Source organism: Paenibacillus chibensis (assembly GCF_004001045.1).
Taxonomy (GTDB): domain Bacteria; phylum Bacillota; class Bacilli; order Paenibacillales; family Paenibacillaceae; genus Paenibacillus_AQ; species Paenibacillus_AQ chibensis.
Window position 1 is genome coordinate 1 of the sequence record NZ_BIMK01000035.1, and the last position, 57,671, is coordinate 57,671.

A 57,671-nucleotide genomic window follows, 5' to 3' on the forward strand; every position below is an offset into this window, starting at 1 on the left:
TAATCAGGAGGTTGAGTATTTCCATCACCCGCTCCATAAAAAAGCCAAACGCCGAAAGGCGTTTTTTTATTTTTCCGAAGGCAGTCGGTTGAACAGACCTTTTGTCATATTTTTTTAGTCCCTTGGCACGAAATTATACTGTAGCCCCCCCGATCCACTACGAAATATCATAAACTGCATATAGGGTAAAGAGATGAATATTGACAGATCTTCGGAAACAGGGGAATATCAGAAGAAAATGGTACCTTGGGAGGCTACGATGAAGAACAAAGTCAGAGTTGGCATGATTGGTTTGGGTGCCCGCGGTATGGGGCTGTTAAAGGGTATCGTTTTACATATGGAAGATGTAGACGTTGTGGCTGTATGCGACTTGTACCAGGACCGCTGCGATCAGGCGGCGGACCGTGTGGCGGAAACGGGCATGCCAAGGCCGCTTGCCACCCGCGACTATCGTGAAGTCATGGCAATGGGCGGTATCGACGCGGTGGTCATCGGCGCTTCCTGGTCGGATCATACCGAAATCGCGATTGCTGCGATGGAAGCCGGCATCTATGCAGCCTGCGAGGTGGGCGGAGCCTACTCCATCCAAGAGTGCTGGAAGCTGGTTGAAGCCTATGAACGTACCCGTGTGCCCTGCATGATTATGGAGAACTGCTGTTACGGCCGCGATGAAATGATGGTGCTGAATATGGCGAAGCAGGGCATACTGGGCGATATTGTGCATTGTGCAGGCGGTTATCGGCATGATTTGAGAGAAGAGATCGCTTTTGGTAAAGAGAACCGGCATTATCGTCTGAACAATTACATCCACCGGAACTGTGAGAACTATCCGACACATGAAATTGGACCGATCGCCAAAATTCTGAATATTAACCACGGCAACCGCATGGTGTCACTCGTATCCATGGCTTCGAAGGCCAAGGGCATGCAGGCGTATATCCGTAACCACAAAAGCGAAGATTCCGAATTGGCGCAAACCGAATTCATGCAGGGCGACATCGTCACGACCCTCATCACATGCGCGCATGGGGAGACGATCACGATTACGCTGGACACCACGCTGCCGCGTTATTATTCCCGTGGATTCACCGTTCAAGGCACCCAGGGGATGTACACGGAGGACAACCATTCCATTTATTTGGACGGCACGCACGATGCGTTTCACATGAACTGGAAAGAGCAATGGGGCAATGTGGAGCAGTTCAGAGAGCAATATGACCATCCTCTATGGAAAAAATATGTCGAGGAAGGCGTCAAGGGAGGGCATGACGGAATGGATTGGCTAGTATTCTCGGACTTTTTTGAAAGCGTCAAACAAGGTACCGAAACGCCGCTGGACGTTTATGACATGGCCGCCTGGATGAGCATCTCGGCACTATCGGAGGAGTCGATTGCTCTGGGAGGGCATCCGGTAGCCATACCGGACTTTACGAACGGTAAGTGGGTCAACCGCTAATCAGGAAAAGAAAGAACCCATCTTATGGATGCAAAGACTGCCAAGCAAAGGAAAAGCTGAGGCAGTCTTTTTATTTTCTATACAAAAGTAAGTAATTGAAAAAAATATATAAGTTTTTGTTGACAGTAGGGAAGTCGAGTGATAATATTATCTCATATTAAAGATACATTGTTTAGAAGCAATATTTTTTGGGATTATGTCTTAATTCTGAAATATATAATGTTAAGGAATGTGATTGTAAGGATCCGCATCACATCCAGAGCCGCGTATATTTCACAACCATGCATGGCAAAATAGGAAAAACCTATGTTCACCATAAACTCACTCGGTAAAGGGGAATTCAAGATGTCTAACGTGAAAACAGCAGTCATTTACTACAGCTCCGGCGGTACGAACTATCAATTGGCACAATGGGCGGCAGAAGGCGCCAAACAGGCTGGCTCTACAGAAGTAAAAGTGCTGAAGGTGGCTGAAACGGCTCCACAGGCAGCCATCGACTCCAACCCGGCTTGGAAAGCCAATCATGAAGCAACGAAGGATGTTCCTGAAGCAACGGTGGCTGACCTGGAATGGGCAGATGCGATTATTTTCAGCGTACCGACACGCTTCGGCAACATGCCGGTTCAAATGAAGCAATTCCTTGACCTTACCGGCGGCCTCTGGTTCCAAGGCAAGCTGGTCAACAAGGTTGTCAGCGCAATGTCTTCCGCACAAAACCCGCATGGCGGCCAGGAAGCGACCATTCTTTCGCTGTACACGACGATGCATCACTGGGGTGCGCTTGTGGCTTCTCCAGGGTTTACGGATCAGTCGGTCTTCGCTGCAGGCGGCAACCCTTACGGCACATCCGTAACCGTTGGACAGGACGGCAAAATGGTTGAGGACGTGAAGGAAGCGGTGCTTCACCAGGCCAAACGCACGGTAACCGTAGCCGATTGGGTGAAAAAAGGAATGAACGGGGGCAACTAATCGCCATTCGTCGATTTAAGAAAAAGGCTGAGCCTGAAAGCATCGCTGCTTTCGTGGGCTCAGCCTTTTTTTGAAGTTATGAGTCATCCTAATGCGGCCGGTCTCATTGACAGTACGTTGACCGACGTTCTCTTTTATCATCGGCCTTGGCATTTCCGTTATTGCCATTCCATCACTGGACTTTAATTACGAGGGCGTTGCTGATTTTACGTCCGGGAGTAGTTAGGTATTTGCCGTTATAGTAAAGTCCGCTCGAAGCGCCTCCATCCAGGTTCATGGCCTGGTAGGCTCCGGCTTGACGCATAATTTCCGCGAGCTGCGGAATGGTGGCACCGCCTGTCGTCAGCAGGATGAGCTTATGGTCCTTGGTGACTCCAAGCGCGCTGCGCGCACCGCCGCCGGTCAGAATTTTCGGATCTTTAAATCCTTCCTGCTTCACGTTCAGCGATACTTTGCCGTCCACCAGCAGCCGTGGTCCCGCCTGCAAACCGCCTGCAATCAGGCCCTGGCCGAATGTGTCTTTGAAATCCGAGCCGGCGATCAAATTGACGATCTGGTTCTCGTCATAGGTGAAAATGACGCGCTGATCGCCAGGAGCCGACATTTTGATTTCGCCTTTGCTCAGGATATAACCGTATGGCGCTTTATAGCTATCGGATGTATAGGCATTGAAGAAGGTGCCGTTAATGGCGACAACCGCCCCGCTGCGTTTGGCGATGCTGCTCAGGTCTTCGACATTTCCGGGCTTGTTCCCTGCGAGTACCACATCCAATTGCACCTGTGGATGCATGAGGGATACAGTCACCACCTGCGTGCTGAACGATCTGCCGCCCACTTTAAAGGTTTTCTTTTCACTGACAATCGGATTCGGGAGCGTCTGGCCAGCGGCTTTGGTCACGACAGGAAGCACCGAAGAGGTGTTTGCCGAAGAAATTTTGACCGCATTGCTTGTTTTAAGCCAATCCAGCTGATATCCGAGCTCTTTGCTTATAATCTGCAGCGGCACATAGACCAAGCCGTTGTCTTTGAAGGGTGCATCCTGAAGGGCGACGGACTGATCGTTCACGTTCGCTGTTTTTTGTCCCAGAGTCATGTTGATCTGTATGTTGCCATGCGCGATCTTGACCTGTTTAGACGCTTCATCCCACTGCACGGCGTTCCCGTCCAAACCGTTCAGAAACCGAACGGGCACGAAGGAATGATTGCTTTTGGCATTCATAATAACGATATTTTTGGGTGGCGCGGCCGCAAAGGCTGACGGCATCATCAAGATGAATGCCATAAGTAGGATTGCGATAGATTTTTTCATCATGGTAGCTGAGATTCCCCTTATTGTGTGATTTATTCCTGCTATTGTAATATCGGAAAAATCATCCAACAATTGAAGGGGAAATAGGACTTTTCTCTCTGTGCATAAAGAACTACTCGGCTACGCGCACATAAAACCGATCCCCATGACGGTCCACATCCACGGGCGATTCAAAAAATTCGCTCAGATTGTCGGCGGTCAGGATCTCCTCCGTTTTTCCGCTGCCGACGGCTTCGCCGCGTCTCATCAGAAGCACATGGCTAAATACGGGCAGAATTTCCTCGGTATGGTGGGTGACATAAATCAGCGTAGGCGCATTCGGCTGTCGTACCAGCTCCGCGATGCTTTCCAGCAGCCGTTCTCTTGAAAATATATCGAGTCCGTTGCATGGCTCATCCAAAATCAAAATGCGGGGATTCGCGATCAAGGCGCGTGCGATCAGGAGCTTCTGCTTTTCGCCCTGCGAGCAGGTCCGGTATTCACGATCCCAGAGATGGTCGCAGCTTAGCGTCTTCATGAGCTCGCGTGCGCGTGCGTAATCCTCATCGCTCGTTTTGTCATAAAGTCAGATGGTGGCATGCTTGCCGCTGATGACGATATGCTGCGTCCGGTCGGAGGCATACAGGCGTTCCTGGAAGGAATTGCTGACCCAGCCGATGGATTTGCGCAGCTCGCGCAGATCCACCTCGCCGAACAGATGTCCGAGGACGCCGACGGAGCCTTCCGTTGGCCATATATAACCGTTGACGATATTCAGCAGCGTCGTTTTTCCGGATCCGTTCAACCCGAGCAGAGCCCAGTGCTCCCCTTCCCGCACCTGCCAGCTGACATCCTTCATCAGGGTATGCTGCCCGCTTTTCCAAGTGATGTGATTGATATCAATGATCATGGATGATCCCTCTCTTTCCCCTCCGGTATCGATAAAAGCTTATTCTACCCATGTTAAAACAAATCTTCGGGCTGTCAATACCGCCATATGCAAAAATGTGTTTATTAGAGCATGTTACATCAAGTATAGGAGCCATGTCGCCGCAATAGGTGCTCCGCTTGCATCGCATTTTTTGCTATAATGTCATCAGGTGAAGCATATGGAAATGACGGTTCGCACGGATCGGATGGAGCTGTTCAAGGGCTCGCACCGGTTCGCCAATCAATCCCATAACCACGAGCAATTTTATCAGTTCACGATACCCACGCAGGGGATCTGCCATTTCACGATGGAAAACAAGCCATACAGGCTTCATGAGGGTGAAGGTCTGATTCAGCATCCGGGAACGGAGCATTACCTGCACCTAGACGATGCCTCCAGTGTCATTATTATCAAATTCAGCAAAGACGCGTTTCCGCAAGAGGATCAGCTTCATGCGCCGCCCGAGTTTGCGGAACAGATGAGGCTCAATCCGTCAGACCTGTCTCGTAAATTCAAGGACTGGACCACGGAGCTGATGTTCGGCGGGAGCAGGGAGCTTCTTGCTTCGCAGGAGACGGAAATCCAGGTGCTCGAGTACTTGAAAGGCGCGCTGTCGGGTTCCATGATGCTCGAGGAGGGTCACTATCGCTACGTCAGGACCCAGGTTCGTGATATTCATCTCGAACAGGTGCTGGCCTATATGCGCGAGTACTACTCGGAGGCTGTTTCGATCGACGATCTGGCTGCCATTGCGGGACAAAGCCGGTATCATTTCATGCGGTCCTTCCGCGCATATACCGGCATCACACCCTATCAGCATCTGCTTAGGCTGAGGATCGATGACGCCAGGCTTCGGCTCCGGAACACGTCTTCATCCATCGCGGAGATCAGCTGCAGCCTGGGTTTTTCAAGCCCAAGCCAATTTCACCGGATTTTCTTGAAGCTGGTGGGCATAACGCCAGGAGGATACAGAAGCAGCAGATAAAAGGCTTATGCCGCAAAAAGCAAAGACGTGGACTCCACGGCATGTTGCGCTTGGTACAGTAGCGGACGTTACCCCAAAAATGAGGAGACTAGACGATGAGAAAAGAAAGCTTCATTCAGCCGGATCCCGAAAGCTGGTTGAACAAATTCCATTTTTCCATTCCGATCAAAGTGCGTTACTGCGAGACCGACATGCTGGGGCATGTGAACAACGTGAGTTATTTTATGTATTTTGAGCAGGGGCGGATTGAGTACTTCGAGAACCTGGGTCTTTTCGACTCGATGTTCGGCAGCGAAAAAGTGGCCGTTGTCGCCGACCTGGAGTGCCAGTACCTGGCCCAAATGTACCGCAGCGACAAGGTGAACCTGCATGTGCGGGTGGCTTCGATCGGCAGATCCTCATTGGATGTGGAATACGCTGTCGTCGTGGAAGACCGGTTAAAAGCCGCCGGACGCGGAGCCATTGTGCTGATTGATACGCCCACGGGCAAAAGCACGCCTATTCCCGAGGAGATCCGCGAAGCCATCGCTGCATTCGAGAAGGATGGCATCAGCGGGGTTTGAGGGATGGTTACTCGAAGAAAAGCACCTGTTTGCGGCAGGTGTTTTTTTGTGAGAAGATACAAAGGCGAAATCGTCATGCGAGGATGATAGGGAATACTATTTTCACTTAAGGAGTTTTACATATGGCAAAATCCAAGTTTTACGTGGTATGGGAAGGGAAAAAGCCGGGAATCTACACCTCTTGGCCGGAGTGTCAGGCGCAGGTGAACGGCTATGCGGATGCAAAATATAAATCCTACGAGTCCCGTGCCGAGGCCGAAGCGGCATTCAAAGGCGGCTGGAAGGGCCACTGGGGGCAGGGGAAATCCTCAGCGTCCTCCAAGGGGGCGGGTGCCGGGAAATATCCGAAAAAAGCTGCCTCTGACGAGGAGGAAGAAATTATTTACGACAGCATTTCGGTTGACGTCGGCACCCGCGGCAATCCGGGCCCGGTAGAATACAAGGGCGTGGATACCCGGACGGGGGATATTCTGTTCTATGTCGGGCCGGTCGAGAACGGAACGAATAATCTCGGTGAATTTATCGCGATCGTGCATGGCTTGGCGTACTTGAAAAAGCTGGGCAGCCAGAAGACGATCTATTCCGACTCCAGGACGGCGCTTGCCTGGGTCCGGAACAAAAAGCCAGCGACTACGCTCGCCAGAAACGAATCCACCCGTAAAATCTGGGAGCTGACCGACCGCGCGGTGGAGTGGCTGCAGAATAACAAGTACGACAACAAAATCCTCAAGTGGAACACGGAAAAATGGGGAGAAATTAAGGCGGATTTCGGGCGGAAATAGATCAGAAATAAACATGCTATGGACGATCCAAGAATAGGAATCTAAATTCACATAAGTGACAAGCAAACGGGAAACCGGCGTACCATTAGACTTCATCCTATCGGGATACTTTTTAAGTGTCTGCTCGATAAGGTGAAGTCTGCAGGGGACGCCGGTTTTTTTAGTTATCAGAAACAATCACATACGAAGCAAGGCCACTTGTGATATCGCAAGTAAAAACATCTATATTCGGTTATATGATTTCCTCGTAATCGAGCACGACCATCTGGTGGCATTCCAGTTTGGGAATGGTATAGGCTACGCGCGCTCCTTGCTGCTCGAAATCAAGCGGAGTCATTTGCGGGGCGAGATAAACCGCATGCACCTTTTCGGGAATCCGCAGTTCGATGGATACGTCGTACACGGGCAGCAGGTCCTCGATAATTTCGATACCGTCGCCTCTTTTTACAGGCGCTGCGTACAGGGTATGCTGCACGTAGCGGGACAAGCCGGCCTGCTTCTGCAGGGTGACGGAACCTTGCGCTGGCAGGGAAGAACGAAGCGTGGACTGGGGCAGCAAACGGTTCAGCGCGGACAATGCCGTTTCTTTCGCGGCCAAGCTTCCTTTGACAGCATAATCCTCGAACAGGTTCCAGGCGATATAAATGCCGTTTCGGCTTTCAACCATGCCCGGCCCGCCGTATTCACCGCTGCTGGGGGTATGCTGATGCGAGCAGAAAGTGAATGCGTCCCGGTTAAAATAGGGATTCTTCCGGCGGCCCAGCTCGGTTCCGTTTTCGGTTAATTCGATTTTGCGGCCCAGGCCGTAGAAGACGAACGCAGCTTCTCCCAGAGAGGGAAGCGGTTGAAGGGGGCGGAAGTAGTCCGGCTGGTAAGGGTTGATGCCGGCATCCCGCACCCCAAGGTCCACCGCAAACGCATCCTCTGCGGCCCGAAGTCCGGATTCTCCCGTCGCGAGCACGCGCCCGCCCTGGGCGAGAAAGGCGTCCAGCTTGGGCTGCAGCGCCGCCCCGATCCGCACATGGTCCGGGAGAATCAGCACCCGGTAGGCATTGAAATCACTTTCGAGATCGACGACGTCAAACAAAATATTTCCTTCGAGCAGCATACGCACCGCACCTGCATCGGATTGGCCCGTAAACGTGTCCTGTCCGCCTTCCGCCGTATGTGCGCCGGCAGCTTCCACGGAGAGCAGGGCCACGTCCGCGACATTCACCGTATGAAGGCACCATTGTTCTTTGGCTTCGACCTCTTGATAGGCTTTGCCGATGAGGGCATAGGTCGCTTCATCCATCGCGCCCAGCGGGTGAAGCTGGTCCCCGATGGAGCAGGCCGCACCATGGGCCAAGCTGAGCGCTGTTTCATAACGGAGCGCATTCGGATGCTTGTAGCCGCCGAATTCCCCCCAGCTCGTATGGAACTTTCCAGTCATGCCGAGAAAGGGCATGCCTAGCGGCTGGACATAGCGCGCGGACAGCGGAAAGTGGTCATAGCCCCAGCCGCCGGTAGGCAGCGATTCCAGCTCCAGATGGGTATTCATCTGCGCCAGATCACGGCGTCCGCGCCGGATATGTCCGCCGTTGTGGAAGATCGGCATGCCCGGCCGGCGGGCATGCACCGTTTCCTTGACCCGGCGGGTGTAGTTGGCATAGGTCCGCTCCCATAGAGGCCGCATGACCCCGATATCTCTCGGATCGCCGCCTTCCCCGCGGACGGTGGCAACGCAGCTTGCGCAGTAGCATTCCCTGACGCCCACAATATCCAGGAAAATGCCGTCTGCGTCATAATTTTGCACGACCTCATCGATCTGGGCGAGCAGGGTATCCAGATAAGGCGTGTTCATGCATAGCTGATGGTACCCGGGTCTGAACAGATCCTCATGGCCGCCGTAACGCGGACGAATCCACCATTCCGGATGGCGGACCGCGAGTTGTTCGTCAAGGCCTGCGGACAGGTATACCGGTGTTTTGACGTCAATCTCGTGAGCGGCCTCAATGATCGCTCCGAGCAGATCGAAGGAAAGGCCCGGATGCATCTGATTCGCTTGGGACGGATGATAAGCCCAGCCGTGATGGCATTTGGAGAAAACCGTAATGGAATCCACATGCCCGAGCCGGAGCATTTCCTGAAATTGTTTTTTCTCAAAACGGCTGCCTATGTGGCCAATCGCTTCCGAAGTATGAAAGTCGAGATGTACCTGACGAAAACGCATCGTATGATCCTCCCGTATTTAAAGTGATCTTCCTCCCTAAGTTAATGCAAAAAAAGATAGGCAGCTATGCGGGATAGCGACATCATTTAGCATGATATCGACTTGTTGTGCATGAACGAAACGGACTTCGATGCTAATATATAATTAAAATAAAATAGCTGGTAAAACAATATCGATATGAATGAAGGAGGGATTTCGGATGCAATGCCTGGAGCTGGCCATTCCTCCGCTGCCATTCCTGTTAACGGTTGGACATGCGACTTGGATGCCCGGGAACTGCCATTATGAACGCTGCTTCGATGTGTATGACGTCATTCTCGTGAAGAAGGGGGCCATGTACATGAAAGAGGATCAGCGGGAGTACGTGATCGCCGGAGGGCAAATGCTCGTGCTGGAGCCGGGGAGAACGCATGTCGGAACGCAAGCCTGCATGGAGGAGACGGAGGTCTATTGGGTGCATTTCAAGCATGCACCTCCGCTTAGAACGCTCGAAGCAGAAGATATCCCGTGGTCGGCGGTTCTGCCGAAAGGAAGAGACAGCGATACGCAGCCATCCGACCAGACGATGTATATGCCCAAATATGGGGATGTGCCATTTAACCAGCTTCAGCCGGTGCTGGACCGGATGAATCAGCTGCATATACAGCTGTCCGTCGAGCATTCGCTTCAGCTGCAGGCGAAGTTCGGGGAACTGCTGGAGCTGTTTCAAGCCGTGGCGAAGGCGAGACCGGTTTCGCGCTCGTCGGCATTGGCGAGGCAGGCGGTGACCTATCTGCAGAAGCATTGGGAGGACCCTTTTCATTCGTCCAAAATGGAGGATGCGCTTCATTTTCAATTCGACCACATTACGCGCTGCATGAAAAAATACACCGGCATGACGCCGCTGCAATATGTGCATCATTTGCGGATGAACCAGGCGTCCATGCTGCTGGAGCAAACGGCCTTATCCGTTCAGGAAATCGCCGAACGCGTCGGTATCCCAAGCGCAAGCTTTTTTGGGCGTCTGTTCCGGGAACGCATCGGCATGTCGCCGGGGCAGTACCGGATAAGACGGCAGTGCCGCTTATGAGCAGCGGAAGCTCTTGTGGCCTCCATTCCATTAGAAAAGAGTCATGCCCTCTAGGGAACCGGCGAACGGATTCCGGGCATGACTCTTTTTGATCAATTTAAATATCGGACGCGACGCGAAAACCGATGTTTCCGGTGGAGCTGTCCGGCGTGTTGCTGCTTCTTGCGGCAACGCGGTAGCGGTTGCAGTAGGATTGGTGGCAAAGGTAGGACCCCCCCTTCATAAGGCGGGACATGCCTTCCGCCGGACCCTGCGGGTGCTCGGTCGACCCGCGCTTGGCCGGATTCTGCGTGAACCAGTCGGCGCACCATTCCCACACGTTGCCGGAGACATTATAGAGCCCGTAGCCGTTCGGTTTATAGGCATCCACGGGAGCCGTGCCGAGATAGCCGTCGCTGCCATGGTTTTTCGTCGGGAAGACGCCCTGCCAGATGTTGCAGCGGTGCTCGCCGTCCGGGCGCAGCACGTCGCCCCATGGATAACGCCTGCCTTCCAGGCCGCCGCGCGCAGCCGCTTCCCATTCGATTTCGGTGGGCAGGCGGACGCCTGCCCACTCGCAGTAAGCCTGCGCGTCATTCCAGGACACATGCACGACCGGATGATCCATGCGATCCTCCACGCTGCTTCCAGGGCCTTCCGGCTCGCGCCAAAAAGCACCCTCCACGCCATGCCACCACGGCGTCTGCCCGGGAGAGCCGACAATGCTCACGTTGTCCGGATCCGTGATCAGCAGGTGGAACACATAGGACCAGCCGAATCGCTCCGCTTCCGTTATGTATCCTGTTGCGGCGACGAACGCGGCGTACTCGGCATTCGTGACGGTATAAGGCGACATGCGGAATGACTTCACATGCACCGGTCTTGCCGGTCCTTCGGCATCGGACGCGAAGCCTTCCCCGTCATCGGTGCCGAGGATATAGACGCCTTCGGGGATAACGGGCCAGGAGGAAGTGTCCGGACGCGATGCTTGGTCTTCTGATGCGGCCGGATGCTCCGCCTTAGCTTCATGCATGGCCGGACTGGCTGCTGCTTGGCGGTCAATGCCCATCGACGGTGTGCCGCAGCCGGCGGGAGCCGCAGCTGCCGCGCGCCGTGCTGCGCAGCAGGAGGGGATTTGATCGGTATCGGACTGCTGATCCATAAGGGGGTTGGACTCTGATGACATGGCGGTTCTCCTCTCTATGATAAACGTAAGTTCGGATGAAGGCGCGCTATACCGTCAGCTGGCTCAGCATGAGCTGCGCTGCGCCAATGGCAATCGCCTCTTCGCCGTAAGTGCCTTTGCTGAAAATGACCTGATATTTCGGATAATGATAGGTTTTGCGAATCGCGGTTTGGGTGGCCGTATAAAAAAACAAATTGTTCTCGGTCATCAAGGGACCGCCGAGAACGACCTTTTCCGGATTCAATATGTTCAGCAGGTTCGCAAGACCGATGCCAAAATAAGTCGCGGCCTGCGTCACCACTTCCGTGACCAGCGGATCCATCTGTTTCAGCGCTTGCATGATGTCGGAGAACTTGGCGGCTTCCCCGGGCCGGACGATTTGGCGCAGGGTGCTGCTGCGGCCAATCCGCAGCCTGGAGTTCACCTCGCGTTCGATGGCATGTACCGAGGCATAGGTATCCAGAGCGCCGAAATTGCCTTGGGCGGTACGGTAAGGGAGACCGTCCGCCTGGATGATCATCTGGCCGAAAGAGCCCTCCATATCGACGGCCCCATGAATCAGCTTGTTGTCCGTCATCATGCTCAGGCGAAGACCCGTGCCGCCGTGAACGTAGAGCATATGCCGGAAATCCTTGGTCCGGTTCGCCCAGGATTCGGCGATTAACGCCGTATTGGCTCCGTTATCCAGAATGACCGGAAATCCGAGACGGTCCTCAAGCATCTGCACCGCGGGCACATGATTCCAGCCCGGGGCAGCAAACCACTCGGGTTCCTCAATGACGCCCGTTATCCGGTTCAGAGGACCCACCGCGCCAATACCCATGCCGATGACTTGTTCAAAAGCGATGCGGTGCTTGACTATCCATTCGGTCACCTGCTCCGTGACCATCTGCATAAAGACTTCGGGCGTTGTCTTCTCGTCCATGCGCCATTCCCGGGAATCCAGCTTCGTACCTGCCAGATCCAGCAGCACCAGTCTTGACATGACCCGCGAAATATCCAGTCCGAACGCATATCCGTAATCCGCTTGGACCTGATAGAGAATGGGGCGCCGCCCACCGGTGGATACGCCAAGCCCGCTTTCGGAAATCACGCCGACACCGACAAGTTCGTCGAGAACCCGGGTTAGCGTGCTGACCGTCAGGCCGCTTAAGGCGAGCAGATCGTTTTTGCCGATTTCATGCCTGCGGCGGATATCGTGAAACAGCTCCTTCGCCTTCGGCGAAGGAATACGTTTGTCAGCGTCTATGCGCTGCTTCTTATCATTAAGCATAGATTACAATCCCCACGATCCCGGATACTAAAATCATCGCCAGCGGATGCACGCGGAAACGGATCATGGCGATCAGGGCAGCAATAAAAATCGCGATGCTGGCGAATGTGCTGACAGACAAGCCCGTAATGAAACCGGAGTGGACCGTCATCGTATAGGCCGCATACGCAATCAAGGCGATGACAGCCGGCTTCATGCCGTTCAGCGCCGCCTGCACCCAATGATTATCATACACACGGTAAAATATCGTAGCAACCAAAAACATGATGATAGCCGAAGGGAACACGATGCCCAGCGAAGCGATCAAGCTGCCGACAGGACCGCCAGCCGTATACCCGACATACACGGCGCTGTTCATCGCTACCGGTCCCGGGGCCATCCCCGCAATCGCAATCGCCTCGGTATACTGCTGTGCAGTCATCCAGCCTTCCTTCAGCGCCGCATGCTCAATGACAGGCAGCATCGCGTAACCGCCCCCGAAAGACATAAATCCAATTTTAAAAAAAGTCCAGAACAGCTCAAACAGCATGGTTTAACCTCTTTTCTGCGGATGAGGACATGTGGTTGATGTTACATGGAGCGATGCTTGCCTTGCTCCTTGTTCGCGTTCGCATCCCTGGAGGAAAAGACCGCTTCCGCCACGAGTCCGATGATAATGCCGATGACAAGCACAAGCAGAGGCTGAACCGGGAAAAAGAGGAGGAGCAACAGGCAGGTCACGGCAACGCCCCAGGTGACAGCATTATGGAGCGCCTGTTTTTTCATCCGGATAGCGGCATAGACGATCAGGGCAACGACCGTGGGCTTGATGCCGTGCAGCGCGGCCTGAACGTATCTGTTACCGCTGAAACCCGATGCGGCCACGCACAGAATCAGCATGATCAGAATGGTTGGCAGCGAAATGCCGGCGACGGCGGAGAGCAAGCCGGGAATGCCGGCGATACGATAGCCCGCCAGGGCTGCTACATTGACGCCGATGCCTCCGGGAGCCGCACCGGATAGCGCGGTGATTTCGCTCATCTCTTTGGGAGAGAGCCATTTGCGGTATTCGGTTACTTCTCTATCGATGACCGGAAGGATGGCATAACCTCCTCCGAAGGTGGTCGGTCCAATTTTCAAAAAAGAAACAAACAGCTTGGCGCATAGCCTAACCTTGCTTTCATCGCGAAGTTCCATATTCGCTTTCCCTCTTTCACTTCTGACTGCGGTGTTTGAACCAAGTATAACCCACTTTAATTCGTTTTGGAATAAAGATTTGTGAAATAGGCGGTCTGATTGAAAAACCTTACTTTTGTACAGGTAAAACCAACAATAAATCCATTTACTTTTGATCAAGTTGGAGGTTAAATGAAAATAATGACAACTTAAGGGAGGGGAAACGCTTGATTTCGAACAACAAGGACGCGAAACCGAATATTCTGCTGATTACCGTGGATCAAATGCGCTTTGACTGCCTGAGCATCGCGGGACATCCGGTGGTAGAGACCCCGAATCTCGATGAACTGGCCCGCACGGGGGTCCGTTTCGACCGTGCATACTCGGCTACGCCGACTTGCGTGCCTGCGCGTGCCGCGATTTTTACCGGCCAGTCCCAGGTACACCATGGGCGCGTAGGCTATCAGGACCGTGTGCCATGGAGATACGAGCATACGATGCCGGGCGAATTTGCAAAAGCGGGGTACCACACGCAGTGCGTCGGCAAGATGCATGTCTATCCGGCCCGGAATTTGATGGGCTTTCATAACGTCGTTCTGCATGACGGATATCTGCATCACAACCGCAATAAATACAGCATTCCGGTACGAGAGCATTATGATGAGGTGGACGACTATTTGCACTGGCTGCGCCAGCAGGTACCGGGCGCGGATCTTACCGATCTTGGGCTGGACTGCAACTCTTCGACTGTGGCCCGGCCGTGGCATCTGCCGGAGAAGCTGCACCCGACGAACTGGGTCGTCTCCGAGTCGATCGATTTTCTCCGCCGCCGCGATCCGGACAAGCCCTTCTTCCTGTGGATGTCCTTCGTCCGTCCGCATTCGCCGCTGGATCCGCCCCAGGCTTATCTGGACTTGTACAAGGATGCCGACATTCCCGAGCCTCCGGTCGGCGACTGGGCTCTGCAGTCGGATCCCGCGTTGGACGGACTCAGCCCGTATACGAGCAAGGGCATCGTGCCCAAGCAGCGCCTTCGTCATGCGATGGCCGCCTATTACGCGCTGATCACGCATATCGACCATCAGATCGGACGGTTTCTTCAGGTGCTGGCCGAATACGGCGAGAAGGAAAACACGGTTATATTATTCACGTCAGACCATGGCGAGCTGATGGGAGATCATCATTTGTTCCGCAAGTCCCTGCCGTATGAAGGAAGCTCGCGGGTGCCGTTTATCGTGAATGATCCGGGCAACCGCCTTGGCCTCAAGACCGGCAAGGTGGTTCAGGAGGTCGTGGAAATGCGTGACATCATGCCGACACTGCTTGATGCGGCCGGGGTTAGCGTACCGGATTCGGTGGATGGCGGCAGCGTGCTCGCCCTTGCTGCGGATACTGCGGGGAAGGAAGCGGTTCCCGCTTGGCGCGCATACCTGCATGGCGAACATTCGCAGGGTGTGCAATCCAATCATTGGCTGACCGACGGCAAGGAGAAGTACATCTGGTATTCACAAACCGGCGAAGAGCAGCTTTTTCTGCTGACCGATGATCCGAAGGAGCTGCATAATGCCGCCCTTGACGAAGCTTGCCTGGATCGGATCGCATACTGGCGCTCCATTCTGATCCGGGAACTGGAAGGACGGGAAGAGGGGTACTCCGATGGCGGGCGGCTGATTGCCGGACGCAAGCCGCTCACGGTGCTCTCCCATGTTCGGGAATAACCTGATCTGCTGCTTCATAATCGCTAACGGATTTTCATCCATTTTCGAATGCGGAAGGGAGCATCGCCTGTCATGTCCAAGAAAAAGCATATATGGCTGATCACCACCGACCAGATGCGAGGGGATGCCTTGGGCTGTGAAAATCCTGCGGTCATCACACCTCATTTGGATGCGCTTGCCGAAGAAGGGACGGTGTTCAAGCGGGCGTATTGTGCGAGCCCGGTGTGCACACCATCCCGCGCATCGATCTTTACCGGCCGATATCCCCATGTGCATGGCGCCTGGAATATCGGCGTGTCGCTGAACGAGGAAGAACTGACGCTGTGCGATCATCTGAAATCATTCGGATACCGGACGGCAGGGGTCGGCAAAATGCACTTCAGACAGCAGCTGAAAACGGGATTCGTTCATGAGGCGGAAGAGGTGTCCGTCCGTGACCGCGGAAGAGAGCGGGACGGCACGTACTTCGGCTTCGATGAGCATCATATTACCGAAGACAACATGATGGGGGAGTACTTGGACGACGTCGCAGAACGTGCTCCGGAGGCGGCCGCCAGACTAAAGAAAGACTTGTATCGCTCCGAAGACGCAGCCGGCGATGTATGGGAGAGCGAGCTCGCGCCCGAGCTTCACCAGACAAGATGGATCGCGGACCGGAGCATCCGCGTCATTGAGGAACATCGTTCGGATGAGCCGTTATTTCTGTGGAGCAGCTTCGTGGATCCTCATCATCCGTTCAATCCGCCGCAAGCGTATGCCAAGCTGTATGAGCATGCCGATATTCCCGGGCCAACGGGTGACGATTCGGATATCGAGGGACGGCCGGAGCATTTGCGGCTGCAGAAGCGGAAAGGCTACTGGCCGGGCGGCGGGGAGGCCCATTCCCGGGACTCGGATCATATGACGCGGCTCGTTCGCAATTATTATGCCATGATTACGTTTATCGACGAGGAGATTGGCCGGATCAGAAACGCCTGGAAGGAAAAAGGGATGGACGACGAGCTGCTGATCGTGTTCACAAGCGATCATGGTGAGCTGCTCGGCGATCACGGACTATTGTACAAAGGTCCATGGTTTTACGAGGGACTCACCCGCATTCCGATGATTCTCAGGGGGCCGGGCATCCGGAAAGGGGCTGTTACCGACGCGCTGATGGAGCATGTCGATATCGTGCCTACGCTGCTCGAGCTAATCGGCATTAAAACCATGCCGGCGGGCATTCAGGGAATGTCGCAGCGGTCGGTAGCATCCGGGGACGGGGTGCGGCGGGTACGCGAATCGGCGATGACGTCTTATGACGCGCATGATCGCGGCATTCATGCCAAATGTCTGCGTACGGACCGGTACAAGCTCGTCATTTTTGCGGATGAAGCTTACGGGGAGTTGTTCGATCTGGAGTCTGATCCGGGCGAGCGCGTCAACCGTTTTCTTGATCCCGTGTACCGTGAGATCAAACAGCAGCTGATGGAGATGTTCATTCAACGGCTGATGCGGGACCAGGACCCGCTGCCGGTGCGCCAAGCGTTCTGGTAAAGCGAAAAGCAAGGGGGAGCAGCCTTGAAGAAAGTCTTCCCGGCCCTGTATTCATTTGTTACCATATCGGTAAAGGAGCTGAAGACATGCTGAATTTGGAAAGATATTGGGAGAACCCGCACATCCTTGAAGTGAACCGCCAAGAGCCGCGCGCATATTATATTCCTTATGCGGATGCAGCGTCGGCGAAGGCAGGCAAAAGATCCAGATCTCCGTTTTACCGGACGCTAAACGGCGGCTGGAAGTTTAAATATTACGGCAGCGTACATCACGTCGAGGAATCCTTTTACGATTCGGATTTTGATGCGTCAGGCTGGGACGATTTGCTGGTGCCCTCCTGCTGGCAGACGGAAGGATACGACCAGCTTCATTATACTAACGTGAATTACCCGATTCCCTGCGATCCTCCTTATGTTCCCGATGAGAATCCGGCCGGATTGTATATCCGCGACTTCCGTCTGGAGGAGGCTTGGAACGGCAAGCAGACTTATACCGTGTTTGAAGGAGTCAATTCCTGCTTCTACCTGTGGGTAAACGGCCAGTTTGCAGGATATAGCCAGGGAAGCCGCATGCCGGCAGAGTTCGATATTACCCCGTTCCTGCAGCAAGGCATCAACCGGATGGCTGTCATGGTGCTGAAATGGTGCGATGGCACCTATCTCGAGGATCAGGATTTGTGGCGGTTCTCCGGCATATTCCGGGACGTCTATCTGCTGGGACGGGAGCAGGCGCATATCCGCGATGTATTTGCCAAGCCGGAGCTTTCGAAAGATTTCGCCGAAGGCGTGCTTCGCTGCGAGCTGAAAACGGCCGGATCGCTGACGGTAAGAGCCGAGCTTCAAGACGCGGAAGGACGTGTATGCGCTTCCAGGCAGGTAAGCGTGGATGGACACGCGGAGCTGCTGCTGCAAGTAAGGGAGCCGGTGCTGTGGAATGCGGAGAACCCGTACCTGTACGAGCTGTATGTGAGCGACGGCCGGGAGACGATCCATTTTCCCGTCGGCTTCCGCACCGTTTCCGTGGAGGATGGCATCTTCAAGCTTAACGGCCAGGCTATCAAGCTGAAGGGCGTCAATCGGCATGACTCGCATCCGGATCTCGGCCAGACGATCCCGCTGGAGCATATGATTCAAGACCTTCAACTGATGAAACGGCATAACGTGAATACGGTTCGCACCTCGCATTACCCGAATGATCCGCGTTTTCTTGAATTGTGCGACCGCTTCGGCTTCTATGTGGTGGACGAGTCCGACCTGGAATGCCACGGGCTCGCGGTTTCCGGGGATTTCCATCAGCTGACGCGGGATCCGTCCTGGGAAAAGGCGTTTGTGGATCGCGTGGAGCGGATGGTGGAACGCGACAAAAACCATGCTTCCGTCATCATGTGGTCGCTCGGCAACGAATCCGGCTATGGAGCGAATCATATCGCGATGGCGAAGTGGGCGCAGAAGCGGGATGATTCGCGGCTCGTGCATTACGAGGGCGCTGCAACGAGATATGGAGGCGACACCGATACCGAGGATCTGGATATCGAAAGCGAAATGTATCCTTCCTTGGCTTACGTGGAAGCGTACGGAACGGACGAGAGCCGCACCAAGCCGCTGTTCCTGTGCGAATACAGCCATGCCATGGGCAACGGGCCGGGGGACCTGAAGGAGTATTGGGATTTGTTCTACAAATATCCGAATTTGATGGGCGGCTGCGTCTGGGAATGGAATGATCACGGAATACGCACGCAAACGAGCAGTGGCGAAGAGTACTTCGGCTACGGCGGCGATTTCGGGGATCAGCCGAATGACGGCAACTTCTGCATAGACGGCCTGGTCTCGCCGGACCGCGTTCCCCATACCGGACTGCTCGAGCTGAAGCAGATCATCGCGCCGGTCCGGATTGAAGCGGTGGACGCGGGGAAGGGAGCGTTACGGGTAACGAACTTGTACGACTTTAGCGGACTCGGCCATCTCTCGTTTGCTTGGAAGCTTGAAACGGATGGGGAATTGGTCGAGCAAGGCGTACTCCATCATGTGGAAGCTGATCCGCAGCAATCGGCTGCCGTTACGGTGCCGTTCAAGCATCTGCCGACTGCGGGCCGCTGCTTCCTGACGGTGTCCGTGCGGTTGAAAGAAGAGAAGGCATGGGCCGAATCCGGCTACGAGATTGCCTTTGCCCAGTTTGACTTGGGCGGGAAACCGGCTGGCGCGGGTCAAGAGCAGGTCTGGCTGGATCAGCTCAGACAGCGCCCGCTGATTATCCGGGAGGAAGGAAGCCTCATCACGGTGGAAGGTCTTGACTTCCGTCATGTGTTCGATATGGTAAAGGGCACGTTTGTCCGCCTGTCGAAGCATGGCGTAGACATGATTCAGTCCCCGCTTGCGTTCAGCATTTGGCGGGCACCGACAGACAATGATCGCAATATCAAGCACCGATGGATGGAGGAAGGGTTCCACCGTGCCGGCATGAAGGTGTATGCCTGCTCGATCCGCAAGCAGAGCGGCCATGAGCTCGTGATGGCGGTCGATTTTTCCCTGGGCGGTTACATGAAGCATCCGGTACTGAAAGGGCAGGCGGTCTGGCAAATAGACGGTTCCGGCGAAGTGTCGCTGTCCGTGAAGGTCCAGGTGAGAGAGGGACTGCCGTTCCTGCCTCGCTTCGGGCTTCAGATCACGATGCCCAAGGGGAACGAGCTGGCGGAATACTTCGGCTTCGGTCCGGGTGAAAGCTATATCGACAAGCATCACGGCGCACGGATGGGCAAATATATGCAGCGCGTGGACGATATGTTCGAGCCGTATGTGATGCCGCAGGAGAACGGCTCCAGGTACGGAACGGAATGGGCATCCGTTACGAATGAGCTCGGCATGGGGCTGCAGTTTACGGGAGCGAATCCGTTCTCGTTCAGCGCTTCTCATTATTTGCCGGAGGACCTGGATCAGGCGGGACATTTGCATGAGCTTACGAAGCGGGAGGAAACGATCGTTCATCTGGATTACCGAATGAGCGGGATCGGCTCGAACTCCTGCGGACCGGAGCTGCTGGAGAAGTACCGTCTGGATGAGAAGGCATTCGAATTTGCGCTGCGGCTTCGTCCGGTGTTCAAGGAAGACGAATAGACGCAGAGAAAAGAAAAAACGGTTCCCGGTGGGAGCCGTTTTTTTCTTTGACCAGGACCAGTGACGGGAGATCCTGATTCGGACGGTAAACATGCGATCCCTGTTGCGTGTGCCATGGAGTGGCGAGTTAGAAGTAGAGGGGCGTCCTCGTCCCCTCTTTCTCTATGCGCTGCTCTTCTTTACATAGCGCTCGGCTGCTCTTCTTCCTTCGGCCAGCCGCCCCACACGCCGAGCAGGTTGCCGCTGGGATCCACCAGCTGGAAGCTGTAGCCTCCGCCTTGCTTGTAGAGCATTTCGCCCACCGGAATTCCCTTTTGGCTTAGCTCGCTGCTTAGTTCATGGATATTCTCCACCTGGAAGGTAAGCACGGGCTTACGTTCCCCCTTGGAACTGACGAATTCAAATTTGGGTACCTCCATCGCTTCGACGAGACCCAGTGCCATGCCGTTCAGGTTTAGCCAAGCGGCGTCGTCCCCTTCGTTAAACGGAAAGCAGAATCCGAGTCCGAATACCTCCGTGTACCATTTCGCCGATTTGGCTACATCCTTGACCGGTAATTCAATTACCTGAATATGAAGGGATTTGGCTGCCATCCTTTTGCCTCCTTGGATTTATCCATTTATTTGTGCGACCCGATATGGGGAAAAGCTTGCATCAACGTTATAAACGGTTGGATAGTTGGAAAAGAAACGGGGAGAACCCAAAATTTCGAATTTATTTTTTCGAAGTTACGCGAAGCAGATGTCCGTCCGGATCGGTGAATTCGAAATACATGAGTTCCCCGTTATGCCAGACGCGGGCTACATCCATGCCGCTGCTGCGGATATCAAGGTATGATTGGTAAATCCGGTGCACGCTGCCGCTGCGGAACGCTTCGATAAAAACATCAAGCATGCGGGAATCCATGGGTTCGTCATGCAGATGGGATGGATCTTCCATCATGCGGGCTGCAGGGTCTGCAGCCATTTTGGCGAGCCGCTGCCGGGTTCGCTTGAGCGCCTCCTTGACGGCCCCTTCCGTGGAGCCGAGCCGGATGGCCGTTTCTTTGGCGGTAAAACCGAATACGTCGATCATCAGCAGCAGTACAGTCTGCCGAATGGACAGCCGGGCAGCCATTACTTCAAAGGCTTCACGTAAATGAAAATCGCTTGACGCCGGCAGATTGTCCACCTGCGCCTCTTCCAATAGCTGCTCGGATGAGGATTTTCTTCGCAGCACATCAATCCATGTGTTCTTGGCGATACGCTTCAGGTAAGCCTGCTGGAGTATCATGCCATCCGAATAAGACCGGTAGGCCTTCTCCAATGTAGTCTGCAGCAGATCTTCACCGTCTGTTTTTTTGCCTGTGAGATGGATGCAGCAAGTCAGAAGCGAATGCATATGAGGCTGGATTGAATCCTGAAACGAGTGTGGGTGAATAAGAAACCACTGCCTTCCTGCTAGTTGTTTATTTACCTAATCATACCACAAGAGGAAGACCCAGACATCGGGGCGGGCGCAAAAAGAGCCTTGATTTCCGGATGACAGAAATCAAGGCTCCTTTTGTGAACAAGCTCTACGTGCAGTAAGTGATTCGGCCTAATTGGCGCGGATATCGAGCACTTCATACTTGATCACGCCCATTGGCGCGGTTACGCTGACGGTATCGCCGACGACTTTGCCGATCAGCTCTTTGCCGAGCGGGCTTTCGTATGAAATTTTATTGTTATACGCATCGGCTTCCGCCGGACTGACGATACGGTATTCCACGATTTCCTTGAATTCCAGATCATTAAGCTTGACGAAGGAACCGATACTTACCGTGGATGCATCGGAGCTATGAACCACGCGGGCTTTGGTCAGCATTTTCTCCAGCTGCAAAATCCGCGTCTCCATGAACGCCTGATCGTCTTTGGCAGAATGGTATTCGCTGTTTTCTTTCAAATCGCCGTAGCTGATCGCTACCTTGAGCCGCTCTGCGAGCTCTTTGCGCTTGACGGTTTTCAGTTCCTCGAGTTCTGCTTTGAGTTCATCCAGACCTTCGGGAGTCAACATCAGTTCTTCATTGGACATATTTACAACACCTCTTTCTTAAATTGTACACGAAATGGCCCACTAATGCGAAACAAACATCATAAATCGTTATAGCCGAAGTTTCACTGGAGATAAGGATCCATTTCCCCGTATACTTTTTTTATGATGATCAAGGAGGAATGCCGATTGAAAATGTTGTTCCATTATAACTGGGCCGTGCGTGAGGAATGGTTCGCGTGGTGCGAGGAAATCAGCGAAGCCGAACTCCTGAAACCCCGTACCGGAGGCGTTGGAGGAATTCTCCACACGCTGTTTCATGTCATAGACGTCGAGTGGATCTGGATCCGCGTCCTGCAGGGGAAAAGCGACTTTAACGACAGCTTTGACGATTATCGGAGCATCCGGCAGGTACGGGAATTGGAAGCGGCCTTCCGCCCTGAGGTGGAGAGCTTCGTCCTCAACTGGAACGAGGGCATGGAGAATAGGGAATTCCGAGACACCGGCCCAGGCGGCAACGAAACGCTGGACACGTGGGGCGAGGTCGTTCGGCACATGATCGCCCATGAAATTCACCATGTCGGCCAGCTGTCCGTGTGGTCAAGGGAAATCGGCCGAAAGCCCGTATCCGCGAACCTGATCGGCCGGGGTTTGGCTTCTGGGAAGCGCGGCTGACTCGGCTGCCTGCCCCCTTTGTGCTATACTGATTTTATGAATACAGCAGGTGGAACCTGGCAGCGTGCGAGGAGGAAGGACAAGGAATATGGATGCTCCGCTTCATTTGATTGAATACGAGATCGCTTTGCTCGTAAGACTTACGACGGCCCACAGCCCGAAGCTCGGAAGCTTGGACCGCTCCGAATATCTTTTGCTGAGCGAGCTGGAAAAATACAGTCCCTTGGCAATCAATGCCCTGGCAGACCATTTGCTCTTGAATCTTTCAACGGCGAGCCGTCAGGTGTCTGTGCTGGAGGGCAAAAAATATATCCGGCGTTACCCGGATACCAGCAACGGCAGAATCAGCCTGGTGGAAATCACGCCGGAGGGGCTGGATATACTTCACAAGGTCCAACAGGCACGCTATGACGCCTACGCCGAAGTGCTGGCCGGCTGGTCTGCCGAGGAACTGGAGCAGCTCATGTCCAATCTCACGCGGCTGAACCGGGATTTCAAAGCATGGCGCAAATAGCATACGATGCGGATGAAGCTGTCCTTGGCCGATGAAGCCGGCGGGCGGCTTTTTGCTTGTTCGTCCAAGAACAGAGAAAAAATGGCTATTGCCATCTCAAAAAAGTATGTTGTATAATACAATTTGCAATTTACAATATATTCGATTGTTCTATCGTTTATACGGTGTAGTCCAGATCTTAAGAGGAAAGGAGGAGTCTGATGAAAACTCAATCAGGCCGTATTGCCGCCATCTCCGACAGCGTAAAGATGCCGCTTCCCCCATATCTTGTCATCTCGATATTGACGATATTCGCGATCGGGCCGCAGTATTTTATCAACTTGTCGTATACCATGAATCAGGTCATCATTCAGAACGGCCTCAATCTCAGCTCGAGCGATTTGCTGCTCCCCTCCACCTTGTCCAATATTGCTTTTGCCCTTGGTGTTCCGCTGGGACCGGTGATATCCCGAAAGCTTGGGGTGAGAAAAACCTACCTGATGTTCGTGAGCGTGTTTCTGCTGGGAGCGCTGATCAACCTCATCTCGCAGGATACCGTATCCTTAACGATGGGGAGGATCATTCAAGGACTGAGCTCTGGCTTTTTGTTTCTGACCATCCTGCCAGTCAGCTTAAAGTCGTTTCCGAATAAAATCCGCAACTACTTTCTGCTGATGGTTATTACCGGATTGTTCGGGGCCAGCGCGGTCGGTGCCATTTTCGGATCGGTCTCCCTCAGCGTGGATGCCTGGCGGTGGCTGTTTATACTGAACATCGTTTCGGCTGTCTTGTGCCTGATCGTCGGCTTTCTTGGACTGCCGCATAGCAAGGAAGAAAAGCAGGAGTCGGAGCCGGTCAACAAGTTCGGCATTTTTTTGCTGACCGTGCTGATGCTGATGCTGACGGTACCGCTGTGTAATGTGATGCAGGAGGGATTTGATTCCCTGTATGTTTGGCCGTTTCTTGTCGCGGCATTCATCCTGATGATTCTCTTTATTGTGTTTGAGCTCAAGGCCAAGACGCCGCTCGTACCGTTCCGGACGTTGAAAGCGGCCAAGCCGATATCGGGTACGGTCATGGCGATCGCGTCGCATGTATGCTTGATCTTCGCCATGGCGGGCATCAACGGTTTTTTGCGAAATAATCTAGATTTGCCGTACCGGTATCTGGTGCATTTTTACATTTGGTTTTTCGTTGGGATTCTGGTTACGGCCGTGCTCAAAACGCTGCTGTACGACCGCCTTGGTGCGGGAGTACTCGGATTGGTCGGCTCGATTGCCGTCATTGGCGTCAGCCTGCAGTGGCGTAGGATGAACCCGGGAATATCCCTGAATCTGCTGTACTTCCAGATTGCCCTGCTGGGAGCGGGTGTCAGCATGACGCTGGTCGGCGGTGCGCTCGGAACCGCGCTTGCGGGGGACATCCACCAGGCTTCGATGCGATCGGTGACACTGCATTCGATCCGCAATTTCGTGGGTGCCGTCATTACGCCGCTGCTGGGCTGGTACCTGACCCGGCAAAATGCCGTCAACTACGAGGAAATTCGCGGCCGCCTTGGCCAGCACAGCGCAGAAGCCCAATCGGAGATTGCCGGACTTATCCGCAAACTGATGGGTGAAGGAGTTCCTGCCGCCCAGGCGCAAAGCACGGCTTCATACGAGTTGATCGTGAATGCCAAAAGAGCCGCCGTTCTCGGCGCATATCATCATCTGTTTACGATTATGGCCTGCGTGGGCGTGATCATGCTGCTGGCTTCAATCGGCAAAATCGTCACAGGCAAAGGCAGAGCGCTGGTCCAACAAGAGAAGAGGCTCATGATGCCGAAGACCGGTGAAACCGAGCTTCATCCGAGCCCTATCCATATTACCAAGTGAGGAGAATTCATATATGATTAACCGCAGCCGATTGATTGTTGCTAACTTGATCGGGATATTGGTGATCTGCTTTTTTATTGCGGCGGGCGCCTATTTTTATTATGAAAAAGCCAATTTCATCAAAACGGATGATGCCGTTGTCAAGGCGGATCTGATGCCTGTCGTCGCCCCGGCGCAAGGCGTGTTGACCAGCTGGAACATACAGGACGGAACGGACGTGAGCGATAAAAATATCGTGGGCGGGGTTTCGGACGGAACCAAGACCATTCCCGTCAGCGCACGGATGAACGGCAAGGTCATCCAAAACGGCGCGCGCGTGAACCAGGTGGTGCAGGCCGGGCAGGTGCTGGCAGAGGAAGCGGACATGGATCATTTGTACATCATCGCCAACATCAAGGAAAGCCGGCTGAAGGACATCAAGGTCGGCCAAAGCGTAGATATCAAGGTGGACGGAGATTCAGGCGCCAAATTTGAAGGCGTCGTTAAAGAAATCGGATATGCAACCAACTCCGTCTTTTCGGTGCTTCCGCAGCAAAGCTCAACGGGCAGCTACACGAAAGTGACGCAGAAAATCCAGGTGAAAATTTCGATCAACCAGGCTTCGTCGAGAGTTCTGCCGGGCATGAATGCCGAAGTGAAAATATCGCTGTAGCCTGCGGCAGATTTTTTCGTCCAGAGAAGAGCCTTCTGTTTCCTCCAAGGGAAGCACAAGGCTCTTTTGCGTGAAACTCGCAGAATATCAGTGGAAATCCCCGAAAGAATCGGGGTATGATAGAATGAAAGCGAATCATAGAACCGTCAAGAGCGGAAAGCAAGGGGTTTACGATGAAGAATGTGCTGGTCACGGGCTACCGCGCGCATGAGCTGAATATTTTTGGACAGAAGCACCCCGGCATTGCTTACATTCAAAAGGCGATTACCGCTAAGCTGGTCCAGCTTGCCGAGGAGGGCCTGGAATGGGTCATTTCACCGGGACAGTACGGCGTGGATTTATGGGCTTGCGAAGCGGCGATCGATTTGAAAAAGCGGTACCCGGATCTTAAAGTTGCGATCATTACGGCGTTTGCGAACCCGGAAGAGAATTGGAAAGAGGATAAAAAGGACTATTACAACCGAATTTTGCAGGGCATTGATTTTTATGAAACGGTGAGCCGGCAGCCTTACGCAGGTCCGTGGCAGTTCCAGGCCCGAGATGATCTGCTGTTCCGCAAAACGGACGGCATCATCCTCGTGTATGACGAGGAGACAGGTGCAGGCAGCAGTGCGCGCTTTTATAAGGAACGGGCCTTGAAGAAGCAGCAGGAGGAAGGCTACGCCTTTATCAGCATCAGCACGGAGGATATCCAAAGCTTGGCGGATGAGGATGCAGCTGCGCAAAGCGGCGAAGGCATGGAATTTTAGCTAAGCGATCATGAAATATAGAAGGAAAGGAATGTTGAGATTTGATCCGATTCGGAACGATTGGCACCAACTGGATTACGGAACGTTTTCTTCACGCGGCGGAGGAGAATGATGAATTCGAATTGACGGCCGTCTACTCCCGTACGGAAGAGAAAGGCAGGGAGTTCGCGGAGCAGTTCGGAGGGCCCAAGGTGTACACGGACCTGGATGCGATGGCATCGTCAGACGAGATTGATGCTGTCTATATTGCGAGCCCGAATTCTTTCCATGCGCAGCAGGCGATTCAATGCATGAACCATGGCAAGCATGTTCTATGCGAGAAGCCGCTTGCTACCAATAGTGACGAGGTACGCCGCATGATCGCTGCGGCCGAAGCGAACAACGTGGTCCTGATGGAAGCGATGAAATCGACCCTGATGCCGAATTTCAGAATCATGAAGGAGAATCTGTATAAAATCGGGCAGGTGCGGCGGTATTTTGCAAGCTATTGCCAATACTCCTCCCGGTATGACGCGTTCAAGCAGGGGACGGTGCTGAATGCCTTTAATCCGGAATACTCGAACGGGGGACTGATGGATCTGGGCATATACTGCATCTACCCGATGGTATCCTTGTTCGGGAAGCCGGAATCGGTTAAGGCGGTGGCCGTTATGCTGTCATCCGGCGTGGATGGGGAAGGCAGTCTCGTGATGAGCTACCCGGATATGGATGCGGTCATCATGTACTCGAAAATTTCCGACTCGTTCTTGCCAGCCGAAATCCAAGGCGAGAACGGAACGATGGTGATCGACCGGATCAATCAGCCGTACGACGTGAAAATCCAGTATCGGGACGGCAGTATTGAAAATCTGACCCAACAGCAGATTCATGAATCGATGTATTACGAGCTGGAAGAGTTTATCCGCATGATCGGACGAGGCAAGCGCAGCAGCAAAATCAACTCCCATGAAACGTCGCTTGCGGTGGCGGAAGTCATGGAGGACGCGAGAAGACAAATCGGGCTGAGGTATGCGGCGGATGCATGGTAATGTTCGGTCCGACCATTTTTGATCATTTGAAGGCTGCACAAGCGTGGGCTTAGCTGCAAAAGTGCATTTATTTCAGCTCATACCAGCTCATATGATGTAAACAAGTGCAATCGTGCACCTATTTATTAAGAGGAATGTCCCCTTGATTCCAGTGAATCCGATCGGGGCATTCTTTTTTGTTTTCCAGGAAGAGGAAATGAAGGATGCAATTCGCTCTCACGCGCTCTCCCTCCCATAAAAACCTAAAATATTGAGGAAAAGACCTATAAATCTTGTAGGTTTTTGACCTGGTTTGTTTGCTAAAATGGAGAGGAACATCTTTTGCAGCATACATCAACTGCAGAATGAAGGAGGAAACGAGATGATTCAGCCTGTGACGCAGCGCGAGCCTTTGGTGACCCACATCTACACCGCGGACCCTTCGGCTCACGTGTTTGAAGGCAAATTGTATATTTACCCTTCCCATGACCTGGACCATGAACACACGTCCAATGATAACGGGGACCAGTACGACATGGAGGATTACCATATCCTGTCCATGGACAATGTAAACTCTCCATGCCAGGACCACGGCGAGGCGCTGCATCTCCGCGATATCCCTTGGGCCAAGCAGCAGCTCTGGGCGCCGGATGCGGCGTACAAAAACAATACGTACTATCTTTTCTTCCCGGCGAGGGATCAAGAAAACATTTTCCGGATTGGCGTCGCCACCAGCTCCTCTCCGTCGGGGCCGTTCCATCCGCAGCCGGAATATATTCCGGGCAGCTTCAGCATCGACCCGGCTGTTCTGATGGATGATGACGGAAGCGCTTTTATGTACTTCGGCGGGCTATGGGGCGGCCAGTTGGAAAAATGGCAGACGGGCACCTATGATCCGAACACGGAAGGCCCGGCGGCAGACGAACCGGCGCTGGGACCAAGAGTAGCCGAGCTGAGCGACGACCTGCTGACCTTCAAGGAGGCACCCCGCGAAATCTCGATTCTCGACGAGAACGGGCAGCCGATCCTGGCAGGGGACGAGGAACGGAGATATTTTGAAGGACCGTGGGTACATAAGCATAACGGGCTTCATTATCTATCTTATTCTACCGGCACGACTCACAGCATCGTATACGCCGTGAGCGAGAACCCGCAGGGTCCTTTTACGTATAAAGGAAAAATTCTGGAGCCGGTCATCGGCTGGACGACCCATCACTCGATCGTGCAGTTCCAGGATAAGTGGTATTTGTTCTATCACGACAGCTCCTTGTCGGGCGGCGCGGACAACAAACGCTGCGTTAAATTCACTGAGCTGACCATCCATGAGGATGGTACGATCGAAACGATCGAGCCCTATGTGAAGTAAACCCTCTCGATCGAAGGGGCAAAGTCTGCGGGAAGGGATCCTTCCGAGGCGGAAATATGGCCACTTCATCCCGGAATCACCAAAGCCGCCGGACCTCTGACAAGGGGCCGGCGGCTTTTTAAACAAGGATAATTTCTAGACGCGATGCGCTCTTCCATACTCTAACGAAGAAGTGCTCTGCGCCTGGAGGAAAGGATGGTTCCGTTGCCCGATTAACTCAGGCATGCATACATGTCCAACAGGAAGATTTGAAGGAAGGGGAGCCTTCCTTTTTTTGTTGGGATATGGGACTTCAGGCGCTGCAGGTTGTTGATTCCTCGCTTTATGCGAAAAAAATTGATTCTAATGTCCTTATTTTGTTTATTATGTAGTAAAACTGTCTTTTTCTTTATCGATCGGTTATCGTATGTTATACATATTCACCGTTCTATATTTCTCATAAACAAACTCAGATGATCGACCATAATTTTAGCGGACGGAGGCGCGTAATGAGTACCATCAAAGAAGACGCTATTTTACAAGAAGTGTACCGAACTGCTGTTTTTGGAATCGCGCTGCTCGCTCTGGACGGTACCTGGATTCATGCCAATCCAGCCATCTGCCGGCTTATGGGATACACGGAAGAAGAGCTCATGCAGCAACGTTTCCAGGATCTGATTCATCCGGACGATTTGGAGAAAGATCTCATGCTTTTCCGCAACGAGCTGAAACAAACGACAGGGGCAGTGATCGAAACGAATACGCGCTATATCCGGAAGAACGGAGATATCATGTGGGCCTCCGTATATGCTTCGGTCATGTCGGATGCTGCGGGCGATCCGTTGTCGTATATTATCCAGATCCATGACAATACCAAAAACAAGCTGGCCGAAACCAAGCTGCAGGAAACGATTGAACGCTACACCTCCTTGAAACGGTACAATCATGATGCCGTGATTTCACTGGATCTCGAAGGGAGCATCATCAACGTCAATACGATGGCGGAGAAAATGACAGGCTGCTGCGTCAACGAGATGGCAGGCGAGAAAATCTCTCGTTTCATCGGAGAGGAAAGCCAGCGTAAGCTGCTGACCGAATCCCTGACCAATCCTTCGATCGAAAAGGACATAGACCGGATTTACCATAAGGACGGGCATGCGGTAGAGGTTCTGACCTCCATAGCGCCCATTTATGTCAACGGACGGAACGTCGGGTTTTACATCATCGCGAAGGACGTGTCCGAGCAGAAGCAGCTGCTTTTGGCGAAGGAGCTGGCCGAGAGCACCAATAAAGCCAAAAGTGAATTTTTGGCAGTGATGAGCCACGAGATCCGCACGCCGATGAACGGCGTGATCGGAATGACGGATCTGCTGGAGACGACCACGAACCTTGACGAGGAACAAAGTGAATACGTCAAAATCATTCGGCAAAGCGGCGAAACGCTGCTGGCCATCATCAATGATATTTTGGATTTTTCCAAGGTGGAATCGGGCAAGACGGAACTGCAGGAGGAGCTGTTTGATATCAGGAAATGCGTTGAGGAGACCTACGATGTGTTGTCGGCGAAAGCGCATGAGAAACAGCTGGAGATGAGATTCGAGGTGGAAGATGACGTTCCGATGATGCTGATCGGCGATGCGAAGCGGTTGAAGCAAATTCTGATGAATCTGGTCGGAAACGCGGTCAAGTTCACCTTTGCCGGCGGCGTGACGACCCGGCTCCGGAAGATGTCCGAAGACAAGCGCAAGATCAAACTGGAGTTCAAGGTCCAGGATACAGGGATCGGCATTCCGGCCTCGAAGGCGGAATATATTTTCGAGCCGTTCTCGCAGGTCAACAATTTCATGACCCGTGATCACGAGGGAACCGGTCTTGGCCTTGCCATTACGAGGAAGCTGGTAGAGCTGATGGGTGGCAGTATCTGGTTCGAGCAAAGCGACGGGCCTGGGGCAACCTTTGTCTTTAACGTCGAAATGATCCGTGAAAATTGGTCCCCTCATGACGATTCCATCGAGGAGCATGATCACAATACGTCCAATTCCCTGCGCGTCCTGGTTGCCGAAGATAATGAAGTCAATCGGATCGTGCTCCGGAAAATGCTCGAAAGCCAAGGACATCTGACCACCGTTGTCACCAACGGGAAAGAGGTGGTGCAGGCGGCGCAGGAAAGCTATTATGACATTATTTTTATGGATATTCAGATGCCTGGCTTAAACGGTTTTGAGGCGACGCGGATAATCCGCAGGACGCTGCCGAAGGAGCGGTGCCCGGCGATCGTGGCCGTTACCGCCAATGCCCTGAAGGGAGACCGGGAAAGCTGCCTTGCCGCAGGCATGGACGAATATATCAGCAAACCGATCAAAACGCAGACCGTGATGGAAGTGATCGAGAGTCTCCTTTTGAGAAGAAATACATTGAAAGGTAGCCCCCATCTATAAGATGAGGGCTTTTTTTGAATGCGAACCGGAACATTTGCGGAAGTAAACCGTCCTTATATTTAGATGGAAAATCGTGAGATTAAACCCATGGAAGGTGGATCCCTAGTGGCCTTGAGACCGCTTAAACAAGCAGCAGGCGCAGTCGTCCTGCTTACAACCTGTCTGATGCTAACCATGACGCCCGGCGCGGAAAGCCTGGCGAAATCTTCGCCATCCTCTGAATCCCGGAACGGCGATTCTCTGAACAGTCTTGTGTTTCAATACCGAACCCCCTATTTCACGAAGGATCTGTCCAAGAATGCGGTTTGGGCGGACCTTAAGGCAGCTGGTTATGTCAGCAGCGGTCAGACACTGAAGGTGAAGTCCAAGCATGGAGACATGGCGGCGGTGATGTTGGAGAACGGAGATACGCCCTGCTGGATTCCCGCCTGGTATACAACCGCTGCCGCCAAGTCCGTTCAGGAAACCTCACTCGCTTATGTTGCGCTGAAGCCGGGGACCGTGCTTGCGTTGGCTCCGGGCGGCAAGCTGGCATGGGCACCGCCCAAGCAAGGTGAAAAGCTGGTTGCTGCGGCCGTATGGAAGGACTGGACGGGAATCCTGATTTCTCCTCAAGCTTGGCATACCGATTCGAGTATTGCCCGTCCCATGATGCTGTGGGTGCGGAGCGCAAACATCCAATCAAGAAAGGCCATTCCCGAAGGCGTGCTCAGCACCAGCTCCAGCGTCACGGTTGACCTAGCCCGAAATGTCACCGAGCTGCTGCTTCAGCAGGGAGATGCTGCTTCCAAAGTGAAAAAGCTCCTGGGAGAGCCGAGCTTCGTGGAGCATTCCGCCAATTTGGCAGAGGGAGGCAAGCCGCTTCGGATCGGTACAACATGGCGGTATGAACGGCCAAATGCCCAGTTTACGGTGAGCTTTGCCGAAGATGAGAAGCTGGAGGCCTGGAAATGGATTTTACCTGCAGACCCGAAGCTGGAGCTTGGTTTATCTGTAGATGGGGATTACAAGTTCTGCTATGATTTCACGTCATTTCCGGGTACAGCCACCATTCCGGCCAAGCCGGTTTGGCGCAATCAGGGAGAGCTTAATGACGCCTATCTGCTGGGTGCGACCGATGAGGTGCTGCTCGTGGATGGAGATGACGGAGGCTTCAGCGGCATGCACGAGGACTCTTCCATCTATGCGGTCGACAAAGCTTCGGGACGCAAGCTCTGGCAGGTGAACGCCGGGTTTGGATCCTACTCCGCTGCGCTGGACCGGCTGCGCGGAACGGCTGCGGTCTATACCGAATACAGCAAGGCTCATCATCGCTATGAGTCTTGGGTGAGGGAGCTAAGCTTGAAGGATGGGCATCCAATATGGGAAAGAAGGCTGCCCGAGGGTCATCAAATGCAGATGTACGCCGTCAAGGACAGCGTTGTTGTGTATCAAATGCCCGATTCCGCTAAAGATGAAGGGCTGCTGACGGTACTGGACCGGGCGACGGGCGCACAGCGATGGACGAGGGTTCTGCGCGAAGGACAGGTGATTCTCCGCACCGATTCGGAAGACCCGAACATTCTGCTGCAAGATGGCTTGATGCTTCAGGCGCTGAATCCCAAGGATGGTGCGGTTGCTTGGAGCGTAACCGGGCGGGGAGACATTCACAGGGATCTGCAGACGCATCCTTATTATGCATATGGCAATATGAGGCTGCCACTGCAGCCGGAGCGTTCGGCCGTCCGCTGGTTTCTGATCGGGAACGAATGGATGCTGCTGAATACCGGAAACGGCGAGAAGCTGGCGCAATATGGATGGAGCCGGCAGGAGCAGTTCGAAACGACGAATGAGCAGCGGTACATTCTGGTGCAGCAGTCTGGCGGCTTATCGGACTTTGACGGCTCCAAAGTGGAAAAGACGGCCTTGTATGATGTCATCGCGAAGCGGGTTCTCTTCACGTTGTCCGGCAAAGCAACAAACGGCATGTTTGATGCAGACCGGCTGTATGTGGTGCTGAACGGTCTGCCTGCGGCCTTCGATCGTGAAAAGGGGACATTGCTCTGGGAGATGCCGGTGACGACGCATGAGAGCGCAAGCCCCTATACGATGGATGAGATGGCGAAGACCCGCTATGCGGTGTTGTCCCAGTATTTACTGCTGGGTTACGGCTCTGACATGTTAGTGCTGGATAAGCAGGACGGTCAGGTGGTTGGCCGGCTTGCCGATAATCAGATTGCATTCAGGGAAGCGAGATATCGGAAAGGCATCGAAGGCCTGCTCAACATGGAAGGGGACGAAATCTACATCGGTTCGTCGAATGGAGGATTGGCCAAATACAGCGTCAAAGCACTGGAATCCCGACTGGATCAGGTCAAATAGTTTATGTACGGTGAAGGCCCTGAACAAGTTCAGGGCCTTCATGCCTGTTAGTCCGGTTAAAAGGGGAAGCTCAGCTGCTCCACTTCCGGAGCGGGAAGCGGCAGGGTCGGTTTAGGGAAAGCGGGGAGATCAGACTCGGCTGCGGTCATGCAGCCGCTCCTGCTTTCTTCCGGAACCTCGCCGCTCAGGAAAAGCTTCTGCTTCACTTCTCGGGCAAGAGCCTTCACTTGATCCGCATATGCGTTATCGGGATAGGCGCCGCGGAACAGGCTTTTGTATTTGGGTACAAGCGCGGGGTGATGCTGCTCCAGTGAATGCATGAACCATGCCTTCACGTCCGGGGTGAGACGCAGCAGGGAGGTCATGGCAAAGGAGGCGCGATGCTCCTTGGCTGCAGTCATGAGTTCCTCCAGGCTTTCCCTGGAATCCGTCAGGAACGGGAGAATGGGCGCAATAAATAAGCCGGTGCGCACGCCGTTTTCGCTCAGCTTTTGTACGGCTTGAAGCCTTTTGTAAGGTAATGGAGCTCCCGGCTCCATCATGCGGATGATCCCCGGATCCAGCGTATTCAAGCTGATATTGACCGAGGTGATATCCATTTGGGACAGCAGATCAAGGTCGCGCAGAATCAGGGGAGAACGCGTGGTAATGCTGGTGCGGATCCGGTATTTAGCAAGAACCTCCAGGCAGCCGCGTGTAATCTTTGACTGGATCTCGACCGGCTGATAGGGGTCGGTGGCTGTCCCGAGCGTGACGAGGCCCACATGATCCCGCAGCTGATTGATATCATAGTCGAAGCGTTTGGCCATGCGGGAGAGCTGGATTTCCAGCGCCTCGGCGGCATTTGTTTTCAGCAGGATGCGGTTCTGGAATTCATCATCGGCCTCCCGTCCGATAAAGGATTGAAAGGCTCGTGCATAGCAGAAACTGCAGCCGTGGGCACAGCCGCGATAGGGGTTAATGGACCAGTCAAAGGGCATGCTTTCCGCTTTTACCCGGTTCAGCGTTTGTTTGGTTACGGATGTCTCATATATTTTCTTGGGCAAGATCAGCTCACCTCCATTACAGAACAAGTGTTCTTGTTTTACCAGTATACTATACATTGTACCTATTGAAAATGGAATGGAAGATTAAGGAGCTATCGGCCATGGGCCAGTATATACCGAAAATCGTATAGAGGACTTGTGATCCGGGGCGTTTGTAGAAAAGCGTTTTTTTATGTTATTCTGTTACCCAAGGAATGTCATTCGTTGACCGCATGCCGTTAAAGGCTGCGGTTTTTTGCTGGAAACCTATTGGAGAAGGGGGAGTGGACATGAGTCCTCAAATTATAGATATCGGTGTCAATCTCACCAACCGTTCCTTTCACAAGGATCGCGAGGAGGTGCTGGCCCGGGCAGAAGCCGAGGGGGTAACGCCGCTCATCATTACGGGCACGAGTGTGGCCAGCAGCCAAGAGGCGGCTCGCTACTCGGAGCTTTATCCGGGTAAGCTGTATTCCACGGCGGGTGTGCATCCGCATGACGTCAAAGAGTGCGGGGAGGGAACGCTGGAGCGGCTGCGGGAGCTGGCGGCACTGCCGCAGGTCGTGGCGATCGGCGAATGCGGTCTTGATTACAACCGGGATTTCTCGCCGCGCGATGTGCAGCGTCGTTGGTTCAGGGAGCAAGTGAGGCTGGCCGAGGAAATCTGCATGCCGCTGTTTTTGCATGAGCGCGACGCCCATGCCGACTTTGCCGCGATCATGCGGGAGCATCCCGCGATGATCGCAAAATCGGTGGTCCATTGTTTTACGGGAACCGGTGAAGAGCTTCATGCTTATCTTGGCATGGGCTTTCATATCGGCATTACCGGCTGGATCTGCGACGAACGGCGGGGACAGCATCTGCGCGAGCTGGTCAAGGATATACCGCTGGACCGTCTAATGATTGAAACGGATGCGCCGTACCTGACTCCTCGGGATATGAGACCCAAACCGAAGGATGGGCGGAACGAGCCGGCTTTCCTGACGCATATCGTGAAGGTCGTTGCTTCGTGCATGAACCGTGATGAAGAGGAAGTGGCCCGTGCGACCTTCGAGACGACAAAAGCATTTTTCCATATCGATTCAGAGAACTGATTTTTTATATTCGTGTCCTCCGCTCTGATGTATAATGAGTAGATGACATGCAATGACATCATTTTCCATATTTTTTACGCAGGCGGGATGCGACTTTGAATTATTTTACGAAAAAAGGCTTTACCCTCCGGTTCACCATCAGCTTGCTTGTCATCACGGCGATTCTCTTGACCATGCTGACGAGCATTACTTCGGCGGTTCAGGTCAACCGGTCCTCACTGATCGACAATTATTTGAACAAAAACGAATCCTATGCCAAAAAGCTGGCTTCCAATACCAACGAGCTTTTGATTACGATGCAGGAGAATATCGGGGCGATTGCCAAAATATCCGGGCGCGAGCCGGAAATCGATCCGCAATTATTCGATGATCTGTTCCAGGAGAACACCCAGTACTTCAATTCGATCGTGGTTGCGGATAACAACCGGATTATTCGGGCGTTAAGTCCGCGAACGATCGGTATTTCCGTGGGGGACAAGATCACCTCCGAGCAGAGCAAGATGGCTATTCAATTAAAAAAGGCTTTCATTTCCGAGCCATACCGCGCGACGACGGGGCGGCTGATTATATTGATATCGGCACCCATCATCGATAAAAGCGGGAGGTATAAGGGCTTTGTGGGCGGTACGATATACCTCGAAGAAAAAAATGTGCTGAGCAATATGCTGAAGGAGCATTTTTTCGGCGACGGATCCTATGTGTATGTCGTTGAAAAAGGCGGCGAGCTTATTTTCCATACCAACAAAAAGCGGATCGGCCAGTCCGTCCTTCAGAACGAGGTCGTCCAAAAGGTGGTTTTGGGACAGAGCGGCTCACAGAGAGTGATGAACTCAGAAGGGGATCGTTTTTTGGCAGGCTACGCCTTTGAACCGAGCAGCGCCTGGGGCATTATTTCGCAGACGCCGGCTCAAGTAATTGACAAGCCCTTGCATAATTTGGTCAAGAGAATGCTGCTTGTCTCGCTGCCGTTCTTGCTCCTGATCCTGCTTCTGGGCTGGTGGGTGGCGAACCGGATCGCGAAGCCGCTGCACACGCTGGCGCAGTTTTCGGATGAGGCGATGCTCCAACCGGTTCCGGCGGAGAACATTCCGGACATCAAATCCTATTACTACGAAGTCAGATTGCTGTCCCAGAGCGTGAAAATTGCGCTGCAGAATATGAATCAGGATTTGACGCATCTCCGAAATGAAGTGAAAATCGACGAGTTGACGGGGCTTGCCAACCGGCGTGCCTTCGACGAGGTAATGGCCGGATGGATGGAAAGCAACATTCCGTTTGCCCTGATTTTGATGGATATCGATCACTTCAAACAGGTTAACGATACTTACGGGCACGTGGTTGGAGACGATTGTTTGCGCTATTTGGCCCGGATCATGCATCTGATGGCTTCCGAGGATGATCTGTGCTTCCGCTACGGCGGCGAAGAGTTCGGCATTCTCGTCAAGCACTGCGGCCTGGGCAGAGCAAAGGATTTGGCGGATCGGCTGCGAGAGCAGCTGGCGCGTACGAAAAGCCCGGCAGGCACTTCCATTACGCTTTCAGCCGGAATCGCGGCTTTCCCAGTGCATGGCCGATCCGCGCAGCAGCTGGTGGAGCGGGCGGACGAAGCGCTGTACCAGTCGAAAAAAGACGGACGGAACCGCACCACCGTCAGCAGCTTACCGGGTGCGTGAAACGCATAGCAAGACGCATGGATGCCGCAGCCCTTGGGGCGCGGCATCCGTGCGTAGTGACAGGTGATAAGGAGGCTGTCTCAAGCCGGCACGAGCCTGGATCACCTATCATCAAACTTCGGAATTGTGAAAATGATTGAGATGTGCTAACATGGTAACAATTAGAATGATCGGAGGGTTCGTGAAGATGATCAATATTAAATTCCGTTTCTTCACTTTGTGCCGCTAATTGAATAGTGCTCAAAGGCTCTGCTTTGGTGCAGGGCGAACGGGATTGGTATGCATATCTTCGGATGAACCCAACATATATGCAGTCATGCGCGGTGGCCGTTTCGGCATCGGCATGCAAGGGTGCAGCGGGAGAGGCTTCATGGCCCCTCCTTTGCTGTTTTTCGGATAACTTTTTGGCTGCGAAACCTGCGGCTGCTCGACAACCAACCAAACCGAAAGAAGCGTGTCCGGAACCGCTGCGGCGCAAACAAGCAGCGTCTCTTCCGGAAGTCCGCATGTTCCGTTCGCTCAAACCACAGCCGGAGGCCTGCGGTTTTTTTGTTATTCAAACAACGTTTACATGGAGGGTTTTATATATGGAACATTTGGAACAACTGGAGCAGCGCGCCATACTCGTCGGCGTGAATATGAATCATCAGCAGGATTTTGAATATTCGATGGAGGAGCTTGGCAATCTGGCGGAGGCCTGCGGCGTGGAAGTGGTCGGACAGCTGACGCAAAACATGGAGCGGGTGAACAAATCCCACTACATCGGCACGGGCAAGGTGGATGAGCTTTCGGGTCTGTATAGAGGCCTTGAGGCGAATCTGATTATTTTCAATGACGAGCTCTCCCCATCGCAGCTGAGGAACCTGGAGGCCGATCTGGAATGCAAGGTGATCGACCGCACGATTCTGATTCTCGATATTTTCGAAAAGCGTGCCAAAACCCGCGAGGCTCAGCTTCAGGTCGAAGTGGCCCAGCTGCAGTACATGCTTCCGCGTCTGATCGGGCTTCGCGAATCGCTCGGACGTCAAGGCGGCGGCGTGGGCACCAAAAATAAAGGCGCAGGTGAAACGAGACTCGAGCTCGACCGCCGCCGGATCGAGGAGAAAATTACCGCGCTGAACAAGGAGCTGGAATCGCTCGTATTTCAGCGCCAGACGCAGCGCAAGCAGCGGAAGAAAAATGCGCTGCCGGTCGTTTCCCTGGTGGGATACACGAATGCAGGCAAGTCGACGATCATGAATGCCATGCTCGAGAAGTTCGGCGCAGCAGGCGGCAGCGGCGAGAAGACGGTATTCGAGAAGGATATGCTATTTGCGACGCTGGAAACCTCGGTGCGCAATATTCAGCTCGGAGACAACAAAAGCTTTCTGCTAACCGACACCGTCGGTTTTGTCAGCAAGCTTCCGCATCATCTGGTCAAGGCTTTCCGCTCCACGCTCGAGGAGGTCGCCGAAGCGGATCTGCTGATTCATGTGGTCGATTACGCGAACGAGAAATACGGCCAGCTGATTCAGATTACCGAAGACACGCTGAAGGATATCGGCGTTACCGACATCCCGACGATTTTTGCCTATAACAAATGCGATCTTGCCGGCCATGAAATTCCGGAAGTGCAGGAGAACAGCATTTATCTGGCGGCGAAGCCGAGAATCGGCATCGATGAGCTCGTGACTCTCATTCGGGGCTATATTTTCAAGGATTACGTGAAGTGCCAAATGCTGATTCCTTATGACCGGGGGCAGGTGGTATCGTATCTGAATGAGCATGCGGATATTTCGGAAACCGAATACGAAAATGAAGGCACCCGGCTGACGCTGGAATGCAGACAGATGGATTACGAGAAATATCGTGAATTTGTAATCGAGTCCTAACGGGGGACTCTGGCAGCCGGCTTTAAGAAGTATATGCTTCTTAAGGCCGGCTTTTTGTATGGGCTTTGGGATGAGGGAGGCGCTGCCGTTTCTTCTGCCGTGGATTGGGTAAAGGGTTTAAATAAACTTGAATATCCGCCTTGACGGATAGCGAGCATCCGGAAGGGAATATTAGGCAGTGAATATGAAATACAGCGAGGTGAAGGAAGGATGAAAATAACGCCCGAACAACATGTGAAGCTGCACGGGTTCAATAATTTGACGAAATCTTTGGCCTTCAATATGTACGATATCTGCTTTACCCGGACCAAGGAAGAACGCGAAGCTTATCTGGAATACATTGATGAACAATATAATGCGGACCGGCTTACGGCCATTCTGAAACAAGTTTCGGACATCATCGGTGCGCATGTGCTTAATATAGCCAAGCAGGATTACGTGCCCCAGGGGGCAAGCGTAACGATTCTCGTGTCGGAAGGGCCGGTGGTCGAGGTACCGAAGGAATCCTATACGGAGTCGCCGGGGCCGCTTCCGGATTCGGTGGTCATGGCGCTGGACAAAAGCCATATCACGGTGCACACGTATCCGGAATTTCATCCGGACGAAGGCATCAGCACTTTCCGCGCCGATATCGACGTATCCACCTGCGGTGAAATTTCTCCGCTGAAGGCATTAAACTACCTTATTCATTCCTTTGACACGGATATCATGACGATCGATTACCGGGTGCGCGGCTTTACACGCGACATTAACGGCCACAAGCTGTTCATCGACCATGATATCAATTCGATCCAAAATTACATTCCCGACAAGGTAAAGGACATGTATGACATGATCGACGTGAACGTATATCAGGAGCATATTTTCCATACCAAATGCAAACTGAGGGAGTTCGACCTCGACAACTACCTTTTCGGCTATACGAAGGACAAGCTGAGCGAGGCGGAGCAGGAGGAGATCACCGAACGGATTACGCAGGAAATGGATGAAATCTATTATGGCAAAAACATGAGCTGAGGGATGAATCCCTCAGCTCTTATTAATGCAGTTATTTAGAATCCGGCAGGAACATTCCTGCTGCATTCGCGCGAGAAGGCACGTGAGACTGCTTGCACGAACAGTTGGATCATGCAAAAGGACTGCCTCCCTCAGGGGGAACCTCGGGGAGCAGTCCTTTCGTATGTGGGCGCGCACAGAAGAGCTGGCAGCGACGCGGGTCCGGCGCGGGAAAGGCGGATGTTAAGCTTCTAATCGCTTCATGCCTTCGTTATATAATGCGTCTTCGAACCCAGCCGGATATCCAGTCCGTCAGAATGATCAGCACGATGATTCCGAGCAAAATGATCCCGACCCGGTTCCAGTTGCGGACCTGCAGCGCAAAGATGAGCGGCGTACCGATGCCGCCTGCGCCTACGAGACCGAGCGTCGTTGCGGAACGGATGTTAATCTCGAACCGGTACAGCGAGTAGGAAAGAAACTGCGGAATGACCTGCGGCAGCACGGCGTAACGGAGAACCTGCAGACGGTTCGCTCCGGAGGCGATCAGCGCCTCCTCCGGCCCGCGGTCGATGCTTTCGATCGTTTCGGAATACAGCTTGCCGAGCATGCCGACCGAATGAATGCCAAGGGCGAGAACGCCGGCGAACGAGCCGGGTCCGACCGCTTTGATGAACAGGATCGCCACGATAATCTCCGGGAATACGCGGATGACGCTCAGCACGATTTTCCCGCTGCCGGATACGGCGAGCCGCCGGCTCATGTTCGAGGAGGCCCAAAAGGCAAACGGAATGCAGACCACGGCAGCGACGACGGTGCCGAGGATGGAAATGACCAGCGTATCCAGCAGCCCCCGCAGCAAGTCCTCACCCTCCGCAAGATAGACGAAGGACCAGTCCGGATGCAGAAAGCCCTGTAAAATAGACCTCGAAACGGTTCCGGCGGTTCCTTGGATGCCCTCGAACTGCATGCCTTGAACGGACCAATAGTAGACGGCAGCGACAAGGATGACGATGAGCGCAAGCCGCAGCCGGGAAAGGAGCGTGGAGCCGGAAGCTTTCGCCGGCGCAGCAGTGTGGGTGTTTTTCATAGCAGTTTCCTCCGGATGATTGTACTGCCGTAGTCGATGACAAGCACAATGACAAGCGTCAGCAATATGATGATCGATGCCCGGTCATAGCGGAACAGTCCGAGCGCCCGGTCCAGCAGCAGCCCGATGCCTCCCGCACCGACAAGTCCAAGCACGGCGGCCGCCCGTATGTTCACTTCAAAGGTGTACAACAGATAGGACATAAAATAAGGCAGCGCTTGCGGTACAACGCCGAAACGGATAATCTGCATCCGGTTCGCGCCGACGGCGGTCATCGCTTCAAGCGGTCCAGGATCGATGGCTTCGATCGCTTCAAAGGTCAGCTTGGCGATGATGCCGAAGGAAAAGAAGACCAGGGCCAGCATGCCGGCAAAAGGACCAATCCCGAACACGGCGACGAAAATGGCCGCGAACAGCAGATCCGGAATGGTGCGCACCAGATTCAAAATCATGCGGCAAGGCAGCGAGATCCAGCGGCTTACCTGCAGATTGGAAGCGGACAGCAGCGCGACCGGAATGGCCAGCAGTCCGCCCAGGGTTGTGCCCAAAATGGCGATCTGGACGGTCTCCATCATCGGAGCCCAAATCGTGGGCAGGTAGCTCCAGTCCGGCGGGAACATTTCCCGCAGCAGACTGCCCATCTGCGGCAGCCCGGTAATCAGCTGGTAGGGAGTCACTTTTGTCCGGATGGAGCAAACGATCAGCACGGCGATCAGAACAAGCCAGCCGGCCAGCTGCTTGGTTTTTCGCGGCGGCAGAATCTCCGGCGCTGCCGGCTGCAGCGGAGCCGTCGAAGCAGGTGTCTTCATCATGCCCCTCCCAGCAGCTCATCCTGCAGCGCGGGACGGCCGTAAATTTCCGCGAAGGCTTCATCGGTGGCTTCCGCAGGCGTGCCGTCAAAGACGACTTCGCCCGCACGGAGACCGATAATCCGTGTCGCATATTCGCGAGCCAGATCGATAAAATGCAAGTTGATGACCGTGGTGATGTTCATCTCGCGATTGATCCGCTGCAAATCGTCCATGACCTGTCGGGTCGTCAGCGGATCAAGGGAAGCGACAGGCTCATCCGCCAGAATCACGCTTGCCTCCTGGGCAAGCGCCCGGGCGATCGAAACGCGCTGCTGCTGGCCGCCCGAGAGCTGGTCGGCACGGACATACGCTTTTTCCCGGATGTTGACCCGCTGCAGCGCGTCCAGAGACAGCGCCACATCTTCCTTGGGAAACCAGCCGAGCATAGTGCGAAGCGTGGAATGGTATCCGACGCGGCCAGACAGGACATTGCGCACGACGGTCGAGCGTTTGATCAGATTAAAGCTCTGAAATATCATGCCGATATCGCGCCGAATATGGCGGAGCTGGCTGCCGGCGGCGTGGGTCACCGATTTGCCGTTCACGCGGATTTCCCCGGAGGAGATATCGGTCAAACGGTTGATGCTGCGCAAAAAGGTCGATTTACCGGCGCCGGATAGACCGACGATGACGACAAGCTCGCCTTCCTTGATCGTAAGGTTAATGTTGCGCAGTCCGACCGTGCCGTTCGGATAGACTTTGGATACGTTATCGAATTCAATCATGATCGAACCAACTTTCTGATAGGATTTCTGGAGAGATTTTCTTAATGGTCCGCAATGGGAAACAACACCGCCACGAAACGACATGGACGGTGCTGCGCCGATGTAATGCCCGAATATGAATCTGATTCTATGACAATCGCATTAGAGGCTCGTGATTACTTGATTTCTTGACCGACGGCTTTCGCATATTCGCGAACCGGATCGAAGTTTTTGTCATCGCCGGCAACATAACCGACATGCGTGTAGATGTCCTTGATGATTTGCGCGCCTTCGGCGTCATTGGTGATATCGATGAAAGCCTGACTGATTTTGTCTCTCCAGCTTTGATCCATGTCATTGCGCACGCTGACGGTATCATTCGGGATTTTGGCGGTATAGTGGATGACGCGGGTTTTCTCAAATACGTCAGGAACGTCCTTTTTCACAGTGTTGCGGGCATCCTGGAACACGGCTACCGCATCCACTTGTCCGTTCAAGAGCGCCATAATAGCAGCATCATGCCCTTTGATCGTTACGCCCTGTACGTCTTTGTCGGGATCGATGCCTTCTTTTTTCAGCTCGGCAGCCGGGAAAACATAACCTGCGGAGGAAGTTACGTTCTGCCAACCGATTTTTTTGCCTTTCAGATCCTTCAGGCTTTGGATAGGAGAATCCTTTTTCACGACGATCATGGCTTTGTAGAAATCAACTTTATCCGTCGTATCTTCGCCGGTTCCGTCCTTCACACCATAACGCTGGGCTTGGAGAAGAAGATCGGCTGCATTTTTCTTGTCATGGGCGAGAACATAAGCGTTTGGCGGCAGGAAGCCGACATCTACCTATTTGGAAGCCATGGCTTCTACGATCGTGTTGTAATCTGGAGACACGCTCACGTGAACCGGAATGCCCAGTTTGTCGCCGAGCAGCTTTTCAAGGGGCTTCGTCTTGGCTTCCAGGGTGTCCGCGTTTTGCGATGGTACGAACTGAACGTTAAGCTCTTTCGGAATATAAGCCGAAGATGCTGCTTCCGCGGTACCGGATGCCGCGTCTCCGCTGCCTGCATTTTTGGATCCGCATGCTGCAAGACTGGCCGCGAGCGCCAGTGTCATCCCGATAGTTAATACTTTTTTAAACATGATGGTCCCCTCCATGATCATTTCTTTTTTTGGGTCAGGCACCTCGCCTGACAGAAATGAGCGTAACATAGGCTTCGCGGCCAAGGGTTAACGGAAAGGTTGTCTTTTGTTGGCGCTGCGTAAAATTTGCTGAGAGGTAAAAAGGCGGAAAGAACAGCAAGGTAAATCCCTATATATGGAAGAAAAGCGATTTGAAGGATTTTACTTTCTCTTAATGTTCAGGAGGTATAATCAGCGTAATCCCTATAGAAATGGATAAAAAAGCATACATGGATGTACTTTGGCTCATGCGAGGGACGCGTGCAGCGGTGTGATATCTAATGCAGGTAAAATAAACCCGCAAAGTGGAGCAGCCTTTGCTTCGATGCTTTTTCCAAATACTTTGCAGGGACCCCGGGAAATTCGTAGATTATAACATATTAAAAAGGAGTGGTTTCGGGTGAACGGCAATCAAAAGGGGTCAGCGGTGAACGAGCAGGCGGGCGCGGAACCAACAATGCTGCTGCGGATCATGTCGACGACGGATGTGCATGCATGCCTGATGGATTACGATTACTACCGGGATCAACAGGATCCCGCACTCGGGCTGGTCCGAACGGCTTCCCTGGTGAGGCAGGCGCGGTCCGAGGCGGCGAATACGCTCCTTGTGGATAACGGGGATTTGATCCAGGGCACGCCGCTCGGGACATTTGCGGCCCGGATTGATCCGTCCTGCTTTTCCGAGACGGAGCCTTTTATCCACCCGGCCATTCAAGCGATGAATTCGATGGGATATGATGCAGCAACGCTGGGAAACCATGAATTCAATTACGGACTCGATTATTTGGATCAGGTAATTGCCGGCGCCCAATTTCCCTACGTAAACGCCAATATATATGTAAATGAACGACAATTGGACAGCGGCGGCTCAGGCTCAATGGTGAACCGCTATACGCCTTACGTGATTCTAAACAAGACCTGCACGGACAGCGAAGGAAACCCGCATGAGCTCCGCATAGGCGTGATCGGCTTGGTACCCCCGCAAATTTTGGATTGGGATCAGGCGCATCTGGAGGGCAGGGTGCAGGTGAAAGACATGGTATTGTCGCTGCTAGAATGGGTCCCGCAGATGAAGGAGAAAGGCGCGGATGTCATCGTTGCGCTCGCTCATACTGGTTTTGACGGCGGCGTGACGCTATTGGATCACAATGCCGAAAATGCAGTCTTACCGCTTAGCCTCGTACCGGGAATTGACGCGATTACCTTTTCCCATACGCATCATGTGTTTCCCGCAGCCGATGCCGCGTCACTCAGTCCCGCCTTTAAAGGCGAGGATGGCTGCCCTTTGCCTGCAATCCAGCTGGAAGAGGGAACGATCAACGGACTGCCTGCCGTTCAGGCGGGGTATGGCGGAGCCATGCTTGGCATCATCGATTTATCGCTGCGGCAGGTGGAAGGAAGATGGCAGGCCGTTCATGGACAGTCCATGATCCGTGAAGTTTATGACCGCGCTAACGGCATAGAGCAAGCGAGTCCTGATCCGGTCATTAGAGCGATGCTGCAGGAGGTGCACCACAATACGATCCTATACGCCAATGCGCCCATTGGCAGGGTCAATAATCCTCTGCACAGCTATTTTTCGCTCGTTCATGAGGATGCTTCGGTTCAACTGCTGAATCAAGCGCAAACCGCTTATGCCCGCCGCTGGATCGCGGTCCATGCGCCGCATCTCGCCCATCTGCCCGTGCTGTCCGTCGCTTCCCCGTTTAAGGCAGGGCGCAACGGTCCGCAGGAGTATGCGGATATTCCGGCGGGATCGGTGGCTATCAAAAGCGCCACGGAGCTGTATTTGTTCGACAATACGGTTAAAGGCGTCCGGATGACGGGAGCCGGTGTCATGGAATGGCTCGAGATGGCAGCCGGCCTGTACAACCGCATCGATCCGGATCAGGATGGGGATCAGCCGCTGCTGAATCCGCTGTTCGCGGTTTTTAATTTTGACGTGATTGGCGGTGTAACCTATCAAGTGGATGTAACCCAGCCGGCGAGATACAAGCCGGACGGCACCCTTCAGCATCCGGATGCAACCAGGATCGTGGACCTTCGATATGAAGGGAATCCGATCGTACCGGAGCAGGAATTTATTCTGGTATCGAGCAATTACCGCGTGTTCGGCGGCGGGAATTTTCCGGGGCTGAAGGAAGCGGAGCTGGTTCTGGATTCGACGGATGAAAACCGCCAGGTGCTGATCGATTACATTGCGGAACAGGGATGCCTGGAAGGAATTGCGGAAAAAAATTGGAGCTTCGTTCCTATTGAACAGCCGGTGAGCGTTACTTTCGTCTCGTCACCGAGCGCGGTGAAATATATCCGTGATTTTCCGCAAATCGAGTATACGGGTCGAACAGACTCGAAGGGCTACGGCGTGTACAGACTCGATTTGCGCGCAGGGAGAACGGAAGCGGCGGATGAGTCACTGGAAAAAGCGTATCGATATTCATAGACGGAAAATGACAAATAGTCTCCGGTTTGAACATAGCAATAGTTAACATATCCTATATTTTATTCAAAATGCAGAGGCTCGGAATGACCTGAGACCTCTGTATTTATTTTACAAATATAAGATTGAAGGCGCTTACAGCAAGTGTAATTTTAGAATAAAATTCTACTACCGCAATTGGAGGCGATATGATGAACAAGGAGTAAGATTTTACAGATTCAGCAAATTGTAATAATAAAAGGGTGCTACGTTTAAGGGGATCGTGAATACGAAAAAAATTGAGGAGGAACGAAAGGGATGAATTTGGCCAAGCCTTGGAAGATCCGTAACCGAAAGCTCGCGGGCATAATATTCGCAATGATGTTGATTATTTCCAGCATTCTGGGTTATATGCCGGCTCAAGCCGCTTCTTCGGTACTTACCGTAGCTGAAGCGATAGGCAAGAACAACAGCGGGGAGTCGGCGACCGTTGAAGGCTATATCGTTGGAGAGGTGTATAATTCCAAGCTGATTTTTTCGGGCTTTCAGGACGACTTGAACGTATTGATCGCGGATACTCCGAATGAAACCAATAAAGACAAGCTGATCGATGTTCAGGTGTCAGCGAGCTATCGTTCTGCCATCGGGCTGAAAACGACCCCTGCCAATCTGGGCAAGAAGCTCCAGGTAACGGGAGCGTTGAGCTCATACAACAGCATGTCCGGGATCAAGACGCCAACGGCGATGACGCTTTCGGGTGAATCCGGCGGCGGCGATCCGGGCAGCGGCGGAGGTACACCGAATCCTGCCGATCCGGGCAGCGAAAATATTGGCGTACCCACGACACTTCCGGACGGTACCGGCAAAAAGGTGCTCTTCGATGAGTCTCACGGCCAAACCGCAGGCGCAGCCGACTGGGTGATTGACGGAGCTTTTTCGGATTTCGCGGACGGACTGCGTCAAGCGCACTTCCAGGTGGATGCGCTGCAAAGAACGCTCCCGATGAACGCACAGTCCTACGATACGCCGACCATTACGCTCAGCAAGCTCAAGCAGTATGACGTATTTATTATCGGCGAAGCCAATATTCCGTTTAAAACCTCCGAGCAGGATGCCATGCTGCAGTATGTAAAAGAGGGCGGCAGCATCTTCTTCATCTCTGACCACTACAATTCCGACCGGAACCTGAACCGCTGGGATTCCTCGGAAGTGATGAACGGCTACCGCCGCGGCGCCTTCGGCGATCCGACCAAAGGCATGACGACGGGCGAGGCGGCTTCCGGCGCGATGAAGGACGTCACCAGCACGGACTGGCTCGGGCAGAACTTCGGCGTCCGTTTCCGTTATAACTCCGTCGGCGACGTGACGAAAACCGATACCTTAAAATATGATCAATCCTTCGGCATTACGGCAGGCGTGAACGACGTTGAAATGCACAGCGGCTCGACGCTGGTCGTTCTGGATCCGAAACGGGTCAAAGGCGTGGTTTATTTGCCGAAAAACGTTCCGGGTTGGAGCAATGCCGTCGAAAATAGCGATAAAAAGAATTTCCCTAACGGCGGCGTTTACAAAAACGGCGGCGTCGATGAAGGCCCGTATGCGGCGATTTCCAAGCTGGAAAAAGGAAAAGCGGCCTTTATCGGCGATTCTTCTCCGGTTGAGGACTCAAGTCCGGGCTATGTCCGTGAAGATAACGGAGGCAAGAAAACGACCTTTGACGGCTTCAAGGATGAAGGCCAGGACGGCGTATTTCTTGTACAAACCGTAGAATGGCTGGCTCAGCACGAAGATTACACGACTTTTGAAAATAAAGGCATCACGCTGGATTCGCCGACTCCGCTGCTCGGAGCCTTGGAAGAGCCGGCAACCTCGGCCGAAATTCCGGGTACAGAGCCATGGACGACGCCGGCGGCGGGTTATAAATGGTATGACCCGACAACATATAAAGCCGGATCCTATGGATCCGGCCAATCCGGGCCAGTCGTGACCATTCCGGACCTGACCACGATCGGTCAGGCAAGAACCGTCGCCGACAACACTTATGTCACGGTTCAGGGTGTAGTCACTTCCGAACCGGGCGTCTTCGGCGGCGCGGGCTTCTACATGCAGGACGCCACGGCAGGCATCTACGTGTACATGAGTAAATCGATGAACTTCCATGTGGGGGATAAAGTTAAAATCACCGCACAAAAAACGGTGTACAACACCGAGGTCGAGCTCCAAAACGACGTACAGGTGACGAAGCTGGACGATCAGGCGAATATTCCGGCACCTACCCCTGCCGTTCAAGACGCGCTGAGCGACCAGAATCAAGGACAGCTGCTGACGCTCAAGAACGTCACCGTCCGCAATTACGCAACTGTGACCGGCTCGCTTGAGTTCGATCTGGTGGGGGCGAACGCCACCACACGCGTGCGCGTAGACAGCCGCACGGGTATTAATGCGGACACGTTAAAGCAGTCGTTCCCGGAGGGGACGGCGGTTGACATTACCGGCATTTCTTCCATTTTCAAATCCACGTACCAGCTCAAGCTGCTGAATCTGAGCGATATCCGCCAGGCGGGATCGGGATCTGTAAACCATCCTCCGGTTTTTGGCGCGGTACTACCGCAAATGGTACAAGCCGGAAAGCAGCTGACGTTCCAAGTGAATGCAACGGATGCCGATCAGGATACGCTGGTATATTCTTCGGTATCCCTGCCGGCAGGCGCGAGCTTTGATCCAGCTCTTCGGACATTCTCGTGGACACCGCAGCAGGAGGGCAGCTATACGGCTTCATTCAAGGTCGAAGACGGCAAAGGGGGAAGCGACAGCTTGACCGTCGGCATCACGGTGACAGCCGCCGCTGGCGGTGCGGGGGACAACGCAGCATCGCTGACGGGACCCGGGACCGCTTATGCGGGATCGCAGGTAGATTTGTCGGTCGGCATCGGACAGCTGACCCAATCCGCGACGGCGCTGGACGTAACAATTCAATTTGATCCGTCCAAGTTTGCGTTTGAAACGACGACGGATCAGGATGGCAACCCGGCTCTAGCCGCGGATGCGGTTTCGACGACACGAAATGGCCTGAACCTGTTGGCGTCCGGCATCAAGCAGGATGAGGGGCAAATTCGCCTCCTGCTGGCAACCACCGGGGAACAGCATGCCGTGAAGGACGGCGGCGAGCTGCTTCAGCTGCATGCCAAGCTCAAAGCGGATGCATCGGGTACCGCGAATGTGTCCCTGATGGCCTTCCAGGCTTCTTCGGAAGGCGCTTCGCAGCAGCTCTCCGTCGGTGACGCAGCCGTTCATATTCAGGTGACAACCGCAGACCGGAACGCGCTGGGTACAGCGATCCAGGACGCTCAAAAGCTGGCCGACGAGTCCGTAACAGGAACGGAGCCGGGAGAATATCCTGCAGCCGCGAAGTCTGACCTGCTGGCTGCCATCCAGGCGGCGAATGCGGTTTACAGCAACGCATCGGCTACTCAGGAACAAATCAACTCGGCGCTTGCGGCATTGACCCAAGCGGTAAATAGGTTCAAAAATGCGGTCATTTCGGTTCCATCCGTGCCAACGGACAAAACCGCGCTCACAACGGCAATCGCCTCGGCTCAAAGCCTGTATGACAAGGCGGTCGCTGGCGACAAGATCGGGCAATATCCGGCAGCTGCCAAGGCTACGCTGCAAACCGCGATTCAAGCAGCCGTAGCGGTGAAAAACAACGCATCCGCCACCCAGCTTCAGGTGGATACGGCGGTTTCCGCGCTGAACAGCGCAGCTGCGGTCTTCCAATCCAAGCTGATCACGCTGGTGCCGGGCGCCGGTAAAATTAGCGTGCAGGACCTGTCGATCATGGCCAAATACTTTGGCATTACATCGGGCGACAGCAACTGGAACCGCGTGGAGCAGGCCGACATCTTCAGCGAGGGAGAAATCTCGATCCGCGCCTTGGCCGCGGTAGCGCAAATGATCATCGGCGATTGGTACCGCAACTAAGCATTGCCATGCAGGACGGATTCCCATATTCTCAAAAAGCGAATCGCAGGGCGGCTTTGGCTGCTCCTGCGATTTGCAGTCTGAAAGGATGAAAACCATTGCTGAAAAAAATAGCCGCCATCATCGGAGCTGTCATGTTACTCGGATGCTTTGCCATCGGCATGCAGGCTTCGGCCGCCGAAGCGGGCCCCGCGATTTCGATGAAATCTTCAGCCAGCGGGAACGAAATCACCGTGACCGTCACCGGAGCGCAGCTTCAGGATTTGTATGCTTACGACTTCATGCTGAAATACGATACGCAGAAGCTTGCTTATCAAAGCGCTTCTTCCGGCACCGGGGGGTTTGCCATTGATCCGATCGTTCAAAACGGCGATATCCGGATCGCGCATACGAAGGTGGGGAAAATCGCCGGAGACAGCGGCACGCTTCAACTCGCAGTCTTGAAGTTTAAGAGGCTGCAGACAGGCGCGGCGCAGTTATCCCTTCATGACGTCAAGCTGGTGGATTCCAAGCTGAACACTTTCGGGACGGCGATCAACGCTTCGCTTGCCGTGAAGGACGGCACGGTTTCCTCGCAGGCTGCGTTCAAAGATATTGCGGGCCATTGGGCCAATGCATCCATCGTTCAGGCCGTGCAGCAGGGCTGGATTTCGGGCTATGAGGACGGCAGCTTCCGACCCAATAAGGAAGTCACACGAGCCGAATTCGCAGCGATGCTGATCCGAGCCCTGGGCACCGATGGAAAAGGCCATCAGCCGCTGCAATTCACGGATGCGAAGCGGATTCCCGCTTGGGCCCTGCCCTATGTGGAAGAAGCGGTCAGCCGGCAGTTCATGAACGGTTACGACAGCGGTGCGTTCGAGCCAAACAAGCTCATTTCGCGGGCCGAGATGGCGGCTATGGCTGTCCGCTCGCTGAACGGGGCTGCAGCTCCGGCAGCGGCGGGTCAAACGAATTTCGCCGATGACGGCAAAATCCCGGCTTGGGCCAAGCCATACGCGGCCGAGGCGGCGCAGCGGGGCATCATGAAGGGCAGAAGCGGCGGCATATTCGCTCCGGAAGCCCATGCAACCCGTGCCGAGGCGGTTGTCGTTATTCTGGCGCTTTTTCAGCAAAAATAATTATCGATCGAATCTTTTAATAATCTGGAAAAAAATCCTTATTTAAAAAATCCGACACGATGGCTGAGATATGTGCTATACTATCGTAAGTAACCAATGTGATGGCTTTAACATACGATGATGTGAAGTCATGGTATGATCTGTTTTGACAAATACTACAATATGAATATGGATCTTCGGGGTAAGGTGAAATTCCTGACCGGCGGTGAACGTCCTTTGCTTCCAGCAGACAGACGTCAAGCCCGCGACTCGCTGTTTCTTTTTCTGAAGCAGCGACTGACCTGGTGAGATTCCAGGGCCGACGGTAAAGTCCGGATGGGAGAAGATCAAAGAGATAGGTTTGTGCGAAATTTTTACCATTTCGGCAAGCTTATTTGATCAACCCCCGTTATGTCGATTGTCGTCGATAAACGGGGGTTTTCCAATGTTGACTCCGTATTCAGGCAAGGGGATCAAGGAAATGGAAAACGTAAGCAGCAAGATTAAGTTGAATCCCGCCGCGCGCAAGCAGGCGGACCGCCCGAGAACCGGCTTTTGGCTGGTCGTGCTGGGTGCGGCCCTATGGGGGGCTGATCCGCTCTTCCGGATCATATTGCTCCGGGAGAATATTACGCCGACGCAGATCGTATTGCTCGAGCATATTGTGATCGCATTGTTCGTGGCGCCGGTTTTATGGAAGCATCGTTCGGAAATGAAGGGACTCCAAATGCGGCATATCGGTGCGCTGCTGTTCCTGTCCTGGGGCGGCTCGGCGATCGCGACGATACTCTTTACCCTGGGACTGACGCACGGGAATTTGAATGCAGTGCTGCTGCTGCAGAAGCTGCAGCCGATTTTCGCCATACTGATGGCCCGCATGCTGCTGAAGGAGCAGCTGCCGAAGCAGTTCGGCTGGCTGTTGATCGTAGCTTTGGCGGGTACGTATCTTCTCACGTTCGGTTTTACCTTCCCATTCGGTCATATGAATGACTTCGTGAAAGTGGGAAGCCTGCTTTCCCTGGGCGCAGCCGCCCTATGGGGTGGCTCTACCGTAATGGGACGCCTGATGGTCGGCAAAATGGAATACGAGACGGTCACCTCCCTGCGGTTTATTTTGGCACTGCCCCTCCTGATCGGCATAACGATCAATCAGGGTGACCCTTGGCAGATTCCTACAGGCGCAGGTCCGCTCGCCGCGGTCGGCATCAACCTTCTTGGCCAAGCGCTGCTGCCGGGACTGTTCAGCCTGCTTGTCTACTATAAGGGATTGACTACGACCAAAGCGTCTGTGGCGACGCTGGCGGAGCTGAGCTTTCCGATGGTCGGCGTTCTGATTAACTGGATTGTATTTAACCAGGTCGTCACGATCCCGCAAGCGATCGGCTTCCTGCTCATCTGGGCCGCGCTGTTCGCCATTTCCCGCAGAAGCGCAGCGTAAAATGAATAAACGCTTGAAGGACAGCTTCACTGAGGCTGCCCCATCCAAGCCGCCAGGGCAATGATATTGCCTGGGCGGCTTTTTTTGGCTTTAAATCCGTTTTTTTGAACTGGCCAGAGGGAATATTCGCACACGTCTTTATTTTAAAAATAATTCAGTCATGATTTGCGAAGGGCGACATACATTTTTACAAGAAAACGCTTGCAGAATACGTTTTAGGCTATTCTGGAGCTTTTCGTATGAGGTTGTGAACGTGATGAATGGGGGAGTTCATATGAGGCTGAAATTAGCTTCCAAGCCGCTGATCGCCTTATTTACGGCAGCGGTGCTCATCGCAGGCTGCCAAAGCGTGCAGCCGCCGTCGACCGCTGAAACACCGAAGACGCAGGAGGAGACCAAGACGCCTGCCGACACAAGTACGGACACGAAAACCACGGAGCCATCCAAGGAGCCTGCCACCGACACGGCCAAGGGCGACTCGAAAGAAACGCCGCGCAACGAAACGCTGTACATCAACGGCCTGCAGTGGGGGGCGCCGACCAACTTTAACCTGCTGAGTGGCAACCCGGCATTTCCGATCAATTACGGCAACTCGAGAGAGCTCGTGTATGAAACGCTGTTTATGGTCAACGAGCTGAACGGCGCGCTGGAGCCGCTGCTCGGCACGAAGTACGAATGGCAGGATGATACGCTGCATGTCGAACTGAACAAGGACGCCAAATGGAGTGACGGACAGCCATTTACCTCCGACGACGTGGTTTATACCTACCAGCTCGGCAAAAAGTATGATATCAACTGGAGCAGCTATTGGACGTATATTTCGGATGTTACGGCCGATGGTGCAAACGCTGTCAATATCAAGCTGAGCAAGGATAACCCGAATCGGCTGACCGTGCTGGACAGCATTGAGATCATCCCGATGCTGCCGAAGCATGTATGGGAAGAAATCGAGAAGAAGGCGAATAACGACCTGACGAATATCCGCAAGGAAGTGAACAGCGATCCGATCGGAACCGGTCCCTACAAAATATACTTCTACAACGATCAGAAAATCACGATTGCCAGAGACGATAATTATTGGGGTCAATCCCTGTTCGGCAAGCTTCCGGCACCGAAATACATTACGCATGTGATATACAAGGACAACGCGGCCGGCGACCTGGCGTTCAAGAGCGGCCAAGTGGACGTATCGCAGCAATTTATTCCGCAGGTATGGAATATGTGGAAGAATGGTACGCCGATCAAGACTTATCTGAAGGATGCGCCGTATTACGTACCGGGCTCCATGCCTTCGATCTTCTTTAATTTCTCGAAAAAGGGAATCGACAACGCGGACGTCCGCCGCGCAATCGCGATGAGCATCGACTACAAGAAAATTTCGGACCTGGCGATGAGCGGCTATTCGGCAGCCATGCAGCCATCCCTGACGCTGAATACCGCAGCCGAATCGAAATACGTCGATCAAGCCGCTATCAAATCGCTGCAGTGGACGACCGACGTGAAAGCGGCCAACGAGCTGCTTGACAAGATCGGAGCGAAGAAGGGCAAGGACGGCATCCGGGTACTGAACGGAACCCGGCTTGGGCCTTATGACGTGGAATGTCCTTATGGCTGGTCGGACTGGAACGCGGCGCTGGAGATCGTAGCCCAGAGCGCCAAGGCGATCGGCATCGAAATCCGCACCAAGTTCCCTGAAGCTCCAGTCTGGACGAATGACCTGCAAACCGGCAAATTCGATATTATTATGAACACGCCTGCCGGCGGCGTGAATCCAAGCCAGCCGTGGAGCAGAGCGCATGACATCATGTACTCCAAGCAGGTGGCTCCGATCGGTGAAATGGCGTTCTGGAACTGGGGACGTTACAAGAACGACAAAGCCGACCAAATTATCGACCAAATTCCGACCATCTCCGATGAAGCGCAGCTGAAAACCCTGTATACCGAGCTGACGAAAATCTGGCTGACCGACATTCCGTCCGTACCTCTGATGTACCGGCCATGGGTATTCCATACCGTGAATGAATCCGTTTGGAAAGGCTTCCCTACCGACGGCGACGGCACCGATATTCCGCCGCAAATCGCGATGGATGGAGCAGGCATCCGGGCGCTGTACCAAATTCATAACTAACCGCCCGGCCATTCGCAAGGTTCGTTGCCAGCAGCCTGCATACGAGGGAACGAAACACTCGCCCTTTATGCAGGCTCTCTTTCCATCCTATTCATCCACATTCAGCCGGATCGTCCGAAGGGGGGAGCTTATTGAACGCCTATTCGAGATATTTTATCAAAAAGCTGTTTTGGTATCTGATCACCTTTATCATCGCCATTACCTTGAACTTCTTCCTGCCGCGCATGATTGAAGGCAACCCGGTCAGCGTCATCGTATCCCAAATGTCGCAGGGCATGACGGACAGCGATACGATCAAGCGCGTCTACGAGACCTTCATGAAGGAATTCGGCATCGACAAGCCGCTGTGGGAGCAGTTCGTGATTTATATCAAAAATCTGTTCACCGGAGACCTTGGAACATCCTTCGGCCTTTATCCGAAAAAGGTCACGGACATTCTCGCCTCCGCGGTGCCTTGGACCGTAGGGCTGCAGCTGCCGGCCATTCTCGTCGGCTGGATTCTGGGAAATCTTCTCGGCGCCGTCGCGGCATATAAGAAGGGCGTATTCGACAAAGCGATTTTTCCGGTGGCGCTGTTCATCAACTCGATCCCGTTTTTTACGCTGGCCATTATTATGCTGTATCTGTTCGCGCTAACGCTGGGTTGGTTTCCGTTGTCAGGGGGCTATGATTTCCAGATGGTTCCCAGTCTCAGTCTGGACTTTATCGGCTCTGTTCTCAGGCATCATACGCTGCCGTTTCTGTCTATCGTGCTGGTTACCATCGGCGGACAGGCGATCGGCATGCGCGAGATGTCTATCTATGAGCTGAATGCCGATTACGTGCTGTACGCCAAGCTGCTCGGCATCCGCGACGCGAAGATTTCCAGGTACGTGTTCCGCAACGCCATGCTTCCGCAAATAACGGGACTGGCCCTGTCCATCGGCACGATGGTGGGCGGATCGCTCATCTGCGAGATCGTCTTCAGCTATCCGGGGCTGGGTACCTGGATGTTCACGGCCATCCGCCAGCTGGATTATCCGCTGATCTCGGGCTGCACTCTGCTGATCGCGGTCACCGTGCTGCTGGCGAATTTTACGATCGATATGGTCTACGGCCTGATCGATCCGCGAATCAAAGCTGCGCAAATGGAGGAGGAGTAGCATGAAACATTCCTTCGCGATACTCCTGAAATCGCCTAAGTTCATGATCGGCGCGATCCTGTTTCTCCTGATGCTGGCGCTGGTGCTGATCTACCCGCAGATCAACCGGAAGGATCCGCTGGAGATGATCGCCCTGGCCTTCCAGCCCCCGGATGCGAAGCTGTGGCTCGGCTCGGACAATTTCGGCCGCGACCTGTTCCTGGAGCTGATGTACGGCATCCAGACGTCGATTCGCGTCGGACTCATCGCAGGCGTGTTCGCTACGGCGATCGGCCTGGTCATCGGCCTGCTGGCCGGCTACGTCGGGGGTCTGCTCGACAACATCCTGACCGCGATCACCAACATTTTTATCGTCATTCCGTCCTTCGTCATCCTGATTCTCATCTCCGTGAGCATCAATTCACGCAGCTCGCTCGTGACGGCCATCATCATCGGGATTACCAGCTGGCCGTGGACCGCGAGGGCGGTCAGGGCACAGACCACCTCGCTCCGGGGAAGGGACCATGTCCACATCGCGAAAATATCCGGGCACAGCACCCCAAAAATCATCGTATTCGAAATTCTGCCGTATATCGCTTCGTATGTCGTCATGGCCTTCGTGCTGCAGACCGCGTCCGGCATCCTGTCGGAGGCATCCATCTCCATGCTGGGCCTCGGGCCGTACAACACGATCTCGCTCGGCATCATCATGAACTGGGCCTTGGTGTTTGAAGCGCCGGTGGCTGGGGCGTGGTGGGCGTTCATCCCGGCAGCGCTGTCGATCGCGCTGATCACCTTCTCCCTCTACATGATGAACACGGGGATGGATGAGATATTCAATCCGAAGATAAGGAGCTAATGCCGATGAGCACGAATATTTTGGAGGTCAGCGGCCTGAAAACCTACTATAAAACCCGCCTCAAGGAAAAGGTGTTTGCCGTCGATGGCGTCGACTTCGAGCTCGAAGAAGGCAAAACGCTGGGCATCGCCGGCGAGTCTGGATGCGGCAAATCGACGCTTGCGCTGAGCCTGATGGGCTTTTATTTCCCTCCGTTGCATTACGGGAGCGGCTCCATCCGTATTCACGGCAAGGACATCATGAAGCTGAACAAGGAGCAGCTGCGCTCGCAGGTATCCGGCAGGGAAATCGCCTATATTCCGCAGGCGGCCATGAACGCGCTCAATCCGACGC

Annotated in this window: 43 protein-coding genes, 2 pseudogenes and 1 riboswitch (1 of these 46 running past the window's edge); of the genes and pseudogenes, 30 read left to right on the top strand and 15 right to left on the bottom strand. The window is 53.8% G+C overall.

The genetic code is table 11. The annotated features are described in order from the left end of the window. The first annotated feature begins 259 nt into the window (after positions 1 to 259). Positions 260 to 1,456 carry a Gfo/Idh/MocA family protein gene (locus PCH05_RS21865; protein WP_127605884.1) on the top strand — a complete coding sequence of 399 codons (1,197 nt, stop codon included), beginning with the start codon at positions 260 to 262 and terminating at the stop codon, positions 1,454 to 1,456. A gap of 345 nt (positions 1,457 to 1,801) precedes the next feature. Then, positions 1,802 to 2,425, top strand: coding sequence for an NAD(P)H:quinone oxidoreductase (gene wrbA / locus PCH05_RS21870; protein WP_127605886.1), 624 nt, complete (start codon positions 1,802 to 1,804; stop codon positions 2,423 to 2,425). A gap of 172 nt (positions 2,426 to 2,597) precedes the next feature. Here the strand turns inward: wrbA and PCH05_RS21875 are convergent, their stop codons facing one another. After that, entirely contained in the window at positions 2,598 to 3,734 is a 1,137-nt protein-coding gene (locus PCH05_RS21875; protein ID WP_127605995.1) for a phosphodiester glycosidase family protein, read from the bottom strand. A 112-nt stretch (positions 3,735 to 3,846) separates the two neighbouring features. Beyond that, positions 3,847 to 4,623, bottom strand: a pseudogene (locus PCH05_RS21880) (ABC transporter ATP-binding protein). 199 nt (positions 4,624 to 4,822) lie between these two features. Between PCH05_RS21880 and PCH05_RS21885 the strand changes: the two are divergent. The 3 genes from PCH05_RS21885 to rnhA all read left to right on the top strand — a co-directional run bounded on the left by PCH05_RS21885 (position 4,823) and on the right by rnhA (position 6,974). Further along, a complete protein-coding gene (locus tag PCH05_RS21885; protein ID WP_127605888.1) occupies positions 4,823 to 5,629 on the top strand; it encodes an AraC family transcriptional regulator in 807 nt (268 codons plus the stop codon). Between the two features lie 95 nt (positions 5,630 to 5,724). Then, complete coding sequence (locus tag PCH05_RS21890; protein ID WP_127605890.1) at positions 5,725 to 6,192, top strand: acyl-CoA thioesterase; 468 nt, start codon at positions 5,725 to 5,727, stop codon at positions 6,190 to 6,192. Positions 6,193 to 6,314: 122 nt separating this feature from the next. Then, on the top strand, positions 6,315 to 6,974 hold the full coding sequence (gene rnhA / locus PCH05_RS21895; protein WP_127605892.1) for a ribonuclease H: 660 nt from the start codon (positions 6,315 to 6,317) through the stop codon (positions 6,972 to 6,974). Positions 6,975 to 7,206: 232 nt separating this feature from the next. Here rnhA and PCH05_RS21900 read toward each other — a convergent pair whose 3' ends face one another. Continuing rightward, the gene (locus tag PCH05_RS21900) at positions 7,207 to 9,186 is read right to left on the bottom strand and encodes a beta-galactosidase trimerization domain-containing protein (RefSeq protein ID WP_127605894.1); all 1,980 of its coding nucleotides are present in this window, start codon (positions 9,184 to 9,186) and stop codon (positions 7,207 to 7,209) included. 199 nt (positions 9,187 to 9,385) lie between these two features. On the opposite strand from PCH05_RS21900, the gene PCH05_RS21905 reads away from it, so the two are divergent. Then, a complete protein-coding gene (locus tag PCH05_RS21905) occupies positions 9,386 to 10,255 on the top strand; it encodes an AraC family transcriptional regulator (protein WP_164766757.1) in 870 nt (289 codons plus the stop codon). A gap of 97 nt (positions 10,256 to 10,352) precedes the next feature. Here PCH05_RS21905 and PCH05_RS21910 read toward each other — a convergent pair whose 3' ends face one another. From PCH05_RS21910 to PCH05_RS21925, 4 genes are all read right to left on the bottom strand, one after another. After that, positions 10,353 to 11,396 carry a formylglycine-generating enzyme family protein gene (locus PCH05_RS21910; protein ID WP_127605997.1) on the bottom strand — a complete coding sequence of 348 codons (1,044 nt, stop codon included), beginning with the start codon at positions 11,394 to 11,396 and terminating at the stop codon, positions 10,353 to 10,355. A gap of 70 nt (positions 11,397 to 11,466) precedes the next feature. After that, positions 11,467 to 12,693 (bottom strand): ROK family protein, encoded by a 1,227-nt coding sequence (locus tag PCH05_RS21915; RefSeq protein ID WP_127605897.1) that lies wholly within the window; start codon positions 12,691 to 12,693, stop codon positions 11,467 to 11,469. Further along, positions 12,686 to 13,222, bottom strand: a complete 537-nt coding sequence (locus PCH05_RS21920; protein WP_127605898.1) for a chromate transporter — start codon at positions 13,220 to 13,222, stop codon at positions 12,686 to 12,688. Before PCH05_RS21920 ends, PCH05_RS21915 begins: the two co-directional genes overlap by 8 nt. A 41-nt stretch (positions 13,223 to 13,263) precedes the next feature. Next, on the bottom strand, positions 13,264 to 13,869 hold the full coding sequence (locus PCH05_RS21925; protein ID WP_127605899.1) for a chromate transporter: 606 nt from the start codon (positions 13,867 to 13,869) through the stop codon (positions 13,264 to 13,266). 206 nt (positions 13,870 to 14,075) lie between these two features. Between PCH05_RS21925 and PCH05_RS21930 the strand changes: the two genes are divergently transcribed. The 3 genes from PCH05_RS21930 (at position 14,076) to PCH05_RS21940 (ending at position 20,209) form a co-directional block, all read left to right on the top strand. Next, positions 14,076 to 15,566, top strand: coding sequence for an arylsulfatase (locus PCH05_RS21930; RefSeq protein ID WP_371860571.1), 1,491 nt, complete (start codon positions 14,076 to 14,078; stop codon positions 15,564 to 15,566). Between the two features lie 72 nt (positions 15,567 to 15,638). Beyond that, positions 15,639 to 17,099: a sulfatase family protein gene (locus tag PCH05_RS21935; protein ID WP_164766758.1), complete on the top strand. Its 1,461-nt coding sequence runs from the start codon at positions 15,639 to 15,641 to the stop codon at positions 17,097 to 17,099. An 86-nt stretch (positions 17,100 to 17,185) separates the two neighbouring features. Next, entirely contained in the window at positions 17,186 to 20,209 is a 3,024-nt protein-coding gene (locus tag PCH05_RS21940; protein WP_127605901.1) for a glycoside hydrolase family 2 TIM barrel-domain containing protein, read from the top strand. Between the two features lie 179 nt (positions 20,210 to 20,388). On the opposite strand, the gene PCH05_RS21945 is transcribed toward PCH05_RS21940, so the two are convergent. The 3 genes from PCH05_RS21945 to greA all read right to left on the bottom strand — a co-directional run bounded on the left by PCH05_RS21945 (position 20,389) and on the right by greA (position 22,261). Then, positions 20,389 to 20,802, bottom strand: a complete 414-nt coding sequence (locus PCH05_RS21945; protein WP_127605902.1) for a VOC family protein — start codon at positions 20,800 to 20,802, stop codon at positions 20,389 to 20,391. Positions 20,803 to 20,923: 121 nt separating this feature from the next. Further along, entirely contained in the window at positions 20,924 to 21,628 is a 705-nt protein-coding gene (locus PCH05_RS21950) for an RNA polymerase sigma factor (RefSeq protein WP_307719567.1), read from the bottom strand. Positions 21,629 to 21,787: 159 nt separating this feature from the next. Next, positions 21,788 to 22,261, bottom strand: coding sequence for a transcription elongation factor GreA (gene greA, locus PCH05_RS21955; RefSeq protein ID WP_127605904.1), 474 nt, complete (start codon positions 22,259 to 22,261; stop codon positions 21,788 to 21,790). 153 nt (positions 22,262 to 22,414) lie between these two features. Between greA and PCH05_RS21960 the strand changes: the two genes are divergently transcribed. The 9 genes from PCH05_RS21960 to PCH05_RS22000 all read left to right on the top strand — a co-directional run bounded on the left by PCH05_RS21960 (position 22,415) and on the right by PCH05_RS22000 (position 33,813). Further along, positions 22,415 to 22,894 (top strand): DinB family protein, encoded by a 480-nt coding sequence (locus PCH05_RS21960; RefSeq protein ID WP_371860573.1) that lies wholly within the window; start codon positions 22,415 to 22,417, stop codon positions 22,892 to 22,894. Positions 22,895 to 22,982: 88 nt separating this feature from the next. After that, positions 22,983 to 23,408 (top strand): MarR family winged helix-turn-helix transcriptional regulator, encoded by a 426-nt coding sequence (locus PCH05_RS21965; protein ID WP_127605906.1) that lies wholly within the window; start codon positions 22,983 to 22,985, stop codon positions 23,406 to 23,408. Positions 23,409 to 23,608: 200 nt separating this feature from the next. Beyond that, positions 23,609 to 25,261, top strand: a complete 1,653-nt coding sequence (locus tag PCH05_RS21970) for an MFS transporter (RefSeq protein WP_246049863.1) — start codon at positions 23,609 to 23,611, stop codon at positions 25,259 to 25,261. A 16-nt stretch (positions 25,262 to 25,277) separates the two neighbouring features. Then, positions 25,278 to 25,913, top strand: a complete 636-nt coding sequence (locus PCH05_RS21975) for an HlyD family secretion protein (protein ID WP_127606003.1) — start codon at positions 25,278 to 25,280, stop codon at positions 25,911 to 25,913. Positions 25,914 to 26,086: 173 nt separating this feature from the next. After that, positions 26,087 to 26,662, top strand: a complete 576-nt coding sequence (locus tag PCH05_RS21980) for an SLOG family protein (protein WP_127605907.1) — start codon at positions 26,087 to 26,089, stop codon at positions 26,660 to 26,662. Positions 26,663 to 26,703: 41 nt separating this feature from the next. Further along, the gene (locus tag PCH05_RS21985) at positions 26,704 to 27,690 is read left to right on the top strand and encodes a Gfo/Idh/MocA family protein (protein WP_127605909.1); all 987 of its coding nucleotides are present in this window, start codon (positions 26,704 to 26,706) and stop codon (positions 27,688 to 27,690) included. A 361-nt stretch (positions 27,691 to 28,051) separates the two neighbouring features. Then, complete coding sequence (locus tag PCH05_RS21990) at positions 28,052 to 29,035, top strand: glycoside hydrolase family 43 protein (RefSeq protein WP_127605911.1); 984 nt, start codon at positions 28,052 to 28,054, stop codon at positions 29,033 to 29,035. Positions 29,036 to 29,523: 488 nt separating this feature from the next. Further along, positions 29,524 to 31,452 carry a PAS domain S-box protein gene (locus tag PCH05_RS21995; protein ID WP_127605913.1) on the top strand — a complete coding sequence of 643 codons (1,929 nt, stop codon included), beginning with the start codon at positions 29,524 to 29,526 and terminating at the stop codon, positions 31,450 to 31,452. Between the two features lie 105 nt (positions 31,453 to 31,557). After that, positions 31,558 to 33,813: an outer membrane protein assembly factor BamB family protein gene (locus PCH05_RS22000; protein ID WP_164766759.1), complete on the top strand. Its 2,256-nt coding sequence runs from the start codon at positions 31,558 to 31,560 to the stop codon at positions 33,811 to 33,813. 56 nt (positions 33,814 to 33,869) lie between these two features. Here the strand turns inward: PCH05_RS22000 and PCH05_RS22005 are convergent, their stop codons facing one another. Then, complete coding sequence (locus PCH05_RS22005) at positions 33,870 to 34,859, bottom strand: SPL family radical SAM protein (protein WP_246049865.1); 990 nt, start codon at positions 34,857 to 34,859, stop codon at positions 33,870 to 33,872. A 269-nt stretch (positions 34,860 to 35,128) separates the two neighbouring features. On the opposite strand from PCH05_RS22005, the gene PCH05_RS22010 reads away from it, so the two are divergent. The 4 genes from PCH05_RS22010 (at position 35,129) to speD (ending at position 40,493) form a co-directional block, all read left to right on the top strand. After that, positions 35,129 to 35,932 (top strand): TatD family hydrolase, encoded by an 804-nt coding sequence (locus tag PCH05_RS22010; RefSeq protein WP_127605919.1) that lies wholly within the window; start codon positions 35,129 to 35,131, stop codon positions 35,930 to 35,932. Between the two features lie 95 nt (positions 35,933 to 36,027). Next, on the top strand, positions 36,028 to 37,605 hold the full coding sequence (locus PCH05_RS22015; RefSeq protein WP_246049867.1) for a sensor domain-containing diguanylate cyclase: 1,578 nt from the start codon (positions 36,028 to 36,030) through the stop codon (positions 37,603 to 37,605). Positions 37,606 to 38,201: 596 nt separating this feature from the next. Beyond that, on the top strand, positions 38,202 to 39,476 hold the full coding sequence (hflX, locus tag PCH05_RS22020) for a GTPase HflX (protein WP_127606007.1): 1,275 nt from the start codon (positions 38,202 to 38,204) through the stop codon (positions 39,474 to 39,476). 210 nt (positions 39,477 to 39,686) lie between these two features. Further along, a complete protein-coding gene (gene speD, locus PCH05_RS22025) occupies positions 39,687 to 40,493 on the top strand; it encodes an adenosylmethionine decarboxylase (RefSeq protein ID WP_127605921.1) in 807 nt (268 codons plus the stop codon). A 250-nt stretch (positions 40,494 to 40,743) separates the two neighbouring features. Here speD and phnE (PCH05_RS22030) read toward each other — a convergent pair whose 3' ends face one another. The 4 genes and pseudogenes from phnE (PCH05_RS22030) to PCH05_RS22045 all read right to left on the bottom strand — a co-directional run bounded on the left by phnE (PCH05_RS22030) (position 40,744) and on the right by PCH05_RS22045 (position 44,253). After that, the gene (gene phnE, locus PCH05_RS22030; protein WP_127605923.1) at positions 40,744 to 41,562 is read right to left on the bottom strand and encodes a phosphonate ABC transporter, permease protein PhnE; all 819 of its coding nucleotides are present in this window, start codon (positions 41,560 to 41,562) and stop codon (positions 40,744 to 40,746) included. Continuing rightward, positions 41,559 to 42,371 (bottom strand): phosphonate ABC transporter, permease protein PhnE, encoded by an 813-nt coding sequence (phnE, locus tag PCH05_RS22035; RefSeq protein WP_127605925.1) that lies wholly within the window; start codon positions 42,369 to 42,371, stop codon positions 41,559 to 41,561. The genes phnE (PCH05_RS22030) and phnE (PCH05_RS22035) overlap by 4 nt, the downstream gene beginning before the upstream one ends. Further along, positions 42,371 to 43,138: a phosphonate ABC transporter ATP-binding protein gene (gene phnC / locus PCH05_RS22040; protein WP_127605927.1), complete on the bottom strand. Its 768-nt coding sequence runs from the start codon at positions 43,136 to 43,138 to the stop codon at positions 42,371 to 42,373. Before phnC ends, phnE (PCH05_RS22035) begins: the two co-directional genes overlap by 1 nt. 155 nt (positions 43,139 to 43,293) lie before the next feature. After that, positions 43,294 to 44,253, bottom strand: a pseudogene (locus tag PCH05_RS22045) (phosphate/phosphite/phosphonate ABC transporter substrate-binding protein). A 439-nt stretch (positions 44,254 to 44,692) separates the two neighbouring features. On the opposite strand from PCH05_RS22045, the gene PCH05_RS22050 reads away from it, so the two are divergent. The 8 genes from PCH05_RS22050 to PCH05_RS22085 all read left to right on the top strand — a co-directional run. After that, the gene (locus PCH05_RS22050) at positions 44,693 to 46,735 is read left to right on the top strand and encodes a bifunctional 2',3'-cyclic-nucleotide 2'-phosphodiesterase/3'-nucleotidase (RefSeq protein WP_246049868.1); all 2,043 of its coding nucleotides are present in this window, start codon (positions 44,693 to 44,695) and stop codon (positions 46,733 to 46,735) included. 300 nt (positions 46,736 to 47,035) lie between these two features. Beyond that, the gene (locus PCH05_RS22055; RefSeq protein ID WP_411830541.1) at positions 47,036 to 50,692 is read left to right on the top strand and encodes a DUF6359 domain-containing protein; all 3,657 of its coding nucleotides are present in this window, start codon (positions 47,036 to 47,038) and stop codon (positions 50,690 to 50,692) included. Positions 50,693 to 50,790: 98 nt separating this feature from the next. Then, positions 50,791 to 51,813, top strand: coding sequence for an S-layer homology domain-containing protein (locus PCH05_RS22060; RefSeq protein ID WP_127605931.1), 1,023 nt, complete (start codon positions 50,791 to 50,793; stop codon positions 51,811 to 51,813). A 168-nt stretch (positions 51,814 to 51,981) separates the two neighbouring features. Further along, a riboswitch (FMN riboswitch) is annotated at positions 51,982 to 52,144 on the top strand. 129 nt (positions 52,145 to 52,273) lie between these two features. Continuing rightward, positions 52,274 to 53,230, top strand: coding sequence for a DMT family transporter (locus PCH05_RS22065; RefSeq protein ID WP_127605933.1), 957 nt, complete (start codon positions 52,274 to 52,276; stop codon positions 53,228 to 53,230). A 274-nt stretch (positions 53,231 to 53,504) separates the two neighbouring features. After that, a complete protein-coding gene (locus PCH05_RS22070) occupies positions 53,505 to 55,358 on the top strand; it encodes an ABC transporter substrate-binding protein (protein WP_127605935.1) in 1,854 nt (617 codons plus the stop codon). 131 nt (positions 55,359 to 55,489) lie between these two features. Then, complete coding sequence (locus PCH05_RS22075) at positions 55,490 to 56,500, top strand: ABC transporter permease (protein WP_127605937.1); 1,011 nt, start codon at positions 55,490 to 55,492, stop codon at positions 56,498 to 56,500. Position 56,501: 1 nt separating this feature from the next. Then, positions 56,502 to 57,338 carry an ABC transporter permease gene (locus PCH05_RS22080; RefSeq protein ID WP_127605939.1) on the top strand — a complete coding sequence of 279 codons (837 nt, stop codon included), beginning with the start codon at positions 56,502 to 56,504 and terminating at the stop codon, positions 57,336 to 57,338. Between the two features lie 5 nt (positions 57,339 to 57,343). Then, a protein-coding gene (locus tag PCH05_RS22085; protein WP_127605941.1) for an ABC transporter ATP-binding protein crosses the window boundary here: on the top strand, positions 57,344 to 57,671 show its 5' end (the start). 683 nt of this gene lie beyond the right edge of the window; 328 of the gene's 1,011 nt are visible here — the first part of the coding sequence; its start codon is at positions 57,344 to 57,346; its stop codon lies off the right edge, out of view.

Bases quoted from the DNA above. Each gene is read 5' to 3' on its own strand.
- PCH05_RS21865 (WP_127605884.1), top strand. From the start codon at position 260: ATGAAGAACAAAGTCAGAGTTGGCATGATTGGTTTGGGTGCCCGCGGT.
- wrbA (WP_127605886.1), top strand. From the start codon at position 1,802: ATGTCTAACGTGAAAACAGCAGTCATTTACTACAGCTCCGGCGGTACG.
- PCH05_RS21875 (WP_127605995.1), bottom strand. From the start codon at position 3,734: ATGAAAAAATCTATCGCAATCCTACTTATGGCATTCATCTTGATGATG.
- PCH05_RS21885 (WP_127605888.1), top strand. From the start codon at position 4,823: ATGGAAATGACGGTTCGCACGGATCGGATGGAGCTGTTCAAGGGCTCG.
- PCH05_RS21890 (WP_127605890.1), top strand. From the start codon at position 5,725: ATGAGAAAAGAAAGCTTCATTCAGCCGGATCCCGAAAGCTGGTTGAAC.
- rnhA (WP_127605892.1), top strand. From the start codon at position 6,315: ATGGCAAAATCCAAGTTTTACGTGGTATGGGAAGGGAAAAAGCCGGGA.
- PCH05_RS21900 (WP_127605894.1), bottom strand. From the start codon at position 9,186: ATGCGTTTTCGTCAGGTACATCTCGACTTTCATACTTCGGAAGCGATT.
- PCH05_RS21905 (WP_164766757.1), top strand. From the start codon at position 9,386: ATGCAATGCCTGGAGCTGGCCATTCCTCCGCTGCCATTCCTGTTAACG.
- PCH05_RS21910 (WP_127605997.1), bottom strand. From the start codon at position 11,396: ATGGATCAGCAGTCCGATACCGATCAAATCCCCTCCTGCTGCGCAGCA.
- PCH05_RS21915 (WP_127605897.1), bottom strand. From the start codon at position 12,693: ATGCTTAATGATAAGAAGCAGCGCATAGACGCTGACAAACGTATTCCT.
- PCH05_RS21920 (WP_127605898.1), bottom strand. From the start codon at position 13,222: ATGCTGTTTGAGCTGTTCTGGACTTTTTTTAAAATTGGATTTATGTCT.
- PCH05_RS21925 (WP_127605899.1), bottom strand. From the start codon at position 13,869: ATGGAACTTCGCGATGAAAGCAAGGTTAGGCTATGCGCCAAGCTGTTT.
- PCH05_RS21935 (WP_164766758.1), top strand. From the start codon at position 15,639: ATGTCCAAGAAAAAGCATATATGGCTGATCACCACCGACCAGATGCGA.
- PCH05_RS21940 (WP_127605901.1), top strand. From the start codon at position 17,186: ATGCTGAATTTGGAAAGATATTGGGAGAACCCGCACATCCTTGAAGTG.
- PCH05_RS21945 (WP_127605902.1), bottom strand. From the start codon at position 20,802: ATGGCAGCCAAATCCCTTCATATTCAGGTAATTGAATTACCGGTCAAG.
- greA (WP_127605904.1), bottom strand. From the start codon at position 22,261: ATGTCCAATGAAGAACTGATGTTGACTCCCGAAGGTCTGGATGAACTC.
- PCH05_RS21960 (WP_371860573.1), top strand. From the start codon at position 22,415: ATGTTGTTCCATTATAACTGGGCCGTGCGTGAGGAATGGTTCGCGTGG.
- PCH05_RS21965 (WP_127605906.1), top strand. From the start codon at position 22,983: ATGGATGCTCCGCTTCATTTGATTGAATACGAGATCGCTTTGCTCGTA.
- PCH05_RS21970 (WP_246049863.1), top strand. From the start codon at position 23,609: ATGAAAACTCAATCAGGCCGTATTGCCGCCATCTCCGACAGCGTAAAG.
- PCH05_RS21980 (WP_127605907.1), top strand. From the start codon at position 26,087: ATGAAGAATGTGCTGGTCACGGGCTACCGCGCGCATGAGCTGAATATT.
- PCH05_RS21990 (WP_127605911.1), top strand. From the start codon at position 28,052: ATGATTCAGCCTGTGACGCAGCGCGAGCCTTTGGTGACCCACATCTAC.
- PCH05_RS21995 (WP_127605913.1), top strand. From the start codon at position 29,524: ATGAGTACCATCAAAGAAGACGCTATTTTACAAGAAGTGTACCGAACT.
- PCH05_RS22010 (WP_127605919.1), top strand. From the start codon at position 35,129: ATGAGTCCTCAAATTATAGATATCGGTGTCAATCTCACCAACCGTTCC.
- speD (WP_127605921.1), top strand. From the start codon at position 39,687: ATGAAAATAACGCCCGAACAACATGTGAAGCTGCACGGGTTCAATAAT.
- phnE (WP_127605923.1), bottom strand. From the start codon at position 41,562: ATGAAAAACACCCACACTGCTGCGCCGGCGAAAGCTTCCGGCTCCACG.
- phnE (WP_127605925.1), bottom strand. From the start codon at position 42,371: ATGAAGACACCTGCTTCGACGGCTCCGCTGCAGCCGGCAGCGCCGGAG.
- phnC (WP_127605927.1), bottom strand. From the start codon at position 43,138: ATGATTGAATTCGATAACGTATCCAAAGTCTATCCGAACGGCACGGTC.
- PCH05_RS22065 (WP_127605933.1), top strand. From the start codon at position 52,274: ATGGAAAACGTAAGCAGCAAGATTAAGTTGAATCCCGCCGCGCGCAAG.
- PCH05_RS22070 (WP_127605935.1), top strand. From the start codon at position 53,505: ATGAGGCTGAAATTAGCTTCCAAGCCGCTGATCGCCTTATTTACGGCA.
- PCH05_RS22080 (WP_127605939.1), top strand. From the start codon at position 56,502: ATGAAACATTCCTTCGCGATACTCCTGAAATCGCCTAAGTTCATGATC.